The 49,281-nt window shown below is 59.7% G+C and carries 36 protein-coding genes and 2 pseudogenes (1 of these 38 running past the window's edge); 14 read left to right on the forward strand and 24 right to left on the reverse strand.

The features are described from left to right. Nucleotides 1–810, reverse strand: the 5' portion of a protein-coding gene (locus ALQ04_RS03165; protein WP_122314403.1) for a heavy metal sensor histidine kinase. Its footprint begins 615 nt before the window's first position; only the first 810 of its 1,425 coding nucleotides appear in the window; it begins with the start codon at nt 808–810; the stop codon falls past the left edge of the window. Continuing rightward, nucleotides 807–1,487: a heavy metal response regulator transcription factor gene (locus ALQ04_RS03170; RefSeq protein WP_122314404.1), complete on the reverse strand. Its 681-nt coding sequence runs from the start codon at nt 1,485–1,487 to the stop codon at nt 807–809. The genes ALQ04_RS03165 and ALQ04_RS03170 overlap by 4 nt, the downstream gene beginning before the upstream one ends. A gap of 175 nt (nt 1,488–1,662) precedes the next feature. On the opposite strand from ALQ04_RS03170, the gene queF reads away from it, so the two are divergent. Further along, nucleotides 1,663–2,493 carry an NADPH-dependent 7-cyano-7-deazaguanine reductase QueF gene (gene queF, locus ALQ04_RS03175; RefSeq protein ID WP_122314405.1) on the forward strand — a complete coding sequence of 277 codons (831 nt, stop codon included), beginning with the start codon at nt 1,663–1,665 and terminating at the stop codon, nt 2,491–2,493. 42 nt (nt 2,494–2,535) lie between these two features. Here the strand turns inward: queF and ALQ04_RS03180 are convergent, their stop codons facing one another. Both ALQ04_RS03180 and ALQ04_RS03185 read right to left on the reverse strand, forming a co-directional pair. Continuing rightward, nucleotides 2,536–2,799, reverse strand: coding sequence for a DUF4404 family protein (locus tag ALQ04_RS03180; RefSeq protein WP_122314406.1), 264 nt, complete (start codon nt 2,797–2,799; stop codon nt 2,536–2,538). Nucleotides 2,800–2,978: 179 nt separating this feature from the next. After that, nucleotides 2,979–3,602 (reverse strand): HAD family phosphatase, encoded by a 624-nt coding sequence (locus ALQ04_RS03185; protein ID WP_122314407.1) that lies wholly within the window; start codon nt 3,600–3,602, stop codon nt 2,979–2,981. A gap of 197 nt (nt 3,603–3,799) precedes the next feature. Here ALQ04_RS03185 and ALQ04_RS03190 point away from each other — a divergent pair, with 197 nt between their 5' ends. Beyond that, the gene (locus ALQ04_RS03190; protein WP_122314408.1) at nt 3,800–4,501 is read left to right on the forward strand and encodes a VacJ family lipoprotein; all 702 of its coding nucleotides are present in this window, start codon (nt 3,800–3,802) and stop codon (nt 4,499–4,501) included. Nucleotides 4,502–4,581: 80 nt separating this feature from the next. On the opposite strand, the gene ALQ04_RS03195 is transcribed toward ALQ04_RS03190, so the two are convergent. Further along, a complete protein-coding gene (locus tag ALQ04_RS03195) occupies nt 4,582–4,881 on the reverse strand; it encodes a PilZ domain-containing protein (RefSeq protein WP_122314409.1) in 300 nt (99 codons plus the stop codon). Between the two features lie 265 nt (nt 4,882–5,146). Between ALQ04_RS03195 and rssB the strand changes: the two genes are divergently transcribed. Beyond that, nucleotides 5,147–6,331 (forward strand): two-component system response regulator RssB, encoded by a 1,185-nt coding sequence (gene rssB, locus ALQ04_RS03200; protein ID WP_122314410.1) that lies wholly within the window; start codon nt 5,147–5,149, stop codon nt 6,329–6,331. After that, nucleotides 6,328–6,813 carry an anti-sigma factor antagonist RssC gene (gene rssC, locus ALQ04_RS03205; RefSeq protein WP_004881040.1) on the forward strand — a complete coding sequence of 162 codons (486 nt, stop codon included), beginning with the start codon at nt 6,328–6,330 and terminating at the stop codon, nt 6,811–6,813. The genes rssB and rssC overlap by 4 nt, the downstream gene beginning before the upstream one ends. An 80-nt stretch (nt 6,814–6,893) precedes the next feature. Here rssC and tal read toward each other — a convergent pair whose 3' ends face one another. Further along, complete coding sequence (gene tal / locus ALQ04_RS03210; protein WP_122314411.1) at nt 6,894–7,820, reverse strand: transaldolase; 927 nt, start codon at nt 7,818–7,820, stop codon at nt 6,894–6,896. A gap of 332 nt (nt 7,821–8,152) precedes the next feature. On the opposite strand from tal, the pseudogene ALQ04_RS27120 reads away from it, so the two are divergent. From ALQ04_RS27120 to ALQ04_RS03225, 3 genes and pseudogenes are all read left to right on the forward strand, one after another. After that, nucleotides 8,153–8,266: pseudogene (locus ALQ04_RS27120) on the forward strand (type II toxin-antitoxin system RelE/ParE family toxin); the annotation flags it as partial. 207 nt (nt 8,267–8,473) lie between these two features. Then, a complete protein-coding gene (gene dusA / locus ALQ04_RS03220) occupies nt 8,474–9,493 on the forward strand; it encodes a tRNA dihydrouridine(20/20a) synthase DusA (RefSeq protein WP_122314413.1) in 1,020 nt (339 codons plus the stop codon). Between the two features lie 174 nt (nt 9,494–9,667). Then, nucleotides 9,668–11,155 carry a glucan biosynthesis protein gene (locus ALQ04_RS03225; protein WP_259644890.1) on the forward strand — a complete coding sequence of 496 codons (1,488 nt, stop codon included), beginning with the start codon at nt 9,668–9,670 and terminating at the stop codon, nt 11,153–11,155. A 2-nt stretch (nt 11,156–11,157) separates the two neighbouring features. Here the strand turns inward: ALQ04_RS03225 and ALQ04_RS03230 are convergent, their stop codons facing one another. Continuing rightward, nucleotides 11,158–12,660: a glucosyltransferase domain-containing protein gene (locus ALQ04_RS03230; protein ID WP_122314414.1), complete on the reverse strand. Its 1,503-nt coding sequence runs from the start codon at nt 12,658–12,660 to the stop codon at nt 11,158–11,160. Between the two features lie 248 nt (nt 12,661–12,908). On the opposite strand from ALQ04_RS03230, the gene ALQ04_RS03235 reads away from it, so the two are divergent. Continuing rightward, nucleotides 12,909–13,340 carry a universal stress protein gene (locus ALQ04_RS03235; protein WP_122314415.1) on the forward strand — a complete coding sequence of 144 codons (432 nt, stop codon included), beginning with the start codon at nt 12,909–12,911 and terminating at the stop codon, nt 13,338–13,340. A gap of 20 nt (nt 13,341–13,360) precedes the next feature. Here the strand turns inward: ALQ04_RS03235 and ALQ04_RS03240 are convergent, their stop codons facing one another. The 4 genes from ALQ04_RS03240 to ALQ04_RS03255 form a co-directional block, all read right to left on the reverse strand. Further along, nucleotides 13,361–13,825, reverse strand: a complete 465-nt coding sequence (locus ALQ04_RS03240) for a response regulator (protein WP_122314416.1) — start codon at nt 13,823–13,825, stop codon at nt 13,361–13,363. Next, nucleotides 13,822–16,062 carry an ATP-binding protein gene (locus tag ALQ04_RS03245; RefSeq protein ID WP_122314442.1) on the reverse strand — a complete coding sequence of 747 codons (2,241 nt, stop codon included), beginning with the start codon at nt 16,060–16,062 and terminating at the stop codon, nt 13,822–13,824. Before ALQ04_RS03245 ends, ALQ04_RS03240 begins: the two co-directional genes overlap by 4 nt. Nucleotides 16,063–16,145: 83 nt before the next feature. Next, nucleotides 16,146–16,814 carry a response regulator transcription factor gene (locus ALQ04_RS03250; protein WP_122314417.1) on the reverse strand — a complete coding sequence of 223 codons (669 nt, stop codon included), beginning with the start codon at nt 16,812–16,814 and terminating at the stop codon, nt 16,146–16,148. Next, nucleotides 16,811–17,995 carry a sensor histidine kinase gene (locus tag ALQ04_RS03255; RefSeq protein WP_122314418.1) on the reverse strand — a complete coding sequence of 395 codons (1,185 nt, stop codon included), beginning with the start codon at nt 17,993–17,995 and terminating at the stop codon, nt 16,811–16,813. The genes ALQ04_RS03250 and ALQ04_RS03255 overlap by 4 nt, the downstream gene beginning before the upstream one ends. Before the next feature lie 196 nt (nt 17,996–18,191). On the opposite strand from ALQ04_RS03255, the gene ALQ04_RS03260 reads away from it, so the two are divergent. Beyond that, complete coding sequence (locus ALQ04_RS03260; protein WP_122314419.1) at nt 18,192–18,713, forward strand: SgcJ/EcaC family oxidoreductase; 522 nt, start codon at nt 18,192–18,194, stop codon at nt 18,711–18,713. Nucleotides 18,714–18,785: 72 nt separating this feature from the next. Here the strand turns inward: ALQ04_RS03260 and ALQ04_RS03265 are convergent, their stop codons facing one another. Further along, the gene (locus ALQ04_RS03265; protein ID WP_122314420.1) at nt 18,786–19,316 is read right to left on the reverse strand and encodes an RNA polymerase factor sigma-70; all 531 of its coding nucleotides are present in this window, start codon (nt 19,314–19,316) and stop codon (nt 18,786–18,788) included. A 315-nt stretch (nt 19,317–19,631) separates the two neighbouring features. On the opposite strand from ALQ04_RS03265, the gene ALQ04_RS03270 reads away from it, so the two are divergent. From ALQ04_RS03270 to ALQ04_RS03285, 4 genes are all read left to right on the forward strand, one after another. Beyond that, entirely contained in the window at nt 19,632–20,390 is a 759-nt protein-coding gene (locus ALQ04_RS03270; protein ID WP_122314421.1) for a thioesterase II family protein, read from the forward strand. A 96-nt stretch (nt 20,391–20,486) separates the two neighbouring features. Then, nucleotides 20,487–33,494 carry a non-ribosomal peptide synthetase gene (locus ALQ04_RS03275; protein ID WP_183142099.1) on the forward strand — a complete coding sequence of 4,336 codons (13,008 nt, stop codon included), beginning with the start codon at nt 20,487–20,489 and terminating at the stop codon, nt 33,492–33,494. Between the two features lie 180 nt (nt 33,495–33,674). Next, on the forward strand, nt 33,675–35,087 hold the full coding sequence (locus tag ALQ04_RS03280; RefSeq protein WP_122314423.1) for an aspartate aminotransferase family protein: 1,413 nt from the start codon (nt 33,675–33,677) through the stop codon (nt 35,085–35,087). A gap of 82 nt (nt 35,088–35,169) precedes the next feature. After that, nucleotides 35,170–35,397, forward strand: coding sequence for an MbtH family protein (locus ALQ04_RS03285; protein WP_122314424.1), 228 nt, complete (start codon nt 35,170–35,172; stop codon nt 35,395–35,397). 380 nt (nt 35,398–35,777) lie between these two features. On the opposite strand, the gene ALQ04_RS03290 is transcribed toward ALQ04_RS03285, so the two are convergent. The 8 genes from ALQ04_RS03290 to ALQ04_RS03325 are packed head-to-tail and all read right to left on the reverse strand — an operon-like array spanning nt 35,778 to nt 41,969. Further along, complete coding sequence (locus ALQ04_RS03290) at nt 35,778–36,695, reverse strand: metal ABC transporter solute-binding protein, Zn/Mn family (RefSeq protein ID WP_122314425.1); 918 nt, start codon at nt 36,693–36,695, stop codon at nt 35,778–35,780. After that, nucleotides 36,696–37,595, reverse strand: coding sequence for a metal ABC transporter permease (locus ALQ04_RS03295; protein ID WP_122314426.1), 900 nt, complete (start codon nt 37,593–37,595; stop codon nt 36,696–36,698). Further along, complete coding sequence (locus ALQ04_RS03300) at nt 37,595–38,344, reverse strand: metal ABC transporter ATP-binding protein (protein WP_122314427.1); 750 nt, start codon at nt 38,342–38,344, stop codon at nt 37,595–37,597. The genes ALQ04_RS03295 and ALQ04_RS03300 overlap by 1 nt, the downstream gene beginning before the upstream one ends. Beyond that, on the reverse strand, nt 38,341–39,270 hold the full coding sequence (locus tag ALQ04_RS03305; protein ID WP_122314428.1) for a metal ABC transporter substrate-binding protein: 930 nt from the start codon (nt 39,268–39,270) through the stop codon (nt 38,341–38,343). Before ALQ04_RS03305 ends, ALQ04_RS03300 begins: the two co-directional genes overlap by 4 nt. A gap of 35 nt (nt 39,271–39,305) precedes the next feature. Beyond that, nucleotides 39,306–39,878 (reverse strand): DUF6162 family protein, encoded by a 573-nt coding sequence (locus ALQ04_RS03310; RefSeq protein WP_122314429.1) that lies wholly within the window; start codon nt 39,876–39,878, stop codon nt 39,306–39,308. Continuing rightward, entirely contained in the window at nt 39,875–40,213 is a 339-nt protein-coding gene (locus ALQ04_RS03315; RefSeq protein WP_122314430.1) for a hypothetical protein, read from the reverse strand. The genes ALQ04_RS03310 and ALQ04_RS03315 overlap by 4 nt, the downstream gene beginning before the upstream one ends. Beyond that, nucleotides 40,210–40,752: a thiamine pyrophosphate-binding protein gene (locus ALQ04_RS03320; protein ID WP_122314431.1), complete on the reverse strand. Its 543-nt coding sequence runs from the start codon at nt 40,750–40,752 to the stop codon at nt 40,210–40,212. Before ALQ04_RS03320 ends, ALQ04_RS03315 begins: the two co-directional genes overlap by 4 nt. Continuing rightward, nucleotides 40,749–41,969 carry a PepSY domain-containing protein gene (locus tag ALQ04_RS03325; RefSeq protein ID WP_122314432.1) on the reverse strand — a complete coding sequence of 407 codons (1,221 nt, stop codon included), beginning with the start codon at nt 41,967–41,969 and terminating at the stop codon, nt 40,749–40,751. The genes ALQ04_RS03320 and ALQ04_RS03325 overlap by 4 nt, the downstream gene beginning before the upstream one ends. A gap of 303 nt (nt 41,970–42,272) precedes the next feature. Here ALQ04_RS03325 and ALQ04_RS03330 point away from each other — a divergent pair, with 303 nt between their 5' ends. Continuing rightward, nucleotides 42,273–43,256, forward strand: coding sequence for a TauD/TfdA family dioxygenase (locus ALQ04_RS03330; protein WP_122314433.1), 984 nt, complete (start codon nt 42,273–42,275; stop codon nt 43,254–43,256). Between the two features lie 119 nt (nt 43,257–43,375). Here the strand turns inward: ALQ04_RS03330 and ALQ04_RS03335 are convergent, their stop codons facing one another. From ALQ04_RS03335 to ALQ04_RS26850, 4 genes and pseudogenes are all read right to left on the reverse strand, one after another. After that, nucleotides 43,376–44,227: a hypothetical protein gene (locus tag ALQ04_RS03335; RefSeq protein ID WP_122314434.1), complete on the reverse strand. Its 852-nt coding sequence runs from the start codon at nt 44,225–44,227 to the stop codon at nt 43,376–43,378. A 229-nt stretch (nt 44,228–44,456) separates the two neighbouring features. Continuing rightward, on the reverse strand, nt 44,457–45,692 hold the full coding sequence (locus ALQ04_RS27125) for a hypothetical protein (RefSeq protein ID WP_259644888.1): 1,236 nt from the start codon (nt 45,690–45,692) through the stop codon (nt 44,457–44,459). Beyond that, nucleotides 45,689–48,946 (reverse strand): hypothetical protein, encoded by a 3,258-nt coding sequence (locus tag ALQ04_RS03345; RefSeq protein ID WP_122314435.1) that lies wholly within the window; start codon nt 48,944–48,946, stop codon nt 45,689–45,691. Before ALQ04_RS03345 ends, ALQ04_RS27125 begins: the two co-directional genes overlap by 4 nt. Next, nucleotides 48,943–49,281, reverse strand: a pseudogene (locus ALQ04_RS26850) (type VI secretion system tip protein VgrG); the annotation flags it as partial. The pseudogene ALQ04_RS26850 and the gene ALQ04_RS03345, both read right to left, overlap by 4 nt.

Here is a 49,281-nt window from a genome sequence, read left to right on the forward strand (position 1 = left end):
AGCGCGTGGTCGGGTCAGGGTCACCTGAGTGTGGGTCAGCAGGTTGGACAGGGGCGTGCGCAGCTCATGGGCAATGTCGGCGGAAAATGCCGACAGGCGCTGAAAGCCATCGTCCAGCCGGGCCAGCATGGCATTGAAGGCACGGGGCAGTTCGGCCAGTTCGCTGGGCATGCCGGTTTCCGGCAAGCGGGTGGTCAGGGAACTGGCGCAAACCCCGGCTGCGATGCGGCTCATGCGGTGCAGCGGCTTCAATCCGCTGCGCGTGGCCCAGGCACCCAGCAGCGCGGTGGCCAGTGCCGAAAGTCCGACGGTCAGCCAGATCAAATGCTGCATGCGTTGCAGGAAGTGCTGGTGATGTGTGATGTCCAGCAGCAGGGTGACCTGTGGCGAATTTGCCGACCCCGGCTGAAGAGGGGCCGTGAAGCTGCGATAGGCCGTCTGCTCGCTGTGCAGGTTATGCAGACCCGGACTCTGTTGGCGGGCTTGGGTCGTTGATGGTGTGCTGTCGAACCAGATCTGGCCGTCGGCGCTGCCGATACGTACGCTCAGGTCCGGCTGATGATGCAGGTCTGCAAGCAGGCGCACCTGACGTTCGTTGAACGCTTCACGTGTATCGACGCTGTGCAGGGTGCTGCGCAGAGTGCCCAGTCGTGCATCCAGCAGTTGTTGATCGAGTTCGACAAAGTGCGTGGCGCTGGCATGGTTGAACACTATCCCGGCAGTCAGCGACACCACGGCCGTACACGCGGCGAACAGCAATGCCAGGCGGCTGCGCAAGGAAAGTCGCTCAAGGCGCTGACGTACCGTCATGATTCGCGCTCTTCCAGCACATAGCCCATGCCGCGTACGGTGTGGATCAGCTTGTCGGGGAAATCATCATCGACTTTCAGGCGCAGACGGCGGATAGCGACCTCGATCACATTGGTGTCGCTGTCGAAGTGCATGTCCCAGACCTGCGAGGCCAGCAACGATTTGGGCAGTACTTCGCCCTGACGGCGCAGCAACAGCTCCAGCAGGGTGAATTCCTTGGCGGTCAGATCGATGCGCTTGCCACTGCGCTCGACCTGGCGGCGCATCAGGTCCAGACGCAGGTCGGCCACTTGCAGATGGGTTTGCGCAGCGCTGCCGTTACCTCTGCGCAGCAGGCTGCGGACTCTGGCCAGCAACTCGGAAAAGGCGAAGGGCTTGACCAGATAATCATCGGCGCCCAGTTCCAGGCCACGAACCCGATCCTCGATCGCATCCCGGGCGCTGAGGAACAGCACGGGCGTTTCCAGTCCCGCAGAGCGCACGGCCTCAAGAATCTGCCAGCCATCGCGGCCCGGCAGCATCACGTCGAGAATCAGCAGCGCGTAATCGCCGCTCAGCGCCAGGCTCTGGCCGATGGTGCCATCGTTTGCCAGCTCGGCATCGAAGCCGGCCTCGCTCAAGCCCTGATGCAGGTAATGACCGGTCTTCGGTTGATCTTCGACGATCAGTAATTTCATGGAGCTCTCATATGCATTGCAATCCGGGCTTTATAGCTCGCCAGCCAGTGCAAGTGTTGAAGCTGACAGCCTTGTAATCCAGGGCCAGCTCAGCCTGCGGCCGATATTGTCGCTGAAAGCCCGGTGCAAACCCTATAAACTTGCCGGGTTAATTCATGAGATTCCAGGTATCGCCATGCACCCCGCAGCCGAACACTCACCGCTGGGCAAGTCCAGTGAGTACATCGCCACCTACACGCCATCTTTGTTGTTTCCGATTCCGCGCGCTGCCAAGTGGGCCGAACTGGGGCTGACAGCTCAGACGTTGCCTTATCAGGGTGTCGATTTCTGGAATTGCTATGAGCTGTCCTGGCTGCTGCCGTCGGGCAAGCCGGTGGTGGCGATTGCCGAGTTCGCAATTCCGGCTGACTCGCCAAACATCATCGAATCCAAGTCCTTCAAGCTTTACCTCAACTCGCTGAACCAGACCTCGTTCGAGAGTAGCGATCAATTACAGGCGACGCTGGAGAAAGACCTGTCGGCAGCGGCCGGCAAGCCGGTAGGCGTGCGTATCAGCAGCCTGGCTGAAATCGAGAGTGAAGGTGTGGCGGGTTTGCCCGGCCAGTGCATCGACGAGCTGGATGTGAGCATCGCCAGCTACGACCATCCACAACCCGAACTGCTGCGCTGCGACGATTCGCGTATCGTCGAAGAAAGCCTGCACAGCCATCTGCTGAAATCCAACTGCCCTGTGACCAGTCAGCCGGACTGGGGCAGCGTGGTGGTGGAATATCGTGGCGCTGCGCTGGATCCTGCAAGCCTGCTGGCCTACATCGTCAGCTTTCGCCAGCATTCGGACTTCCACGAGCAGTGTGTGGAGCGGATCTTTCTCGACCTGCAACGCCTGCTCAAGCCTGAAAGGCTGACGGTCTATGCGCGCTATGTGCGGCGCGGCGGACTGGATATCAACCCGTATCGCAGCACCGAAGCCCTGCAAGTCGACAATCGCCGGTTGGCGCGGCAGTAGACAGAAAAGCCCGTCATCGTGACGGGCTTTTTCGTGATGGGATCAGATGCCGATATTGCCCAGGGTCTGCACGATATTGCGCAGGGTGCCGGCAATGGCGGGGTGCTCCAGCTCGAAGCGCTCCACAGCAAGGTTGACGCCATCCGACAGGCTCGCGTCCTGAGTGGCATTTTCCAGCTGAAGTCGGGTTTCGATCTGTGCCATCAATTCATGCAGATTGACGCGCTCGGCTTCGGAAAGCGGCGGGTTCTGCTCCAGTTGCTCGCGCAGGGTGTTGAGTTGTTCTTGCAGTTCGCGGGCAGGCATGGCGCGCTCCTTCTTTGATAGGTCTGTGTCATGGACTACTTCACAAGACGAAAGGTCCATGGAAACGTATCTGCGCATCGGTGATGCCGCGTTGAAAGCAGGCTCGCCTCACCTTCGCTCGAAACATTTCTTGCAGAGCTTAAGACTAATCCACTCCAGAGCGGGCTGCCTGATGTGTATCAGGGCTTTTCGCCTTTGCTGCGGCGCAAGGCAATATCGGCAAGGCAGGATTCCAGTTCGCCCAGATGGTCGATGACCGAATGCACGCCTTGCGCGTAGAGCGTGAGGGTGGCCTGGGCGCGGCGTTGTTCGCGCTCGATATCGCTCAAGGCCTGCCATTGCGTCGGTGACAGGCCGCACAGCGGTCCGCAGGAAGCCAGGCCGATGGTCCACAGCCCGGCATTCAGGCCCGATTGCAGCAGGCGCGGATCGCCGCTGATCAAAACGCAGCCGTCCAGTTGATTCACCTTCAGCGCCATCAGGGCCAGCCAGCAGGCGTCGGGTGCGGGCCATTTGGCGGTTGGGCGAGGTGCTGGAACAATCCATTCGCTGACCGTTGCTGCCAGCGTCTGGCTCAGATGCTCGGGCAACTCATCAAGCCATGCGCAAGGCATGCCCTGGCGACTGAGTAGTTGCAGAATGTTTCTTGCTCCGGGAGTCGTTACAGCCAGGTCCGGGTCTTTAGCGGCACTGTGTTCCTGTGCCCTGATGCCTGCCTGCGCCCCAAAGTCCACCAGACAGCCGCTAAGGCCGAAAAGCAGGGCAGGGAAGGCGGGTAGTGAGGTGGCGACCGGCGCGAGCATGGCGAACTCTCTGAAATACCCATGCACGCTACGGGGCTTATGTGACATTCAGATGAAGGTGGGGTGACGGTGTTTAATCTGCCATTGACTACCCAGTCTGTAAGATCTGACTTATTTTTGGCGGAACGCTTTATACTGCCCGTCCTTGCGTGTGGGTTCGCCGTAGCGCGTCATAATCTTGATCAGGAGTTTCAGCTATGCCCGTGATCGGTGCAGGCTTTGCCGGGCGTCTGGCTCGGATGGGTGTGTGTGTAGGGGTGGTGATGATGCCGGTGATGGCACAGGCCGCCGAGGAAGATCCGTGGGAAGGTGTCAATCGCGCCATTTTCCGTTTCAACGACACAGTCGATACCTACACCCTCAAGCCTATTGCGCAGGGCTATCAATACATAGCACCGCAATTCGTCGAGGACGGCGTCCACAACTTCTTCAATAACATCGGCGATGTCGGCAACCTGGCCAACAACATCCTGCAGGCCAAGCCCGCAGCGGCCGGTGTCGATACGGCGCGCCTTATCTTCAACACCACGTTCGGCCTGCTGGGTTTCATCGATGTCGGTACCCACATGGGGCTGCAGCGCAACGATGAAGACTTCGGTCAGACACTGGGTTACTGGGGTGTAGGAAGCGGGCCGTATGTTGTGCTGCCGCTGCTCGGCCCGAGCACCGTGCGCGATGCCCTGGCCAAATACCCGGACACCTATACCGAACCGTACACCTACATCAATCACGTACCGACCCGTAATACGATCCGCGGTGTGGATCTGGTCGATACCCGCGCGAGCCTGCTCTCGGCCGAGCGTCTGGTCAGCGGTGACAAATACACCTTCATCCGCAACGCCTACCTGCAGAACCGTGAGTTCAAGGTCAAGGATGGGCAGGTCGAAGACGATTTTTAATCGTTACAGCATGTGCATCCCTAACAGCAATGAAGGCGACCCAGGTCGCCTTTGTTGTATTTCGCAAAGCAGTTTTGTTTTCAACTCATCTCGATGATCGAAAGGCCGAGTTTCTGGCCGCCGTCTTCCAGATCGGTCAGCCATACGACTTCTGTCTGGGCCGACAAACCCGCGAGGGCCGGATGGTCCGAGTCGATGCTGACGCTGAGCTTGTCGCCGATCTTGAAGGAGCGTGGCGCCTGGACCTGCATGCCGCTGCTGGACAGGTCGATGCAGACTGCCGGAATCACCTGGCCTGCATGCAACAGGCTGATATCGGCATCGATCCGCATGCGAATGTAGTCTCGTTTTTCCTCGTAGCTGCGATCATTCTGGCCCATGTCTAATCCTTCATTTTGGTTGCTGATTTACCGGTTCTTATAACTCTCGGCGATTTGCGATGTAAAGACGCAAAGTGAGCAGGGTAGTACGCTTGAAACGCCCGTCGGATGGGAGTACCGTCTGCGCCTTGAAGGGCACCTCTGAAACCCGATCGCAGATCCGACTGCGGATCTGTCGTTGCAGAGAGGCTAGAAGCGAATCCAGTAAGCAGGTTCCGGCACGGCCGGGCCGCCTACACAACCTGACCTGGCGCCGTTTGCCCCCATGCCAAAAACCAGTGCCACGCTGCTGATTATCGATGACGACGACGTAGTGCGCGCGAGTCTCGCCGCCTATCTGGAAGATAGTGGCTTCAGCGTCCTGCAGGCGAATAATGGCCAGCAGGGAATACAGATATTCGAGACGCAAAAGCCGGATCTGGTCATTTGCGATCTGCGCATGCCCCAGATGGGCGGGCTGGAACTGATTCGTCAGGTGACCAGCCTTTCCTCTCAAACACCGGTCATTGTCGTGTCCGGTGCGGGTGTCATGAGCGATGCCGTCGAGGCCCTGCGTCTTGGCGCTGCCGATTATCTGATCAAGCCGCTGGAAGATCTGGCCGTTCTCGAACATTCCGTGCACCGCGCACTGGATCGTGCGCGCCTGCTCCAGGAAAACCAGAATTATCGCGACAAGCTGGAAACGGCCAACCGCGAGCTGGAGGCGAGCCTTCATCTGTTGCAGGAAGACCAGGATGCCGGTCGTCAGGTGCAGATGAACATGCTGCCGATCAGCCCATGGTCGATCGACGAGTTCCAGTTCGCCCACCAGATCATCCCGTCACTGTATCTGTCCGGCGACTTTGTCGATTATTTCCGGGTCGACGAACGGCGTGTGGCGTTCTATCTGGCCGATGTCTCGGGCCATGGTGCGTCTTCGGCGTTCATTACCGTGCTGTTGAAGTTCATGACCACCCGCTTGCTGTTCGAGTCCAAGCGTGGCGGCACCTTGCCAGAGTTCAAACCGTCGGATGTACTGGCGCATATCAACCGTGGGCTGATCAGCTGCAAGCTGGGCAAGCATGTAACCATGGTTGGCGGCGTCATCGACGAAGACAAGGGCATCCTAACCTACGCGGTTGGCGGCCATCTGCCGCTTCCGGTACTGTTCACGGGCGGCGAAGCGCGCTATCTGCAAGGTCGCGGCCTGCCTGTCGGGTTGTTCAATGAAGCGACTTACCAGGACCATGAGCTGGAACTGCCCGAGTCCTTCAGTCTGACGATGTTGTCTGATGGCATACTGGATCTTCTGCCCGGTGATACACTCAAGGAAAAGGAAGCGGTCTTGCCGGAAATGGTCAAGACAGCTGGTGGCAGCCTGGAAGGACTGCAGGAGGTTTTTGAATTGGCTACGCTAGGGGAGATGCCGGATGATATCGCCTTGTTAGTGTTACGCAGGAATCTTGAATGAGTACCGGTAGAATCCAGTTCGCCGAGCAAGAAGGCACCTTCGTCCTGAAGTTTGTGGGCGAGGTACGTCTGACGTTGTGTTCGGCCTTGGATGCGACAATCGAGAGAATCTTCACCGCGCTGAATTTTTCGGCTGTGGTGATCGACTTGACCGAAACCCGTAGCATCGACAGCACGACCCTCGGCCTTCTGGCCAAGCTGTCGATTCTGTCGCGTCAAAAGGTCGGCTTGCTGCCAACCCTGGTCACCACCCATGAAGACATCACGCGCTTGTTGCAGTCGATGGGCTTCGATCAGGTGTTCAATATCGTTGATCGCCCGATTCCGCGCCCTGAGTGCCTGACCGATCTGCCGTCGCAGGACCAGTGCGAAGAAGTGGTCAAGGCCAAGGTGCTGGAAGCGCACAAGATCCTGATGGGCCTGAACGACTCCAACCGTGAAGCGTTCCATGATCTGGTGAATGCCCTCGAAGGGCAGCGCTGACCGAGAATCCGTAGCTTGCCGCGCCAAACTGCGGGCAATGAAAAGGGCGACCCCCGCGAGGAGGTCGCCCTTTAGTGCATTCAGGCCTTGGCGGCGAGCAATGCTTCGAGCTTTTCCTGGTCACGGGCAAACTGACGAATGCCTTCAGCCAGCTTTTCAGTAGCCATTGCATCTTCGTTGGAAGCCCAGCGGAACTGGGTCTCGGTCAGGCTCTGACGGGCTTCGCCCGCGTTGCCTGGAGTCAGCTTCTGTTGCAGGCTGCCATTGTCTTCTGCCAGTTGCTTGAGCAGATCCGGGCTGATGGTCAGACGATCGCAACCGGCCAGTTGTTCGATCTGGCTCAGATTACGGAAGCTGGCACCCATGACCACGGTCTTGAAGTCATTGGCCTTGTAGTAGTTGTAGATCCGCGTCACGGACTGCACGCCCGGATCCTCTGCGCCTGTATATTCCTGGCCCGATGACTTCTTGTACCAGTCATAGATACGACCCACGAACGGCGAAATCAGAAACACTCCGGCCTCGGCGCAGGCCACAGCCTGAGCAAAGGAGAACAGCAGGGTCAGGTTGGTCTGGATACCGTCCTTCTCCAGCTTCTCGGCAGCCCTGATACCTTCCCAGGTGGAAGCCAGCTTGATCAGAATCCGGTCGCGGCCAATGCCGGCAGCATCGTACAGATTGATCAGGCGCTCACCGCGTTCGATCATCGCATTGGTATCGAAGGAAAGCCGTGCATCCACCTCGGTGGAAACCCGTCCAGGCACCACATCGAGAATCTTGCGGCCAATGGCAACGGCAAACTTGTCGGAAGCCAGGCCAATATCGCCCTTGCTGCCGCTGAAAGCCTCGGCCAGCAGCTCGGCATTGCTTTCGCTTGAAGCTGCCTTGAGCAGCAGGGAAGGGTTGGTGGTAGCGTCTACCGGCTTGAGGCGGGCAATGGCGTCGAAATCGCCTGTGTCAGCAACAACGGTGGTGAATTGCTTGAGTTGATCCAGCTTGGAAGTCATGAGCGTGCTCTGTCCTGTGCGGTTGGATGACATTACCCGAGCGTTGCCTGCCACTCAAGGTCGCAGACCATGATGTCTGCGCCTGATAGCATGTTTTCCTCATTCGCGGGCGATAGATGGCGCTCGGGGGTGTGGAAGCTTGATTCAGACTGGGTTTGAGCGTGGATTGGGCGGGTTGTTCCCTTGGGAGCGTCTGACTCCCGACCAGGAGAGCCAGCGAGGAGCGTACTGGACTAACAGTTGTGCCATTTGGAAGTATTCATGAGCGAGCTACTTTCCCCATCGTTTCCGAGTTCGAGACTCAGGAACAGGCCGACGTCTCATGGAAGCCTGTTCCCGGCACCAGAGAGCCGGTTGTTCATCCAAACTACATTCTGGTTTATGGTATTGCAGCAGATCATATTGAAATTGTCAGCGTGCTACATTCGCGACAGATGTATCCGTGAAATATCTGCCTTTCCTGATAAACTGCCCGCCATTCCTATTGACCCGCATCTGCGCCATTAAGCCCGTCGTGTTGTCCGTGCATGTGCGTGAGCCAATCGTGCCAATTTTGTTTGCTGAATTTTTGAAAATGGTCGCTTGATTTCAGCAAGCACTTTCAAAAAACCAGCAAAACCGGGTAAAAACCGCTGCATTAAAGATCAGTACACATGACCGTCGAAGCCTCGCAACACCCCGTAAACACTGGATCATCCCGCCCTGCACTGTCCCGCCGCTTCTCCGTTGCGCCGATGATGGACTGGACCGATCGCCATTGCCGTTTTTTCCTGCGAATCCTGTCGAAAAACGCTCTGCTGTACACCGAAATGGTCACCACTGGCGCGTTGATTCATGGTGATCGTGAGCGTTTTCTGCGTTATGACGAAGCCGAGCATCCGCTGGCCTTGCAGCTTGGCGGGAGTAATCCTGCGGATCTGGCGACCTGTGCGCGCATGGCCGAAGAGGTCGGCTATGACGAGGTCAATCTGAATGTGGGCTGTCCGAGTGATCGGGTGCAGAACAATATGATTGGTGCCTGTCTGATGGCGCATCCCGAGCTGGTGGCCGATTGCGTCAAGGCCATGCAGGATGCGGTGGCGATTCCGGTGACGGTCAAGCACCGGATCGGCATCAATGGCCGCGACAGCTATGCCGAGCTGTGTGATTTCGTCGGCAAGGTTCATGAGGCCGGTTGCAACAGTTTTACCGCGCATGCCCGTATCGCGATCCTGGAAGGGCTTTCGCCCAAGGAAAACCGTGATATTCCGCCGCTGCGCTATGACGTGGTTGCGCAGTTGAAGAAGGATTTCCCGCATCTGGAGATCATTCTCAACGGTGGGATCAAGACCCTTGAGCAGTGCCAGGAGCACTTGCAGACTTTCGATGGTGTGATGCTGGGCCGTGAGGCTTATCACAACCCTTATCTGCTGGCTGAGGTGGATCGCCAACTGTTTGCTGGTACTGAACCGGTCATCAGCCGTTCGCAGGCTCTGGAGGCGTTGCGACCTTACATCGCTGCGCATATCGAAAGTGGCGGCACCATGCATCATGTCACTCGGCATGTGCTGGGTATGGCCCATGGTTTCCCTGGAGCGCGACGCTTTCGCCAGTTGCTGTCGGTGGACATCCACAAGGCAGAAAATCCTTTGGCACTGCTGGATCAGGCCGCAGAGTTTCTGGCGGGACACTAAGCCACTTCTCGATTGGCCGGGTGGCTGCTACAGAGTGATCTATGCTCTGTGTTCAGCCACCAGCGGCAATTCACCATGTTGAATCGACGAGACTTCCTGGAGTTTTCATCGATATCTGCGTTGTTTGTCGTATCAGGTATCACCCCCGTTGCCCAAGCCGAAGAGCGCCTGAAAATGGCGCCTGCAGAGGCTTTTTCCTTTGAGGATCTGGTCCAGCGCGCGCGAACAACGGCTTCGCAGCCCTATATCGTGCCTTCCGGTCCTCCGCCAGAGCTTCTGGACAAGCTGGATTACGAAGCCCTCGGCAAGATCCATTTCCAGCCTGAGCGTGCGCTGTTCGCCGCAGGGCCTGGGCAATTTCCCGTGACCTTTTTTCACTTGGGCAAGTTCTTTCGCCGCCCGGTGCGTTTCTATGTGGTCGAGCAGGGCAATGCGCGTGAGGTGCTCTACGACAAGGCCTATTTCGATATGCCCGCTGACAGCCCGGCCCAGCAGCTTGCGCAGGGCAGTGGTTTTGCCGGGTTTCGGCTGCAGGAAAGCCGGCATGCCGATCCGAACAAGCTGGACTGGCGCAATAATGACTGGGTCGCGTTTCTAGGTGCAGCGTACTTTCGGGCCATTGGCGAGCTTTATCAGTACGGTCTGTCGGCGCGAGCTGTTGCCCTGGATGTTGCCCAGGCGGACCGACCCGAGGAGTTTCCCGATTTCACGCATATCTGGTTTGAAACGCCTACTGACGATCAAGCCGATTCAGTCATTCTTTATGCATTGCTGTATGGCCCGAGCCTGTGTGGTGCCTATCGGTTTGTGATCAAGCGTGGTCGGGGCGTGGTGATGGACGTCGAGGCTGCGCTGTTCATGCGGCGGGAGGTCGAGCGCTTCGGGATTGCGCCCCTGAGTTCGATGTACTGGTTCAGCGAGCAGGCCAGGAACGCGGCCGTCGACTGGCGCCCCGAGGTTCATGATTCCGATGGCCTGGCGATCTGGACCGGTGCCGGAGAACATATCTGGCGACCGCTGAACAACCCGCCCAGAACCATGGCTTCGGCATTCAGCGACAATAACCCGCGAGGCTTCGGCCTGCTGCAGCGGGACCGTGAATTTGCCCATTATCTGGATGGTGTGCATTACCAGCGTCGGCCGAGCGTCTGGATCGAGCCGCTGGACGATTGGGGAGAGGGCGCGGTGCAACTGGTCGAAATCCCCACTGACGATGAAATCCATGACAACATCGTTGCCATGTGGGTGCCCAGGGCGCCTGCCGGTCCGGGTGTCGATTACCGTCTGCGCTATCGCCTGCACTGGTTGGCCGACGAGCCTTACCCCAGCGAAATGGCTCGCTGTGTGGCAACCCGTCTTGGCAATGGCGGCCAGCCAGGGCAACCGCGGCCGCAAGGCGTACGCAAGTTCGTGGTGGAGTTTCTCGGTGGCGAGCTGGACAAGCTGGCGCCTGGCAATAAGCCCGATGCTGTCCTCTGGGCTTCCCGGGGAGCATTTTCCTATGTCTTTACCGAGGCCGTGCCTGATGGAGTGGCGGGGCATTGGCGGGCTCACTTCGATCTGACAGTGGAAGGCCCGGAGCCGGTGGAAATGCGCTTGTACCTGCGTCTGGGTGAGCAGACGCTTTCGGAGACCTGGTTGTATCAATACCATCCGTTTTAAGGTCAGCGCGGCCAGGGATACCGCTCGGGCTCGCCAATCTTCTTCATGAAGATATAAGCCTCGTTGTCACGTATGTGAATGCGGTAGAACCTGCGATCAACCACTGGCGCGCCAACTGCCGGATTCAGGGCAGGATCTTCAGTGCCAAACAGGCCGACCTGGGTGATACCTGCCCGTGGAAGCATTTGCGGCATGACCAGATAGTTGACGTTGAGAATGTACTTGATGACAGGCATCAGCCTGAATGTTCCTTCGGCCGCTGGCAGCCAGTTCTCGAACTGGCTGCCGTTGAAATAAAACCGGGTGACCGGTTTCAGCAGGGGTTGGCTATCCAGATCATAAGCCAGGCTATAAAGCACCTGGGTACTGAGTTCCTTTTGCAGATCCAGTACCCGGCCATAGGCATAGGCGAGTGAGGTCATGGCTATCACGGGAAATATGAGTATCAGGTTAAGCGGGCAGGGTCTTTCAAGGTTTACTGAGCTGGCCAGATAAAAGATCGCCACCAGCACACTGGAAAACCCCATCAGGACTCTGGCCTGGCTATTGAAGTCCTGTAACAACAACGACAGGCCGGGAATCACCAGTAACAGCGCAAAGGGTAAAGCAAGACCGAGTAGTAACAATCCGCCTTTTTGCAGGACATTGGTGCTGGTTGCCCATGAGCTGTAGACGATCTGAAAATAGCCCAGCGCGGCCAGAGCCAGCAGCGGAATGCCGAACAACAGATTTTCCGGAGTGAAGAGAAACCCGGTTTTCTCGCCGAAAAAAAACAGGCGCTCAGTGATTTCCGGCAGCCAGTGGCTGTCCAGTGCCAGCAATTTATTTCGACCGCTGGTCATGAACAGATAGGCGATACCCAGATACAGGATAAGCCCGGTTCCCAGTTGCAATGCCTGGGTCATCAGGAATTTTGCTGTTTCGCAAAGAGCAACTTTCTGCTTCAACTGCCGCACAAGTTCGATACAGGCAAGACCGAGAAATACGTTCAGGCTCATTTGATAAAGCGCCAGCGCAACAGCGATCAGCAGGGCGGGTACGAGAACTTTGGCTTTTGTCGCTGAAATCTTTTCATAAGTGATCGCCCGTACTACCGCAACCATGCTTAATACCATCGCCGGGCCGTCGTATTGATAGGACAGGTTTTGCAGAAAGAAGGGGTTGTAGAGCAGGGGAAGTGGCACCAGCGCATGCAGGGCTGAAGGTTTTATAAAGTAGTGTCTGGCCAGTTTTGCCATGGCGCAGGACATGAGTACCGTGGCAAACAACAAGGGCAGTGGAAAGATATCGGGCGCACCCCGGCTCAGCGTGCCAACGCTGTACAAAACGTCAATCAGTGGTCGGCCTTGCTCATGCCAGCGGCCTTCTGCGTATTGTGAAATCCAGTTGTCGTCGATATAGCGAAAGTCAGCCAGCAACAAGGGCAATATATACAAGAAACTGGCAACTAACATGAACGTCAGTAGTTGGCGGTCCGAAAGCGCTTTGCTCCAGAGATTCGCCATGCCGTGGGTGCTCCAGCATCGGCCCGTCACCTTTTGAAAAGCGAGGTGCAGGCAGTTTTTTGACACAACTTGCAGAAGACTTTAGAGGTTCACAGCGTTTCGTCAAGTCACCGTCTTATTACGCCAGTCACACACTTTTAAAAATAATCGTGAACGGCTTGCTCTGGATCAAGCAAAGCCTGTTTTGCAGTGGTGGCCGATCCTGAACGGGACTATGTTGAATACATACCCATTCAAGGAGAGATGTCATGCATAAAGTTCTGATTCCTTTTGACGGATCGGCCCATTCAAAAAATGCGCTGGACTATGTCATCGGCTTGTCAGGCCACCTTGCACGTCCACTGCAAGTGCATTTGCTCAATGTGCAGGCCAGTCCGGTCGTCTATAGCGACTATCTGGCCCCTGATATGATCGACGGCGTCAAGGCCGGGCTTTATAACGAAGCCAACCGGGTTCTTGAAGAGGCGGTGGTGTTGCTGAAGAGAGCGGATATTGCCCATCAGACTCATGTGGATCTTGGCAATGTGGCCGAGCAGGTACAGTCGGCGGTCAAGCAACTGGGTTGCGACACTGTGGTGATGGGGACTCGCGGGCTGGGCAGCTTTGGCGGCTTCCTGCTGGGCTCGGTCGCCAACCGGGTGATTCATGAAGTGTCGGTGCCGGTCATTCTGATCAAGTAATGCCCGACACCTGTTGAAGCTCAAGGCTGCGCCGGGGTTCGATACTGGCGCAGCAATTCAATGTTCTGCGGCGGCAGTAGCTGGCGCAAGGTCTTGTACAGCGCACGGGTTTCCAGCAGGTTCCAGATGCGCAGCATGGTTTCCAGGGCATCCAGCGGCTTGCTGATGAAGTCCCTCGCTCCAAGCGCCAGAGCGCGCAGGCGGGTGTCGCGTGTCGCGTCGGCGGTCAACACCATGATCGGCAGATAATCATTGCTCGGAATGCGCCGGTTCAGTTGCTCCAGCACGGCAAAGCCGTCGAACTCGGGCATATGCAGATCGAGAATCACCAGATCCGGCTCGAAGCTGTTGAACAGGTCCAGGGTTCGCAGCGGCTCGGTGCTGCTCAAGACGTTGGTCAGGCCCTCCCGGGCGAGCAATTGCTCCATCAACTCCAGGTTGGGGCGCTGGTCATCGATAATCAGGATGCGGAAATCGCCGCTCATGCAGGCTCCGGTAAATATTGGTCCAGATGCGCGAGAAATACCGGCACCTGGATGGGTTTGGTCAAAATTGCCGTGGCGCCGGCCTGGCGCAGCTCGCGATGGGTACTGTCACTGGCGTCGGCCGTGATCATCAGCACCGGAGTATTGGCCGTGCTCGGCGATTGTCGCAAGCGCTGCAATACATCGCGACCGGTAAGGTCCGGCAGGTTCACATCCAGCAGAATCAATTGCGGCGCATGTTGCCGGGCGAGGTCCAGCCCCAGTTGTCCCTGCATGCTGGACAGCAGTTGAATGCCCGGCCTGCGCTGCAGCAGGGTTTCGATCAGGGCCATGCTCGACAGGTTGTCTTCGATGCACAGGACCTTGCCATAGTACTCGACCCGGGCCGGGTGGGGTTCGGCAGGCATCGCGCTGATCCGGCGCTGGGTTGCCTCTTCGGCTTTCTGCACCTGGACATAGGGTAACTCCAGGGTGAATCGGCAGCCCTGGCCCGGCGTGCTGTGCACGGTCATGCTGCCATTCATGGTTTCCAGCAGGCTCTTGCTCAAGGCCAGGCCCAGGCCTGTGCCTTCGACATTGACGTCGGCTTCAAGGCGCTCAAAAGGTTTGAACAACTGGTCCAGACGATCCAGCGCAATCCCCTTGCCGGTGTCGATGACACTGATTGCAATCCGTTCGTCCTGCTGGCGAACCTCGATTTTTACCAGGCCATGCGGGCGGTTGTACTTGATGGCGTTGGACAGCAGATTCAGCAGTACCTGAATCAGGCGTTGACGGTCGGCAATCACGCCGACCTCGTCTGTCAGCTCCGGCAGCTCGGCCAGCTGGATATCGCCATCCGCAGCCATGGGCCATACCAGACTCAAGGCTTCCTGCAGCACCTTGGCCAGGGGAACGGGCTCCAGGTTGAGCGACAGATGGCCAGCTTCGATCCGGGCGATGTCCAGGACTTCGTTGATCAGGGTCAGCAGATGCTGACCGGCGCGCAGGATATGGCCGACCTGCGGTTTCTGATGATTGCTGGAGTCCATGTCCAGCAACTGCGCGAAGCCCAGAATGGAGTTCAGCGGCGTGCGCAGTTCGTGGCTCATGCGCGACAGAAACTCGCTCTTGGCACGGCTGGCGCGCTCGGCTTCTTCGCGGGCATTGCCCAGGGCAATCTCGGCTGCGCGGCGGTCAGTGATGTCCCGCGTGATCTTGGAGAAGCCGCGCAGGGCATCGCTGCTGTCGTATTGTGCGGTAATCACCACGCTGGCCCAGAAGCGGCTGCCATCCTTGCGGCAACGCCAGCCTTCCTCCATGTAACGGCCATGCTGGGTGGCTTCGCGCAGCGCCATGTCTGGATGCTGCGGGCATTCTTCCGGCAGATAGAACAAGGAGAAGTGCTGGCCGATGATTTCCTGCTCGGTATAGCCTTTGATGCGCTCGGCGCCAGCGTTCCAGGTGGTGACATAGCCTTGTGCATCCAGGGCGAAGATCCCGTAATCCTTCACGCCTTCGATGATCAGGCGCAGACGCTCTTCGTTCTCGCGCAGCGCCCGCTCGCGTTCGGCAAGCAACTGGCCGGCTTCCACCAGCCGGGTGCCCAGTTGACCGACTTCATCATTTTCCGGCGGCTGCGGCATCAGCGGATGACCCAACGCCAGGCGCTGGGCGTTGCCCTGTACCTGCTGCACCCTGGCCACGATGCCCCTGGACAGCATCAATACCGCCAGAATGGCGCCAAACACGCCGGAGCCTGCGGCCAGCAGCGTTGCCCACAGCAGCCGGGCGCGGGTTGCGGAAGCCGCAGCGGTGCGTTCTGCCAGCAAGGTGTCTTCGCGTTCGCGCATGGTGCGGATCCGGTCACGCAGCTCATCGAGAATGTATTTGTTCTCAATCAGGATGGTCGCGACCGAATCTCGTCCTTCCATGCTCATGCTGCGCAGGGTTTCCAGACCATCGACCTTGTTTTCGATCAGCGGCGCAATGGCTTTGAGGTGTTCGCGCATCTGTTCGTCGCGCACATTGGTGTTGAGTCGGTCCAGCGCCGCTTCGATCTGTGCCTGAGCGTTCAGGTAGCCGGGCAGAAAGTCTTCGCGCCGGGTCAGCAGATAACCGCGCACGCTGGCCGCCGCTTCGGCGAGCTGGGTGTGGACGCTCTGGATATCGCCCTGCACCAGCAGCACACGACGCACATCTTCTTCGGCCTGAGTGGTCTGGCGCTCGGCAATGTAGATGAGCGTCAGCGACAGCATCAGAATGACCAGAGGCAAGGAAATCGCCACCAGTGCCTTGCCGCGTAGCGGCAGGTCTTCCCAGCGTCTGGCGTTGAGCAAGATTACCTCCAGTCGCCGGATGCCTGGCTTACCAGGCCCAGGGCCACGCCGCGTACGGCGGCCTGGGTTCGGTCGGCGGCACCCAGCTTGCCGATGACTTTCTCGACGTGGGCCTTGGCGGTGCCGGTGGTGATGCCGAGTTTTTCGCCGATTTCCCGGTTGCTGAAACCACTGGCGACCAGCCCGAGTACCTGGCGCTCGCGAGGCGTCAGGGCTTCAGTGGCGGGGGTGCGGCTGGTGCTGCGCTCGGTCATGCGCCGCAGCAGGCGGGCACTGACTGCACTGTTGAGGGCTTCTTCGCCCCGCGCCACACGTTGCAGGCTGGCGATCACTTCGTCGCGGCTGGCGTCCTTGAGCAGGTAGCCGACCGCACCGGCACTGATGGCGGCTTCCAGGTGGTCGGTGCTGTCGTCCATGGTGAAAATCACCACTTTGAGTTCCGGCATGCGCTGCTGGAGGATTCGCGCCGCACCCAGGCCGTTGAGCACCGGCATGCGGATATCGAGGATGGCGATGTCCGGCTGCATCTGTTCGCACAGCTCGATGGCCTGCTGGCCATCGGCGGCCTGGCCGACCACCTCGAATTCCGGGTGACCGGCCAGGAGCGAGACGAATCCGGTCCGGGTTACTTCATGGTCGTCCGCCAGGACCAGGCGCAAGGTGTTGGTCATTGGGCTGCCTTGTCTATGTTGATTGGAACGGTTGCGCGGATTCGGGTACCGCATTCGGGATTGCTGATGCAGACCAGTCGGCCGCCGAGCAGGCTGGCCCGCTCCTGCATCGCTACCAGCCCCAGCTTCTGTACGCCATTGCTCCTGGTTTGCTGGTCGGTGATGAAACCACATCCGTTGTCTTCAAGCAGCAGCGAGGCGTTTGTTTCATGTAATTCAAGCGCCAGTTGCACGCTGTCGGCATTGGCATGCTTGAGGATGTTGTTGATGCCTTCCTGGGCGATGCGAAACAGGGCTATTTCCAGGTGGCTGGGCAGGCGGGTCATGGAGCGCGAGCGCCAGTGTACGTTAATTCCGGCTTCGCGCAGACGGTCGGCTTCCTTGTCGACTGCCTGCAGCAGGCCGAAATCGTCCAGTACGCTGGGGCGCAGGCCGCTGATCAATTGCCGGCCCTCACCGACGCAGTGCTGGGCCAGGGTCAGGATTGCCCGCAGGTCGGTGTCCAGCGGTTCGGGCAGTTCGGGGCAGCGACCGGCGAAACCCTGCAGGCGCTGATGCAGCCCGGCGAGGGTCTGGGCCAGCCCGTCATGCAGGTCATAGGCCATGCGCTTGCGTTCGTCTTCCTGGGCGGTGAACAACTGATTGACCAGTTCGGACATGGTGCGCTCGCGGGCGACCAGTGCTTCGAGCAGGCGGTTGTTCTCAAGATGCGCGGCAAGCAGGGTGGCCAGCAGTTGCAGGGATTCGATGTCTTCGCTGTCGGGGGCACTGATATTCACGCTGTTGGCCAGCACCAGGGTGCCGAACGAACCATCGTCGGCGCCACGCAGCGGCAGCGTCAGCACATTGGGCAGGGTGACATTTTCCCGCTCCAGCCACTGCGGCCCGATGGCCAGCGCGTCGGCGACGATTTCCAGGCTGCGCAGGCGTTCTTCGCTGCCCTGCAGGGCGGTGGTCTGCACGACATTGTCATTCCCCCACTCCAGCAACAGACCGTGATCCATAGCGACGAACGCACAGGCGCGCTGCAATACGCGCTGGCGCATGGCTTCGGGAGGCAACTGGGTCAGTTCCTGTCCGGTATCTACCAAAAGTCGCAGGCGTGCGGCACGACTTTGCGACTGACGATACTGCGTCCGGATGGCCAGGGCGCTGGCCGGATCATGGGGCGGGCTTTGCATCGTGATGTGCTCCTTGCGTGGGGTTCATGCCCGCGCGGGCACAACATGGGGTCATTAGAACCTGCCGCGACTTGGGGTGCCTATCTGCCGAATGGCATAGACAAATAACCCCGGTTGGCCGATGGCGGGCGTTATCCGGAACGGCAAAGTAGCACTCACTGAATCCCTGAACAGAATCTCTAGTAGGAGTGTTGCAATGAAACTTAAAAAAACCGCCCTGGTAATGCTTTTTGCTCTGAGTGCTCCACTGGTCCACGCAGCAGACACTGCACCTTACACCTATCGCATGGTTGCTGAGCAGCCGAGCAACGTGAATGACAAGGAAATTGCAGGTTTGTTCGATAACTGGAACAAGGCGCTGAAAACCGGCAGCTCCAAGACCGTGGTCGGCCTGTATGCACCAAACGCGGTATTGCAGCCAACGGTTTCCAACAAGGTGCGCGCCACCCCGGCTGAAATCACGGACTACTTCGATCACTTCCTGGCCCTGAAACCGGTCGGTGAGATCAACTACCGTGAAATCCGTCGCCTGGGTTCGGACGCAGCAGTGGACAGCGGTGTCTACACCTTCACCCTGACTGCCGCCGATGGCAAGAAAAGCAAAGTGCAGGCGCGTTACACCTTCCTGTACGAGCGTGTAGGCGGGCAGTGGAAGATCCTCAACCACCACTCTTCGGCGATGCCGGAAGTGCAGCCTGAGTATCAGGTCGCTCGTTGATTCAACGACCTTCTTGTCTGACGCACATCCGGGGTTTTTACCCCGGATGTGCTTTTTTGCGTCGCGAAGAATTCAGTTTCTGACGCCACTGACCTTGCGACAGTGAATCAGCGCATCGCGGATCATGAAGTTCACCAGGGTCGGGGAGACGCCCAGTTCCTTGGCGATGTCCTTTTGCGGGACACCGTGCAAACGGTACATCTCGAACGCATAGCGGGTGCGAACCGGCAGCTCAGCCAGGGCGTCGGCGATCTTTTCCAGGCTCGAGAAGTTGATGTGCGAGGTTTCCGGCGATGCGCCCTGGACCACCACATTCAGGCCTTCGTCCTCGGGGCCGGTGTACTTGAGCTCCAGCGCCTGCTTGCGATAGTGATCGATCGCCAGATTGCGCACGATCTGGAACAGATAGCTGAGCTGAGCCTTGAACGACAGAGTGATCGGGGGGGCGGAACGCAGTCTGAAAAAGGCGTCCTGCACCACATCTTCGGCGCGCGAGCGGCAACCGACGATACGGGCGGCGATTTTGACCAACAGCAGATAGTTGTCGATAAAAACCTGAAGTAAGGGTGAGTCACACTTACTTGTGAGCACTTGTTCCGTCATGGAATTCACCTTGCTGCGAAGTCGTTGGGGAGGGCGTCCCGGTAATGGGTGGCACCTTCTGATCGGCGGGTAAACTAGGCTTAATGATAATAATTGTCAAATGCGAAATCGAATCAGCACCTGTAGGCGCGTTCGTTTTCCCTGTACGCTTTTGACGCGCAGCGTTGAAATGCGACTAATTATTTCCAGATGCCATCCGTTCTCATTGATGACAGGCCCGTCCACGACTGAGGCCATGGACCAATCAGGAGGACACAATGGGTTTCGAGCGCATCGCAGCTTTTTCATCGACGGTATCGGATGGCAGGGCCTGACATGAGCACTTCTGCGAACCTGACGCTGTTCTGCCTGCCCTTTTCCGGGGCCAGTGCGATGTTCTACAGCCCGTGGCGGCGCAAGTTGCCCGAGTGGCTGAACGTTCGCCCTCTTGAGCTGCCAGGGCGTGGCATGCGCATGAATGAGCCTTTGCAGACCGATATCGTACAGCTGGCCAATCGCCTGGCCGATGAGATCAGCGTCGAACTGGATAAACCCTACGCGATTTTCGGACATAGCCTCGGCGCCTTGCTGTCCTTCGAGCTGGCGCATGTCCTGCGCGCACGTGGCTTGCCTGCACCGCTGGTCATGTTTCTCTCGGCCTCGGCAGGGCCGGTGCGTCGCGATGTAAGCGAATACGCCGTGGCCAAGACCGATGAACAACTGGTCGCCCGCTTGCGCAAGCTCAAGGGCACCAGCGAGAACGTGATTGCCAACGATGAACTGATGCAACTGATGTTGCCGATTCTTCGCGCCGACTTCCTGGCCTGCGGCAGCTTCAAGTATGGCGAGCGCGAGCCACTGAGCGTGCCGATCCATGTGTTTGGCGGCAAGCAGGACAGTGTCACGGTCGAGGAACTGCTCGACTGGCAGGAAGAAACCTGCACCGGTTTCTCGCTGGACATGTTCGAGGGCCATCACTTCTATCTGGTCGATGAGCAGGCCCAACTGCTTCGTCACCTGCGGCGCTATGCCGAGCAGCACTTGACCCGCTGGCGCAACAACAGTGCGCGGCACATGGCCCTGGCGGCCGGTTAATCCCTCCATTGCCCCACGCGCGCCTGTACCTGACCGGCGCGCGCCTTTTCTTGAAATCCAGACCTCATTTGGCAAGCCGAATACAGCAGGAACCTCATCATGGATGCGTTTGAACTCCCCGACACCCTGGCCCAAGCCCTGCAGCGTCGCGCCCGACAGACACCGGAGCGTCTGGCCCTGCGTTTTCTCACCGACGAAAAAGACCAGGGCATCGTGCTGACCTACCGTGATCTGGACCTGCGTGCGCGGACCATCGCTGCCGCGCTGCAAGCCCAGGCGGCGCCGGGAGATCGTGCGATTCTGCTGTTCCACAGCGGCCCGGATTATGTGGCGGCGTTCTTCGCTTGTTTGTATGCCGGAGTCATTGCGGTGCCGGCCTATCCGCCGGAGTCCAATCGTCGTCACCATCAGGAGCGGCTGCTGTCGATCATTGCCGATGCCGAGCCGCGTCTGCTATTGACCGGCTCCGACCTGCGGCCAGCCTTGCTGCAGATGGATGAACTGGCGGCTGCCGATGCGCCGCAACTGTTGTGTGTCGACAGCCTCGACAGCGCAATTGCCGAAAACTGGCAGGAAACGGCGCTGAACCGCGACGATATCGCTTTCCTGCAATACACCTCCGGTTCCACGGCTCTGCCCAAGGGCGTTCAGGTCAGCCATGGCAATCTGGTCGCCAACGAACTGCTGATCCGTGGCGGTTTCGGCATCGATCTCAATCCGGATGATGTGATTGTCAGCTGGCTGCCGCTGTACCACGACATGGGGTTGATCGGTGGCCTGCTGCAACCGATCTTCAGCGGCGTGCCGTGCATATTGATGGCGCCTGCCTACTTCCTGACCCGCCCCTTGCGCTGGCTGGAAGCGATCAGCGAATACGGTGGCACCATCAGCGGTGGTCCTGACTTCGCCTATCAGTTGTGCAGCTCGCGGGTCAGCGATTCGGCGCTGGCGCGTCTGGATCTGAGTCGCTGGCGCGTGGCTTATTCTGGCTCCGAGCCGATTCGTCAGGACAGCCTGGACAGCTTTGCCGAGAAATTCGCCAGTTGTGGTTTTACCCCGGACAGCTTCTTCGCTTCCTATGGCCTGGCTGAGGCCACGTTATTCGTGGCCGGTGGTCAACGTGGCAAAGGCATTCCATCGCTGCGTCTGGATGAGCGGGCACTGGCGCGCAATCTTGCCGAGCCGGGTGACGGCAATCCGGTAATGAGTTGCGGCACCAGCCAGCCGCAGCATGCTGTGCTGATTGCCGATCCGCAAAGCCTGGCGGTGCTGGACGAGAACCAGGTGGGTGAAATCTGGGCCTGCGGGCCGAGCATCGCCCACGGTTACTGGCGCAATCCCGAAGCCACGGCCAAAACCTTCGTCGAGCATGCAGGACGTACCTGGCTGCGCACCGGCGATCTGGGTTTCCTGCGCCATGGCGAGCTGTACATCACCGGTCGCTTGAAAGACATGCTGATCGTGCGCGGGCACAACCTGTATCCGCAGGACATCGAGAAAGTCATCGAGCGTGACGTCGATGTGGTGCGCAAAGGCCGGATTGCCGCGTTTGCCGTGACTCAGCAAGGTAATGAAGGCATCGGCATCGCGGCAGAAGTCAGCCGCAGCGTGCAGAAAATCCTGGCTCCCGAAGCGCTGATCAAGGTCATCCGTCAGGCGGTGGCCGAGGCCTTCCAGGAAGCGCCGAGCGTGGTGGTGTTGCTCAATCCGGGCGCCTTGCCCAAGACTTCCAGCGGCAAGTTGCAGCGTTCGGCCTGCCGTACCCGTCTGGCCGATGGCAGCCTGGACAGCTACGCGGTATTCCCTGAAATCGTCGCAGCCGGCAAGGAAGCGGCCACGGCTGCCAGCTCCGATCTGCAGGCGCAGGTGGCGAAAGTCTGGTGCGAGCATCTGCAAGTCGAACAGGTTGCCGCTGACGACCATTTTTTCCTGTTGGGCGGCAATTCGATTATCGCGACTCAGGTAATGGCAAGCCTGCGTGAGACGCTGGGTATCGAGCTGAACCTGCGCCTGCTGTTCGAGGCCCCGACTCTGGCGGCATTGGTGGCACAGATCGAAGTGTTGCAGCGCGATGGCCAGATTCAGGAGCGCATTGCCCGCTTGCCGGGTAACGAGGCCTTGCCGCAATCCCTGGCCCAGAACCGTCTGTGGTTCCTCTGGCAGATGGATCCGCAAGGCAGCGCCTACAATATTCCTGCTGGCCTGCATCTGCGCGGCGAGCTGGATATCACGGCACTGCGCAGCAGTTTTCAGCGCCTGATCGAGCGTCATGAGTCCCTGCGCACTCGTTTCTACGAGCAGGACGGCGTGGCCTTGCAGCGCATCGATGCGCCCGGCGAATTCTCTCTGCAGCAGATCGATATCAGTGATCTATCCACGGAAGAGCGTCAGGCCCGCGCCCTGGCCATTCGCGAAGAGCAGGCACGCTTGCCGTTCGATCTGCAAAACGGCCCGCTGCTGCGCGTCACGCTGTTGAAGCTGGATGATGAAGAGCACCAGTTGCTGGTCACGCTGCACCATATCGTCGCCGATGGCTGGTCGCTGAATGTACTGATCGACGAGTTCTCACGTCTGTATGCCGCGGCCATTCAGGGGCAAACACTGGAATTGGCGCCGCTGTCGTTGCGCTACGCCGACTATGGCCAGTGGCAACGCGAGTGGCTGGCGCGGGGCGAGGCTCAGCGTCAACTCGATTACTGGAAGGCGCAACTGGACGATGAACAGCCAGGCCTGACCCTGGCCACCGATCATCCGCGTTCGGCCCGCAAGCAACACAGTGCCTCGCGTTACAGCCTGCGCTTGAGCAACGACTTGAGCGCCGCCGTGAAGCATGCCGCCCAGGCGTATCAGTCGACACCGTTCATGCTGTTGCTCGCCGGTTTCCAGAGCCTGCTGCATCGCTACAGCGGGCAGACCGATATCCGTATCGGTGTGCCCGGCGCCAACCGCCCGCGCCAGGAAACCCAGGGCCTGATCGGTTTCTTCATCAACACCCTGGTGTTGCGTGCGCAACTCGATTCCCGGCTGCCATTTTCCACGCTGCTGGCGCATACCCGTCAGGCGGCACTGGAAGCCCAGGCGAATCAGGATCTGCCGTTCGATCAACTGGTCGAGGCGTTTCCGCAGGCCAGGGAACAGGGTTTGTTTCAGGTCATGTTCAACCACCAGCAGCGCGACCTGAGTGCCTTGCGCCGTCTGCCGGGGCTGCTGGCCGAAGAGTTGCCATGGCACAGCCGTGAAGCCAAGTTCGATCTGCAATTGCACAGTGAAGAAGATCGCAGCGAACGCCTGAACCTGTCCTTCGACTATGCCGACGAACTGTTCGAGCGCGACAGCATTGTGCGCATGGCTGGACAGTTCGTGCGCCTGTTGACTCAGGTCTGTGAGCGGACGGATATCGTCCTCGGTGACGTGCAGTTGCTGAATGCCGATGAGCTGGCCGAGCAGGCCCGCTGGGGCGCAGCACCTTGCGCGCCGGCCGGGCACTGGTTGCCGGAGCTGCTGAATCGTCAGGCCCAGCAGACCCCGGAACGCATCGCCCTGATGTGGGACGGCGGCAGCCTGGATTTCGCCAGTCTGCATACCCAGGCCAACCGTCTGGCGCATTACCTGCGCGACAAGGGAGTCGGTCCGGACATCAAGGTGGCGATTGCCGCCGAGCGTTCACCTGAACTGTTGATCGGCCTGCTGGCGATTCTCAAGGCCGGTGGCGCCTATGTGCCGCTGGACCCGGATTACCCGACCGAGCGTCTGGCCTACATGCTCAGCGACAGTGGCGTTTCCTTGCTGCTGACCCAAAGTCATCTGCTCGGCGATCTGCCGGCTGCCGAAGGCGTCAGCACCATCGCCATGGACACCCTGCATCTGGATAACTGGCCGGTCAGCGCGCCGGGCCTGCATTTGCACGGCGATAACCTGGCGTATGTGATCTATACCTCCGGCTCCACCGGCCAGCCCAAGGGCGTGGGCAATACCCACGCGGCGCTGGCCGAGCGTCTGCAATGGATGCAGGCCACCTACGCGCTGGACGAAAGCGATGTGCTGATGCAGAAGGCGCCGATCAGTTTCGACGTTTCGGTGTGGGAGTGCTTCTGGCCGTTGATCACTGGCTGCCGCCTGTTTATCGCTGCGCCCGGCGAGCACCGCGACCCGCAGCGCATTGCCCAGCGTATCCAGGAATATAGCGTGACCACGCTGCATTTCGTGCCGCCCTTGCTGCAACTGTTCATCGACGAGCCTCTGACCCGCCAGTGCAGCAGCCTGCGCCGTCTGTTCTCCGGTGGCGAGGCCTTGCCGGGCGAGCTGCGCAACCGGGTGCTGGAACAACTGCCGAACGTGCAGTTGCATAACCGCTATGGCCCGACCGAAACCGCGATCAATGTGACCCACTGGCAGTGTCAGGTGGCGGACGGTGAGCGTTCACCGATTGGCCGTCCGCTGGGCAACGTGCTGTGCCGGGTGCTGGACAGCGAACTGAACCTGTTGCCGCGTGGCGTGGCTGGCGAACTGTGCATCGGCGGCATCGGTCTGGCGCGTGGCTACCTGGGACGCCCGGCGCTGACGGCGGAGCGTTTTGTGGCCGATCCGTTGGGCGAAGAGGGCGCGCGCCTGTATCGCACCGGTGATCTGGTGCGCTGGGCTGCAGATGGTTCGCTGGAATATCTGGGACGGCTGGATCAGCAGGTCAAGCTGCGCGGCTTCCGGGTCGAGCCTCAGGAAATCGAGGAGCGCCTGCTGGCTCAGGACGGTGTCGGGCATGCTGCAGTGCTGGTGCGTGAGACCGCTTCCGGGCCGCAACTGATCGGTTACTACACGGCGACGCTGGAGCAGGAAAACGAAGCCGCACAGATCGAACGCATCAAGGCCTCTCTGAGTCTTGAGCTGCCCGATTACATGGTTCCGGCGCAACTGGTGCGTCTGGACAACATGCCGCTGAGCCCCAGCGGCAAGCTGGATCGTCGCGCCTTGCCCGAGCCGGTCTGGCAAAGCCGCGAACATGTCGAGCCTGAAAGCGCCTTGCAAAAACAGGTCGCCGCCATCTGGCGTGAAGTGCTGGGTGTGCCGCGCGTTGGTCTGCGCGACGATTTCTTTGCCCTTGGCGGACACTCGTTGCTGGCCACCCAGATCATCTCTCGGGTACGACAGGCCTGCGACATCGAACTGCCGTTGCGGGCACTGTTCGAGAACAGTGAACTGGGCGCTTTTGCCGAACAGGTCCAGGCCATTCAGGATTCCGGCGTGCGCAACACTCAGCAGCCGATTGCCAGGGTCGACCGCAGCCAGCCGGTGCCGTTGTCCTATTCCCAGCAGCGCATGTGGTTCCTCTGGCAGATGGAGCCGGACAGCCCGGCCTACAACGTCGGCGGTATGGCGCGCCTGAATGGCGTTTTGAATATCGAGTGCTTCGAGGCTGCATTGCAGGCATTGATCCTGCGCCATGAAACCTTGCGCACCACCTTCCCGAGCATCAACGGTGTGGCGTGCCAGAAAGTCTGCGCAGAGACAGGCCTGCGCATGCAATGGCAGGACTTCTCGGCGTTGCAAGGTGAGGCCCGTCAGCGTCGGTTGCAGGAGTTCGCCGACAGTGAGGCGCACGCGCCTTTCGATCTGGAAACCGGTCCGTTGCTGCGCGCCTGCATGGTCCGTGCTGGCGAGCTGGAGCATTACTTTGTCCTGACCCTGCACCACATCGTCACCGAAGGCTGGGCGATGGATATCTTCGCCCGCGAGCTGGGCCAGCTCTATGAGGCCTTCCTCGAAGGCCGTTCTTCACCGCTGCAACCGTTGGCGGTGCAATACCTGGATTACAGCGTCTGGCAGCGCCAGTGGATGGAAGCAGGCGAGCGTCAGCGGCAACTGGACTACTGGACTGCGCAACTGGGCAGCGAACATCCGTTGCTGGAACTGCCGAGCGACCGTCCGCGTCCGCCGGTGCAGAGCCACAAGGGCGAGTTGTATCGTTTCGACCTGAGCGATGAACTGGCGGCGCAGGTACGTGCCTTCAACGCCAGCCATGGCCTGACTCTGTTCATGACCATGACCGCTACCCTGGCAACGCTGCTCTACCGCTACAGCGGCCAGACCGACCTGCGCATCGGCGCGCCGGTGGCCAACCGGATTCGACCGGAAAGCGAAGGGCTGATCGGCGCATTCCTCAATACCCAGGTGCTGCGTGTGCAGCTCGACGGGCAGATGAACGTCGAGCAACTGTTCGAGCAGGTTCGCCATACGGTCATCGAAGGCCAGTCCCATCAGGATTTGCCGTTCGATCATCTGGTCGAGGCCCTGCAACCACCGCGTAGCGCAGCCTACAACCCGCTGTTCCAGGTGATGTGCAACGTGCAGCGCTGGGAGTTCCAGCAGAGTCGCGAACTGGCGGGCATGACCGTCGAATACCTGGTCAACGATGCCCGTGCGACCAAATTCGACCTGAACCTGGAAGTCACCGAACTGGATCATCGCCTGGGTTGCTGCCTGACCTACAGCACCGACCTGTTCGACGAACCGCGTATCGCGCAGATGGCCGGACATCTGCTCAACCTGCTGCAAGCCTTGCTGGCCGATCCGGCGCAGCGCTTGAGCGAGCTGCCGTTACTGGAAGATGCCGAGCGTCAGCATCTGCTCGACAGCCTCGGCGTCGAAGCCGGCGAACAGCGTCTGGATCAATGCATTCACAGCCTGTTTGCCGAACAGGCCATGGCCCGTGGGCAGGCTCCGGCACTGACCTTTGCCGGTGAAACCCTGAGCTATGCCGAACTGAATGCGCGCGCCAATCGTCTGGCCTGGATGCTCCGCGAGCGTGGCGTCGGCCCTCAGGTGCGGGTCGGCCTGGCGCTGCAGCGCTCGCTGGAAATGGTGGTCGGCCTGCTGGCAATTCTCAAGGCCGGTGGCGCCTATGTGCCGCTGGACCCGGAATACCCGCTGGAACGTCTGCAATACATGATCGAAGACAGCGGCATCGGCCTGCTGTTGAGCGATGCCGCGCTGTTCGCGGCGCTGGGTGAATTGCCGGCAGGTGTCGGTCGCTGGTGTCTGGAAGATGACCTGCCCGCGCTGGCTGCTTATCCGACCCAGGAGCTGCCTTTTATCAGTCTGCCGCAACATCAGGCTTATCTGATCTATACCTCCGGTTCCACCGGCAAGCCCAAGGGCGTGGTGGTGTCCCATGGTGAGATCGCCATGCATTGCCAGGCGGTGATTCGTCGCTTCGAGATGCGGCCAGATGACTGTGAGCTGCATTTCTATTCGATCAACTTCGACGCCGCTACCGAACGTCTGCTGGTGCCGTTGCTCAGCGGTGCGCGGCTGGTCTTGCGCGCTCAGGGTCAATCGGATGCCGAAGAGATCTGCGCACTGATTCGCAGCCAGCAGGTGAATATCCTCGGTTTCACTCCAAGCTACGGCAGCCAGTTGGCGCAATGGCTGTCGACCCAGGGCCAGACGCTGCCGGTACGCATGTGCATCACCGGTGGCGAGGCTCTGACTGGCGAGCATCTGCAGCGTATTCGTGCGGTCTTCAAGCCCGAGTTGTTCTTCAACGCCTATGGCCCGACCGAAACCGTGGTCATGCCGCTGGCCAGTCTGGCACCGGCATACCTTGAGGAAGGCGAGGCCAGCGTGCCGATCGGCAGCGTGGTCGGCGCCCGGGTCGCCTACATTCTCGATGCCGATCTGGCGCTGGTGCCGCAAGGCGCGACCGGCGAGCTGTATGTCGGTGGCGCGGGTCTGGCGCAGGGGTATCACCAGCGTGCGGCAATGACTGCCGAGCGTTTTGTCGCCGATCCGTTCAGCGGCAATGGCGGGCGTCTGTATCGTACCGGCGATCTGGTGCGCCAGCGTGCCGATGGTCTGGTGGAGTATCTGGGCCGGATCGACCATCAGGTGAAGATTCGCGGTTTCCGCATCGAACTGGGCGAGATCGAAACCCGTCTGCTGGAGCATCAGGCGATCCGCGAAGCGGTGGTGCTGGCGCTGGATACGCCGGCGGGCAAGCAACTGGCCGGTTATCTGGTCAGCGATGTGGCCGGGCAGGGCGAGGAGCAACAGGCGCAACTGCGCGAAGCGCTCAAGGCGCACTTGAAGGCACAACTGCCGGATTACATGGTGCCCACCCACTTGATCCTGCTGGACAGCATGCCGTTGACCGCCAACGGCAAGCTCGACCGCCGTGCCTTGCCGGCACCGGATCCGGACCTCAATCGGCAGAGCTACGTAGCGCCGAGCAGCGAGCTGGAGCAGACCCTGGCGGGAATCTGGTGCGCGGTGCTGAACGTCGAGAAAGTCGGCCTCAACGATAACTTCTTCGAGCTGGGTGGCGATTCGATCCTGTCGATCCAGGTGGTCAGCCGGGCGCGTCAGGCCGGGATTCACTTCAGCCCGCGTGACCTGTTCCAGCATCAGACCGTACAGACCCTGGCCGCCGTGGCGACCACCAGCGAGCTGGTAGTGGCCGAGCAAGGCCTGCTGAGTGGCGAATCGGCTCTGACGCCGATTCAACACTGGTTCTTCGATACCGCGATTCCTCAGCGTCAGCACTGGAACCAGGCTCTGGTACTGGAGCCAACCACTGCGCTGGAGCCGCGTCATCTTGAGCAGGCGCTGCTGGCGCTTCTCGAACAACACGACGCCTTGCGTCTGAGCTTCCGCGAAAGCACCGGCAAATGGCAGGCCGAGCATCGTGCCGTGACCGCCGAAAGCCTGCTGATTCAGGCGCGGGTTGCGGATATGAGCGAGTGCGCGATGTTGTTCGCCGACACTCAGCGCAGCCTCGATCTGCACAATGGCCCGCTGTTGCGCGCCTTGCTGGTCGACGGGCCGCAAGGTCAGCAGCGGCTGCTGATGGTCATTCATCACCTGGTGGTCGATGGCGTGTCGTGGCGCGTGCTGCTGGATGATCTGCAAGTTGCCTATCGCCAAGTGGCCGATAACGCTGCGATCCAGCTTCCGGCCAAGACCAGCGCCTTCCGGGATTGGGCGGCACGCCTGAAAGCCTACGCGGGCAGCGAGTCGTTGCGCGAAGAGTTGGGCTGGTGGCAAGACCAGCTAAGCGGCCCGGGCGTCGAGCTGCCGTGCGATGCGCCGCAGGGTGGCGCGCAGAACCGGCATGCGCAGACAGTCAGCGTGCGCCTGGATGCACAGACCACCCGGCAACTGCTGCAACAGGCGCCCAGCGCTTACCGGACGCAGGTCAACGACCTTTTGCTGACGGCGCTGGCCCAGGTGATATGCCGCTGGAGCGGACAGGATTCGACCCTGATCCAGCTGGAAGGCCATGGCCGTGAAACGCTGTTCGACGAAATCGACCTGACGCGCACTGTGGGCTGGTTCACCAGCGCCTATCCCGTGCGCCTGACGCCAGTTTCGAGCGCAGATGCCGGGCAGGGCGACTCGATCAAGAGCATCAAGGAACAACTGCGCCAGGTGCCGCACAAAGGCCTGGGCTATGGCGTCTTGCGCTATCTGGCCGATGACGCCAAGCGCCTTGCCATGCAGGCCCTGCCAGCCGCGCCGGTCACCTTCAACTATCTCGGCCAGTTCGATCAGAGCTTTGGCAGCGATGCCCTGTTCCGTCCGCTGGAAGAGTCGGCGGGTGCGGCCCATGATCCACAGGCGCCGTTGCCGAATGAACTGAGCATCGACAGTCAGGTGTATGGTGGCGAGCTGGTGCTGCGCTGGACGTTCAGCGGCGAGCGTTATTCGACTCAGGCCATCAACCAACTGGCGCAGGATTATCTGACGCAATTGCAGTCGTTGATCGCTCACTGCCTGGCCGACGGCAGCGGCGGCCTGACGCCTTCGGACTTTCCGCTGGCCGCGCTGGATCAGGCGCATCTGGATGCGTTGCCAGTGCCGGCCAACACTATCGAGGATGTCTATCCGCTGACCCCGATGCAGGAAGGCATGCTGCTGCATACCTTGCTGGAGCCGGGCACCGGCCTGTATTACATGCAGGATCGCTACCGCATCAACAGCGAACTGGACCCGCAACGCTTCGCTCAGGCCTGGCAGGCCGTCATCGCCCGTCATGAAGCGTTGCGCGCTTCGTTTTGCTGGGATATCGGCGAAACCATGCTGCAGGTCATCCATAAACCGGGTAATACACCGATCGATTATCTGGACTGGCGCGATGTTGCGCAGGACGAACAGGAGCCGCGCTTGCAGGCCTTGCTCAAGTCCGAGCGCGAGGCCGGTTTCGATCTGCTCAACCAGCCACCGTTCCACCTGCGGCTGATTCGCGTCGACGAAGCGCGCTACTGGTTCATGATGAGCAACCACCACATCCTGATCGATGCCTGGTGCCGCTCGTTGCTGATGAATGACTTCTTCGACATCTACAGTGCCTTGGGTGAAGGCCGTGACGCGCAACTGGCAGCTGCGCCACGCTATCGCGACTACATTGGCTGGCTGCAGCGCCGCGGGCTGGTGCAGGCGCGTGACTGGTGGCGGCAGAACCTCAAGGGCTTCGAGCGTCCGACGCCGATCCCCAGTGACCGTCCGTTCCTGCGCGAACATGCCGGTGACAGCGGCGGTATGGTGGTGGGCGACTGCTACACCCGCCTGGACATCGCCGACGGCGTACGTCTGCGCGAACTGGCCCAGCAGCATCAACTGACCGTCAACACTTTTGCCCAGGCGGCCTGGGCGCTGACCCTGCGACGCATGAGCGGCGATCGCGACGTGCTGTTCGGAGTCACGGTGGCCGGGCGTCCGGTGGAAATGCCGCAGATGCAGCGTACCGTCGGCCTGTTCATCAACACCATCGCCCTGCGCGTAGGTTTGCCGCAGGACGATCAACGTTGCAGCGTCCGCCAATGGCTGAGCGGTTTGCTGGAAAGCAACATGGAACTGCGCGAGTACGAATACCTGCCGCTGGTGACCATCCAGGAAAACAGCGAACTGCCCAAGGGCCAGCCGCTGTTCGACAGCCTGTTCGTGTTCGAGAACGCGCCGGTGGAAGTCTCGGTGCTGGACCGTGCGCAAAGCCTCAATGCCACTTCCGATTCGGGCCGCACCCACACCAACTACCCACTGACTGCCGTGTGCTATCCCGGCGATGATCTGGGCCTGCATCTGTCCTATGACCAGCGCTATTTCGACGAAAGCACGGTTCAGGGCATGCTGGGCGAGTTCAAGCGCCTGTTGCTGGCCTTGGTCGACGGCTTTCATGGCGACATGGCCGAACTGGCGCTGTTGAGCGACCACGAGCGGCAGTTCCTGCGCGACGGTTGCAACCAGAGCGCCCGTGACTATCCACTGGAGCGCAGCTATGTCGAGCTGTTCGAGGCGCAGGTCGCGGCGCATCCGCAACGCATTGCCGTCAACTGCATGGATCGCCAGTGCAGCTATGACGAACTGAACCGCTGCAGTAACCGTTTGGGTCATTCCCTGATTGAGGCCGGAGCCGGGTTCGATCAGCCGATTGCCCTGCTGGCCGAACGAGGCCCCGATTTGCTGGGCATGATCATCGGCAGCTTCAAGGCCGGTGCCGGTTACCTGCCGCTGGACCCGGCGCTGCCGGGTCAGCGCCTGAGCGGCATCATCCAGCAAAGCGCTACGCCGGTGCTGGTCTGCAGCACCGAGTGTCATGAACAGGCGCTGGCCTTGCTGGCCGACATTGCCGAGGCACATCGGCCGCGTCTGCTGGTCTGGGAGGCTGTGCAACAGAACGGGCGGCCACAGCACAATCCGGGTCGCTACAGTGCGCCGGACAATCTGGCCTACGTGATCTTCACTTCGGGTTCGACCGGTCTGCCCAAGGGCGTGATGGTCGAGCAGCGCGGCATGCTCAACAACCAGTTGAGCAAGGTGCCTTACCTGAGCCTGAGCGAGAACGACGTGATCGCCCAGACCGCTTCGCAAAGCTTCGACATTTCGGTCTGGCAGTTCCTCGCCGCACCGCTGTTCGGCGCACGGGTGGACATTGTGCCGAACGATATCGCCCGTGATCCGCAGGCCTTGCTCAAGCATGTGCAGATCCAGCGGATCAGTGTTCTGGAAAGCGTACCGTCGCTGATTCAAGGGTTGCTGGCCGAAGAGCGCGCCAGCCTCGACAGCCTGCGCTGGATGCTGCCGACCGGTGAAGCGATGCCGCCGGAGCTTGCTCATCAATGGCTGCAACGTTACCCGGATATCGGGCTGGTCAATGCCTACGGCCCGGCCGAATGTTCCGACGACGTGGCGTTCTTCCGTGTCGATCCGGCGTCGACCCGCAGCACCTACCTGCCGATCGGCACACCCACGGACAACAACCGTCTGTACCTGCTCGACGAAGCGCTGGAACTGGTGCCGCTCGGTGCCGTGGGTGAACTGTGCGTGGCCGGGACCGGGGTCGGTCGCGGTTATGTCGGCGATCCGCTGCGCACCGTGCCGGTGTTCGTGCCAGACCCGTTCGGGGCGCCGGGCGAGCGACTGTATCGCACCGGGGACCTGGCGCGCAGACGTGCTGATGGGGTGCTCGAATACGTGGGCCGGGTCGATCATCAGGTGAAGATTCGCGGCTACCGCATCGAGCTTGGCGAGATCGAAACCCGCCTGCAGGAGCATGAGGCGATTCGTGAATCGGTGGTGCTGGATATCGACGGCCCACTGGGCAAGGTGTTGGCGGCATATCTGGTGCCGCGAGCCTCTGACCGTGATCAGGACTGGCTGCGCGACGAACTGAAAAGTCATCTCAAGACCAGTCTGCCGGACTACATGGTGCCGAGCCATCTGGTGATGCTCGATGCCATGCCGCTGACGCCCAACGGCAAACTGGACCGCAAGGCCCTGCCAAGGCCGGATGTCAGTCAGGCGCAGAACGACTATGTGGCGCCGCAGAGCGAACTTGAGCAACAACTGGCAGGCATCTGGGCCGAAGTGCTGAAGGTTGAGCGGGTCGGCATTACCGACAACTTCTTCGAGCTGGGCGGCCATTCGTTGCTGGCGACTCAGGTCGTTACTCGTGCGCAAAAGCTGCTGCAACGCAATGTGCCGCTGCGCGCCATGTTCGAGTTCAGCACCATTCAAGCACTGGCCGCACATCTCGACGGTGTTGGCGGGCAGAAGGTCGATGAGCAGAAATTCCACCGGCTGGCCGATCTGATGGCCGAACTGGAGGGGCTGTGATTGCGCCTCTCGTCGGACTGCAGAGACGGCGGATAAAAAAGCCGTGAGCGGGTGTAAATCCGCAGACGGCTGGCGCGTTTCTCAATGAAGCAATGAACGCCTGACCTGGCACGACTCAAGGGTCGTGCTCCAGGCCACTTAAAGATTTCGCTTATCGACAGCGTATTGAGGGTTGCATAGATGTCAGTCGCTACCAGGCTTATTGAAGATCAGCCGGTCCGGACCGCTCCGGAACCTGCCGAGACGCTTTACCAGTTCGACGAGTCGCCCTTGTTGGCCCGGCAGAGCCGCCAGGAATCCAACGCCCGCAGCTATCCGCGGCGCATTCCGCTGGCGCTCAAGCGCGCCAGGGGCATTCATGTCGAGGACGTCGAAGGGCGGCGCTTCATCGATTGCCTGGCAGGAGCCGGTACGCTGGCCCTGGGGCATAACCATCCGGTGGTGATCGAGGCTATCCAGCAGGTCATCAGCGACGAATTGCCGTTGCATACCCTGGACCTCACCACACCGGTCAAGGATCAGTTCGTACAGGACCTGTTCGGGTTGTTGCCCCAGGAGCTGGCGCAGGAAGCGAAAATCCAGTTCTGCGGCCCGACCGGCACCGATGCCGTGGAAGCCGCGCTGAAACTGGTGCGTACCGCGACCGGGCGCAGCACGGTGTTGTCGTTCCAGGGCGGTTATCACGGCATGAGCCAGGGTGCCTTGAGCCTGATGGGCAGCCTGGGTCCGAAAAAGCCGCTGGGGGCCTTGCTGAGTTCCGGCGTGCAGTTCATGCCGTACCCCTATGATTACCGTTGCCCGTTCGGTCTGGGCGGCGCGCAGGGCGTCAGGGCCAATCTGAATTACCTGGAAAACCTGCTCAACGATCCAGAGGCCGGTGTGCAGCTACCGGCGGCGGTGATTGTCGAGGTGGTGCAGGGCGAGGGTGGGGTGATTCCGGCCGATCTGGACTGGCTGCGCGGCCTGCGCAGGATCACCGGGAAAGCCGGTATTGCCCTGATCGTCGATGAGATCCAGAGCGGCTTTGCCCGTACCGGAAAGATGTTTGCCTTCGAGCACGCCGGAATCGTTCCCGATGTGGTGGTGCTGTCCAAGGCCATCGGCGGCAGCCTGCCGCTGGCGGTGGTGGTTTATCGCCAATGGCTGGATACCTGGCAGCCGGGCGCACACGCCGGGACATTCCGGGGCAACCAGATGGCCATGGCTGCGGGTTCCGCGGTGATGCGTTATCTCAAGGAGCATGACGTCTGCGAGCACGTGAACACTGTTGGCGAACGTTTGACCAGGCACCTGCGCGAGCTGCAACGCGATTTCCCGCAACTGGGGGATATTCGTGGTCGTGGCCTGATGCTCGGTGTCGAGCTGGTGGACCCGAACGGTGCTCCCGATGCATTGGGACATCCACCGGTCTTCGCTCGCCTGGCACCGCTGGTCCAGCGCGAATGCCTCAAGCGCGGCCTGATTCTGGAGCTTGGCGGTCGCCACGGCAGCGTCGTACGCTTCCTGCCACCGCTGGTGATTACTGCCGAGCAGATCGACGAAGTGGCCGCTATATTCGGCCGGGCGCTTTCGGCGGCAGTCGCCAGTCTTTAATTTTTCGACGTAGCGATACGTTCACTCTACATAGCCGCTGTGAATTGGCGCATCGGCACTGAATAACTCATGGAGAGCAGCAATGACTTCAGTATTCGACCGCGACGACATCGTCTTTCAGGTCGTGGTCAACCACGAAGAGCAATATTCCATCTGGCCTGATTACAAGGCAATCCCCAACGGCTGGCGCACCGTGGGCAAGAGCGGCTTCAAGAAGGAATGCCTGGCATACATCGAGGACGTGTGGACTGACATGCGTCCACTGAGCCTGCGCCAGAAGATGGAAGCACAGGCTGCTTCCGTGCATTGATTGCCCGAGCGCAACAAGCCAGACGCCCCGACAGTGTCGGGGCGTTTTTGTATGAGCCGTGTGTGATTGTGTGAGCGCGGATACATCATTGCGGGCAACACATTGCCATGAGGTGGGACCGGATTTATCCGGGAAGACATTCTTTCTGGCGACGCAGATTCTGTGAATGTACGGGCCTCTTCGCGGATAAATCCGCCCCTGCCGATGACCCGTATTTATTTGTTGGTTGTAATACGCCGTCGTGGTCAAGGCCCCTCTCACAGGGTTGGTACCTGAGCCTTTGATGTTGAGCCAGGATACGATTACGACGTAAGGGAAGGCCGAACCGCTAGTGGTGACACCGAAAAATCAGGACATGCCAACCTCCGAAAGCCTGACTGTCAGCCCTTGCCCCCCAACCCACCAATCACCTGATCAATATTGCCCTGCAGTTCAGTCAGCGGATCCTCACCATCGATCCCTAGCACCAGCAACTTGCTGCCCGCCTCAGCAACCGCGGCCTTCACCGATTCCGGCGGCTGTCGATGCTCCAGCACCAACGCCACATCGTTATCCTTGAGCGTCGCGGTCAGCTTTTGCAGAGCCTCAGGCGTCCACTGCTCATCCGTGAGCACCTGAGTGTCGATCAGCTCCAGATTCAGGCCACTGATCAAATAACCGAAGCGGTCCGACAGGCTCACCACACTCAGATTATCGGCGCTGGCCAGACTGGCTTCGCTGGCAGCACTGAGCTTGAGCAATTGTTGCTTGAGGGCTGCCAGATTGGCTTCGATACGTGGCTTGGCGGCCGGAGCCAGACGCACCAGGTCGGCGGCCATCACATCGGCCATGCGTCCCAGGTTATTACTGGCCAGCCATGGCTGACTGTGCAAACCATCCGCACCTTGTCCTGCTTGCAGGGCGATACCCGGCAAGCTGCCATCCACCGGGCGGGCCGCGTCGATTTCGACGATGCGGATATTGCTGCGTCGGGCATTGGGGTAGAGCGGGTCATCGGCCCAGATCGAGCGCAACCCGATCACTGCATCGGCCTCGACACTCAATTTGCGCAGTGCTTCCGCGCCACGGCCCGTGAAATAGGCGGTCTGGCGTGAACCCGGCAGGTTGGCTGCCGCTGCACGCTCCAGCACCACGCCGCTGTCCTTGAGCAGAATCTGCCCCAGGCCATAAGTGATGGGCAGGCTGGCCAGGACCCGAATCGGTTCCTGGCTGGCACTTTTGGTTTCGGCGGCTTGCAGGCTATTACTGAACAGACCGGTGAGGGCCAGGGCGAGAGTCAAGGTACGCAGAGTAGACATTTATCCGATATTCCCTTTGAGGCTTGGCACTGTGCCGCGAGCGACTGCGGCCAGGGCGAAGGCGATACCCGCCACCAGAATGATCGCCGCGCCGGACGGAACCGGCAGGTCGAAGACGATCGGCAGCAGGATCCCGCACAAGGTGCTGACGGTGGCGATGGCGACCGAAATCCAGAAGAAACCTTTGAGCGACTGGCTCAGCAAGCGCGCAGCGGCTGCCGGAATCACCAGCAAGGCACCGACCAGAATCGCGCCGATGACTTTCACGGCGGCCACGGTAATCAGGGTCACCAGAATCACGAACAGGTAATCCAGAGTCTTGACCGCCACCCCGCGCACGGCGGCCAGTTGCGGGTTGAAACTGGCCAGCATGATACGGTTGTAGAGCGGCAGGCTCAGGCCCATGACCAGTGAGCCGACAATCAGCAGCACCAGCAGGTCATTGCCGTTGACGGTCAGCACCGAGCCGAACAGGACGTTTTCCAGGATGTGCACGTTGATCTTGCCAGCCAGGATCAGCAACAGGCTGGCGCCCAGGGCCAGGGAGACCGACAGGAACACGCCGATCAGGGTGTCCGGTGCCAGGCCGGTGCGGTTGCGCAGGTAGTTGAGCACGATGCCGAACAGCAGGCAGTAACCGAACAGGCTGCCATAAGGGCCGGTGTAGGGTTCGCCGAGCAGGATGCCGATGGCCACTCCGGTCAGTGCAGCATGGCCCACGGCTTCGGAGAAGAACGCGAAGCGCTTGACCACCACCAGCGTCCCCAGGCCACCCAGCACCGGGCCGATCAGCAGGCCGGCGAGCAGGGCGTTGACCACGAAACCATAGGCCAAGGCTTCTGGCAGGTAGCCGGATGAAGCCAGGCCCTGAATGAACAGGCGAAAGCTTTCGTAATCCATCACGCAGCACTCCCGGTTCGTGGATGGGCGGAGAACAGCGTCAGCAGTCGCTCGGGTGTCAGGGCACTGTGTGCCGGTTCATCGAACAGCACGCGGCGATTAAGCCCGGTGACCTGATCGGCCAGGCGCTTGACGGCTTCCAGATCGTGCTCGATCCACAGCACCGTGATGCCTGCCTGACGCCAGTCGCCGAGCAGGCGCTCGAAGACCTGGATGCCGGCTTCATCGAGGGCCGACATCGGCTCGTCCAGTACCAGCAGTTGCGGTGCCGGAATCAAACCCTGGGCCAGCAGTACACGCTGGCGTTCGCCACCGGACAGTGCGCCCATGCGCCGCTTGCGTTTGTCCTGCATGCCGACACGCTCCAGCGCGTCGCCAATCGCTGCAGCGTAATGCCGGGACAGACCAAGAAACGCCGGGCGGCGCTGGCACATGGCAGCCATGAAGTCGTCGACGGTCATCGGCAGGCCTCGATCGAACTCCAGGGCCTGGGGTACGTAACCGATCAGGCCGGGAGCTGCTGGCCATTGAAGGCTGAGCTGGCCCTGATGCGGCATCTGGCCAAGCATGGTCTTGATCAGCGAGCTTTTGCCGCCGCCGTTCGGCCCGACCAGCGCATGGATGCTGCCAGCTCGCACATTGAAGTTGATGCGGTCGAGAATGGTGGTGCGTCCCAGCGTCAGGCTGACATCGGCAAACTCGATTCCCGGCCCACGGCTGGCGAGGGAGATCTGTTCGGCAGCGGTCATGCGCCTGCCTCCTGAATGGCCCGGACTACGGTGTCCAGGTTGCCTTTCATTTCCTTCTCGTACTTGTCGGCGCTGTATTCGCCATAGGAAATGTGTGACAGCGGGTAGAGCTTGACCCCGGACTCACGCTGGATGGTATCGACGTAGGTGGACGGGAAATCCATCTCCGAGAAAATCACTTTCACGTCCAGCTCGCGCAGTTGGTCGATGGTTTTCTTCAACTGGCTTGGGCTCGGTTCGATGCCATGGGCGGGCTCGACTACGGCAGTGACTTCCAGGCCGAACTCGCGCAGCAGGTAGTCGTAAGCCGCATGCACGGTGGCGACTCGCAGGTCGGCATTCGGTGCCTTGGTCAGTTTGGCCAGGGCGTCGGCACGCATCTGCCGCAGACGTTTGCCGTAGGCGCGGGCATTGGCGCTGTAGGCCTTGGCGTTGTCCGGGTCGAGCTTGCCCAGTTCGCGGGCAATGTTGTTGACCTGGGCAATGGACGCGCTGATCGACAGGAAGGTATGCGGGTTGACCACCTTGCCGGCGCCACGTGCCGCAATCCCGGTGGCGGCCAGCAGCGGTACATCGGCGTTGGCTTCGATGGTTGCGATATCCGGTTTTTCGCTGGCTTCGATCATGCGGTCGGCAAAGTCGTCATGGCCCACACCGTTGAGCACCACCACGTCCAGCGAACCGATGCGCTTGATGTCTTCGGCGCGGGGTTCATAGGCGTGGGGGTTGAACCCGGCAGGAATCAGCGGCACCACTTCGGCTTTGTCGCCGACGATATTGCTGACATAGCTGTAGTAAGGATGCAGGGTGATGCCGATGCGCAGGCGCTTGGCCGGATCGGCATTGGCCAGTGGCGCGAGTAGCGTGGCGAACAGGCCAACCAGTACGACGCGCAGCAATGGACGGCGTTTCAATGAAATAGGCATGGGCAAGCGGTCTTCTTTTCAGTGAATGCGTGGGTTCAGTGTCGATGCTCGCGGGTGACTCCGGCATCGAATTGCGCGACGACCTCTTGCCAGCCTGCGCTGATCAGGGCCTTGTCGCTGAGGTCGGTCGGTGCGGTCGCAGAAGCACTGCGGGTGATCCAGATATCGGCCTGCTGTTGGTCACCAGCTTCGATGCGCAGCAGAAACGAGCCGGCGACCGTCGGTGCCTGACTCAGGCCCAGATAGGAATGCTCGAGCATTTGCCAGGCATGATTGCCGCGGCTGACGGAGCTGGCGTCCCGGGCAAAAGGCGCAAAGCCTTCTTCATCCAGTTGTTGTGGGGTTACCGGAGTATGTTGCTCCTGGGTCAGCAGCCGCACTTCGTCGAGGGTCACCCGCAGGTCGGCGTAAATGCCTTGCTCGGCGGCGCTCAGGTCGCGACGGGCATCCAGTTGATGGCTGGCGACTGTTTCTGCTTCATGCTTTTCACCGCGCAGGCCCACCACCGTGGCGGCAACGCTCAGGATCAACAGGCACAACAGCAGCACGTAAAGGGTTTCATGGCCGGCACCGGCCGGTCGGACGATCTGTCGGGTCGGGCTGCTCATGGGGCCTCGATATCGGCTTGGTCGATTTCCACGACATGGCCCGGGCCTGCATCGAACAGAACGTAGAACTCGGCGGAAGGGCGTTTGAAGGTCAGGGTCGAATCCTCCCCCAGCTTGCCGGGCACCAGAATGGTTTCGTCATAGCCGATGACGTCCAGGGTCACGCCCGGTGCGCCGCTGCCATCGGAAAAGCCCCCGGTGCAGCGAATCTGCTCGCTGTCGATCTGTTTGCACTCGCACATCGGGTTGTGCGCCAGGGCATTGCCGGCAAATGCGGCGCCCAGCAGGAACAGGCCGCCAGCAGTCAACCGGCGCAGTGAGAAGCGTACGATCATTTTGTGGCTCCTTGTTTTTTCAGCCAGGCTACGGTCGTAGGAGAGGCTTGTTGCAGAGGAATGGAGGTCTGGTGCACGGAGCCGTCCCAACCTTCCATGGTGATCCACAGGTCAAGGTCGGGATCGGTGTTTTCCGGGATCTGCATGAACGCAGTCATGCGATAGGCCACGCCAAAAAAGATCACCCCGGCGGTACGCAGGCTGCGGGGCTTGCCGATGCGCAGGTAAGTCGCCTTGACCTGATCGGCGCAGCGCTCGCACAGCGAGGCGTTGAAGTTTTTCATGTAGCCGGAAGCCCCGGAAAAGATTGGTGCTTCCGTGCGCTCTTCGGCCAGTTTCATGCTCCATGGGCCAACCTGGACTTCGCCAATGTCTCGCTGCCCAAGACCCTGATCGCCACGGGACAGGGCGTTATCGGCGAAATACTTGGGCATGAAACCCAGCGGTATCAGCACCAGCAGGATGTTGATGTGGAATCGCCATTTCTTCCAGATCTGGCCCAGGGTCGAAACAGGTGGTGCGGTTACGGCCTTGCTCACAGGTTGTTCTCCGGAATCTCGGTGGCCAGGGTCGGTCGCGATGGCTGGGGGGTTCTGCTGGCAGCCTTTTCGGTCTTGGCGTCGCGCTTCAGGGCGTTGAGGGTGGCCAGTGCCGTGCGTTTGCTCCAGATCAGCAGGCCGCTGAGGACCATCATGCTCAGCAGCAGACCGAAGAAGGCCCAGATCAGCTTGATCCAGATCCCGCCGAAGTCGCCGGTATGCAGGGGGCGCATGGATTCGGTGACGAACTCCAGCTTGTTGCGGTCCGACAGCAAGTGCGAAGTGGCAATCTCGCCGCTGTACGGGTTGATCTCGGCGGTCTGGTACATCAACGGATACCAGCTGCGGCCCCCGACCTCCATGTTGCTGTAGGCATTGCTCGGCGGGCTGATGAAGCTGGCGTCGAGGCCGGGAATCCGTTGCCGGGCGATCTCGATGGCCTTGTCCAGGCTGATGGTCGGGGCAGGGCTGCCGTCAGCGGTAAGAGGCACACTGCTGTGGGGAATGATGGAAGCCGCTTGGGATTTGCTGGAAATGCTGATCTGGTTATCCCAGAGCAGGGCCTGGATCAGGAACCAGGTGCCGGTGATGGAGATGACGGCAATGAACCAGATCGACCAGATGCCGCTCAGCCGGTGAAAGTCGCCCCAGAAGATTCGTGCACCCTGCCTGAGGCGCAGCGTGGGCTTGAGGAAGCCTTTCCAGAACTTCTTGTAGACCATCAGCCCGGTGATCAACGAAACCAGCAACGGCAGGCCGAGGAACGACACCAGATACCAGCCCCAGGAATAGCCATTGGTGAAGGGCACCAGCCACCAGCCGTGCAGGGCGCGGGTGAAACGCCGGAAGTCGAACGAAGGCGTGACGCCCTGGATAAGGCCGGTGTACGGATTCACGTAGGCAGGTACGGAGCGCCCGTCGGGGTAGGTCACGTTGACGCTCAGGGCGAAATACTCGCCGTCCGGCTGCATCATCGTACCGATAATCAGGTTCGGTTCGTTACGCTCTATCGTCGCCCGGATCTGCTCGAAGCTCAGGCGTTGCGCATCGTCTGATGGCTTGACTGCGCGCATTTCCGGGTTGGCCAGCCACATGATTTCCTTGCTGACCACTGCCAGGGTTCCGGTAACGCACACGATCAGCACGAAAAACCAGATCGGCAACGCCAGCCAGCTGTGGACGAGAAACCAGATTTTTGAGCGGGACTTCTTGGACATGAATAAACGGTCTCGATTCACGGTGTGGAGCTGCGCCTTCAGGGATGGCCAGACTCTTTGGTGTAAAAAACGGTCATGGCTTTTTGCCGATGCTGCCGCTGCATTCAATAAAGACGAATGAGAATGTAAATGATGTAATTATTCCTTTAGTTTAAATGAAAGAAAATGTTTCAGGTTGCCCCGGTGTGCAGCCTTTCTGCCGGAAAAACCTAATTTTCAGGCAACCGGATACGTTAAATCAGGACGTCGGTGTTGCGTCAGGCCGTTGGGGCTCGGACGCTTTGCCATCAAGGGAGAGTCATCATGAGTCATACATTGAGTTTGAATATCCGGCCATTGCAGGCTGGAGCCGGTAGCTTGCCCATGCTGGTCGAGGCTCCCGAGCCGGGCCTGGATCTGATGGAAGCCCTCGGTCAGTTCAAACCACTGGTTGCCGAGCACCTGTATCGCAGTGGCGGGATCCTGTTTCGCGGCTTCAATGTCGGGGGGGCCGAAGCATTCCGTGAATTCGCCGCCGGGTTCGGCGACCCGTTGCTCAACTATGAGTTCGGCTCCACGCCGCGCAGCAACGTGACCAAAGGCGTCTACACCTCCACCGAATACCCGGCCCACCAGAGCATTCCCCTGCACAACGAGCAGGCCTACACCCTGGAATGGCCGATGCGTATCTGGTTCTACAGCATGATCGCTGCGCAAACCGGCGGTGAAACTCCCATTGCCGACAGCCGTGAAATCTATCGCCGGATCCCTGCACGGATTCGTGAGCGCTTCGTCGACAAGAAGCTGATGTACGTGCGCAACTTCGGCAATGGCCTGGATGTGGACTGGAGCCAGGTGTTCAACACCGAGGACGAAAGCGTCGTCGAAGCCTACTGCCGGGCCCACAACATTCAATGTGAATGGAAAGACGATGGTGAACTGCGCACCCGGCAGATCTGCCAGGCGGTCGCACGTCATCCGGTGACCCAGGACATGGTGTGGTTCAACCAGGCGCATCTGTTCCACATTTCCAACCTGCAGCCGGAAGTGCGTGAAACCCTGCTCGATGTGGTGGATGAAGAAGACCTGCCGCGCAACGTCTACTATGGCGACGGCTCGGCCATCGAAGAAAGCCTGCTGGATGAGGTTCGTGGTGTGCTCGATGAGTGCACGGTCAGCTTTCCGTGGCTGGAAAACGATGTCCTGATGCTCGACAACATGCTCTCGGCCCACGCCCGCTCGCCGTTTACCGGCAAGCGCAAGGTGGTGGTTGCCATGGCGCAGGGGCATTCCGAATCAGGCAGGTGATGGCGTTTTTTTCATTCAGCCCTGATCGGCGTCAGGACCCGAGATGAAATCTTCAGCCTTGGGCGTCGCCTGAATGCCCTTGGCTTCCTGAGCGCAGCCACTTTACTTACAAACCCTGATCAAGGATGACTTGATGACATACGGTTGCTGTCGCCAGGCATGGTGCTGAACTTGCGACGCAGCCAGAGCAGGCCATAGCAGCCAACCGTGCTCATGAAATACAGAAAGGTGCCTGCCCAGAAGGCAATGTGCATTTCGCTACCGCCCCAGAGGGTGCCTTTCAGTCCTAGAAGGAGGTTGGCGTAGAGGGTGAGCCCGAAAATTTGAATGATATGAATGGCTTTGTTTCCTGACACATAAAGAGCCAGTGAGCCCACCATCAAGGCAGCCGATATGGCGGCTAACAGGTTGATGGTTTCAGCTGCAAGGTTCCCGTATTCCAGGCCAAGAATTGCCGAATAGAAGGTTCCCATCCCCCAAAGCGCCCATACAAAGAGAAAACTGAACGTTTTGAATACAAAGAGCAGGTCCGTGAGGTTGCTGGGGGGCTGAAGTTGCCGGTGATGTGTGTCGCAACCCGCTTCCGGTCTTTTACCGGACTCTTCCAGTGGAAGGGTGATTTGCGAGACAGGCTCAAGGCCAGCGTGATTGCCAGAGGCACAAGAGTTATCGAACGGATGGTTGATAGCCCTGAGCTGTGGCGCAGGAGTTTTATGGTCGTCGCTGCGCGAGGCATTGGCGCAATAGTGGGTCTTCTTGTCTGTGGTCATGTTTTCACTTGTCGTAATGAGGGAGCAGACGGAGGTCCCTGCCGTGGATATGGCTTGAATCCCCTTGGCTTCCTGAGTGCTGTACCAGGCTTCGATAGTCAGCTCTTCGCTCAAGAGTGAGTTGAGGACGCACGGTGGTCGTTGCCATTGGTAGAGTTGCAATTGCGTGTTCAGGTTCCTTTTTTCGAGGTTTCCAGCCATGAGCGGTCGTGTCGCGTGCGCCCACAGACTTTTGGCGGGTGCTGCCGCTTGGGCGTCAGATGGCGTTTCTGTTCCGCTATCTTCGGGTCGGGAAAGGGCATATCCAGTCCTGTAGGTTGGCTCGTTGTCGTCCTGACAATTGAAAGTGCCATGCAATCAGCGTAGACAAGCAAAGCCGATTTTGCCCACGGAGATAGTGTGGTAATGGCGCAGGAGTGGTGCATGCCGGTCATTCGTCGTAATCCGGGCGGCGCATGAAGTCCTCAGCCCTTGGTGTTGACTGAATCCCCTTGGCTTCCTGAGCGCGATACCAGGCTTCAATCGTTAGCTCTTCGCTCAACCGTGCTTTGATGACGCACGGCTGTTGCTGCCATGGATAGCGTTGCAATTGCTCGTTGAGCCGCTTTTCTCCGTTTGATTTCCAACCGCGAGTGGCTTGATCGCGCCAGCGGCGGGGCTTGCGGCCGGTGCGGGCGTCGTGGGCGATGCTGGTCGGGTCCAGATGGCGGCTCTGTTCCAGCACCGGAAGGTCGGGCAGGGGCTGGGTCACGTCCATATAACGTTGCAGACAATCCCAGAAGGCCAGGGCATTGGTCTTGTCCAGTCCCAGGGAATGCATCTTGGTGGCGAGACAGAGTCGGGTGTTGGTGTAACGGTGATAAAGGGTGATCGCGTAGTCGTGAGAACCATAGCCGCTTGGCAGCAACGTGATCACCGCATCGAACTCCTCGAACGGTGCGACGAACAGGCGCCGAAAGCGCCGCTTGAAACGGACCATGCCGTCCACTCGATTGAACTCGCTGCCGTCGTGACGGCTGATGATGCTGTGCAGCCAGAGCAGACAATCGAAACCGATGGCACCCATGAAGTAGAGAAAGGTGCCAAGCCAGAAGGAAATATGCATTTCGCTGCTGCCCCAGAGGGTGCCTTTTAGCCAGAGGACGATGGCTGCGCAGACCAAAAAGCCGGAAATTTGAATGTAATGGGCCAGTTTTTGTCCTGACATGTGTGTGGCAAGCGAGATAATCATTAAAACTGTAGATGTCAGTGCTATGAGGAAAGCAGTTTCGGTTGGATATCTTTCGTATCCAAGTTCTTCTAGGGAAAGATAAAAAATACCCATCCCCCAAGGAATCCATATAAATGGAAAACATATTAATCTGAGAACAAACAATAAATGTGGAATCTTGCTGGAGTTTTGAAATCGCCAGCGCTTTGCATCGCAATATACTTCCTGCCTCTCACCGCGTTCTTCCTGCTTCTGATAAATTCGATGCTCTTCGCATTCCAGTTGCAGGGTGATTTCTGTAGCCGGGTCGAGACCCGAGTAATTACCAAAGGCAATATGAGTGTCGAACAGGCCATTGCGGTTGAGATGGGCATATCTTGTTGGTGGCGGCAGAGGCTCGTGGCTGTCGCCTCGGTAGGCGCCAGGGTTGTAGGGTGTATCTATATCTGCGTTCATATGGATAACTCGACGGTTTCTATTTGCCAATACAAGGGAAGGTTTTCTGCTGGAGGCTGACCGGGCGGCGCCCGACGATGGCCTGGAGTGAAGGGTTGCCATTTTTTCGGGTGGGGCTGGGGAAGTACCAGAGGCGGGCTGTCCGGTTCGGCGCGAAGTTCGACTTGGAGACTTATCTTCATCCCTTCGGTTCTTCTGAAGCGCGCACTGGACAGGGAGGCTTCAATGAACGAGGGCAGTACATACAGCACACTGTTTGCATTCAGCGGTACTGCGGCCAGTTTTGGTGTGCCGGAGGGTTGCCAGTGATGTTGCCTGGTGGCATAGGCCTGGCCGGTGTCCAATGTAGAGTGAAACTCATGGCCTACCAGTTGAAGATGGTTTGAGTCATTACCGAACGTCGCCAATAAGGGCGTGCTCAATGTCACCACCCAGTCTTCGTCGTTAAGAGCCTTGTAATCAGGTCTGATGGTTTGTGTGTGGGTGTCCGTCGGAGGTTTGCGTCCTTGATCGGCAGCCTGCAACGCCTCAAGGTTGGAGGCCGGAGCCTGTCTACGCCAATCGGCGAGCCGCATTACGGTAATTTTGGGTTTGCCCAGAATGCCTGCCAGTTGCTGATAGGCAATGAGCGGGTCTTTCAGGTGCATGAAATGTTGCGGGTTTTCCGTAGTTGGCATCTGGCCGGTGAGGGCGTCGGTGCCGAAGGGGCCATAGCGAACAGCCAATTCTGCTTCGTTGTCAGACAATATATTGGCATGCAGCACGCCTCCAATGGCCATTCCAACACCAATCAGGAGTGCCAAGGGATTGGCCACAAGACCTATGGCATAGAGGCCCCACAGAATACTTCCCGTAGCAATGACTGCATAACTGGCGGAGAGTGCGTAATCACCAGCTTTATAGGCTCGATAACTGTCCCAAACGCTTATTGTCGCGCTAATGAGTGTGGCTACACCGCCTATAGTACGAAGAAGGGGAAGCTTTGGGCTCCCTGTCTGCTTTTCAAGAATTCTTGCCCAGTAAGGTAATATTTTTTCTACGTTGAATCGGGGCTTAGTGAGGTAGCGCTTAGCTCTTGTGCCTAAAAGAAGTTTGCTGTGGTTACTAAGGGCAGCTGCCATATCGAAAAACGCACTGCTGGCGCCAATTACCCCACGAAGTCCCTTTCCATCCGCTTTGAAGTCCTTAAAGGAATCCATCTGAACCACCAGGTTATAAACCGCCAACCCCAGCATCAGCGTCGGCACTATCTTGGTCTTCTCCATGTACTGGGTCAGCGCACCAAACTTCACCCGAAAGTTGCTGTAGCTCTCCAGTTCCGGATGTTCCTTGGGGAGGGCAATAACCAGAATATTGCGCAGCATCGGGTCATTCTTGCCGCTGCCTTTGGCACTGGTACTGCCCAGGGTTTCGCCGGACTGGCTGTGCAGGGTGGCGTAGCGATAGTTCTTGCGGGTCAGTTCTGCGCGTTCGGTGTTGGTCAGGCCTCTCCTCAAGCCTGCACCGTGTATGCCGATCACTACCAACTCCTTGGCCAGTGCCTCGCCCATGGGCATCAGGCGAATGCCGACCATCTTTTTCGACAGGGCCGAGAGGGTGGTAAAGGTTGGGGTGAAGAGCCGGTCGAGCTTGATTTTCGAGGCGCTGCTGGACAAGCGGCTGATCTGTGCCACGACGCTGGCGCCGAAAATATCCAGCAGGTCGCCCATGAAGTAAGCGAAGCTTTTGGCTACCCCGGCGCCGTCCAGCTTGTCGATAAAGGAGGTGCCGAGTATCAGAGTGCTCAGGCCCATGGCTTGTGGTTCGACTGGCTGATCGCTGTCGCGCAGGGCAATCAGGCGCTTGAGCAATTCGGGGGGGCGTTCGGGATCGCTGCTCAGCAATAACGATCCCAGCGGGTGCTCGGCCTGGAGCACGCCCTGGACCAGGGACCTGATGGAGGTTTCCAGATCCGTGATTTCCAGGTCGGTACACAGCGCATCGGCCTGGGCAGGCAGGTATTCAAGGGCGCCGAGGGCATCTGCCATCAGGCTGTAAGGCTCCAGCAAGGCCTGATCATGGCGATGTACCCAATCCAGCAGTACGTTGGGCAGCTTCCTGTCGAGGACCGCGACCAGGCGCATCAGGTGTTTGCGCAGCAATTCGCGACCGAACCTGCGTTCCTGCTCGAAAACCGTGGCATGAAATTTCGGCAGGTCGATCTTGCCTTTCAGATTGGCGTGATCTCCACCGACAGCGCTATACAGCACCTGGGCGTAACGCCCGTTGGGCTGATGGGCAATCAGGGCATTCAGGGTTTGCAGGTAGGCGACACAATGACGTATCTGCGCGGTGGCGTGTCGCACGGCAAACAGCGGATCATCAAGAATGAGGCCGACCAGATGTCGGTGATCGCGTAGTTGGTACTGATCCAGAAGATCCACCCCGGCTTCGATTTCGGGAAGGGGCGGCGGTGGCGGTTGCTGGAGGTGTTGCGCCAACTGCTCCTGGCGCATCTGTAAGCGCTTGAGCAGGTTCTCATCGCTGAAGGAAGAAAGCGCAGGGGTAAACTCCAGAGGATCCTGCAGGGCACTTTCAATATTGAAGTCCCGTGCGCGCAGGCCTTTTCTTATGCGACTGACGGGCAGGCTCGGGTTGGTCTGGCTGGTTTTCCAGTGTTCTGAGCCGACCACGGCGGTGTCCCAGATACGGGCAATATTCTGGCAGCGGGCCTTGATCCGGTTTGCGTCGCTCTCAAGCCAGTCGATGTATTCCCAGCTCCAGGGTAATTCGCTGTAGGCCATCAGAAACTGGTCGGCGACAAAGCGTCCTTGCAACAACATGGGCAGCAGCATCACATGCTGTTCGATGCCCACAGGGTCGCGCTGCTCGGCATTGCCGAGTTGCCGGGCAATCGTGCGCCAGTGAGCAATGTCGACCTCGAATAACTGCCCCTGGCCATCGGTTTCCAGTTCTCGCCATAGCACGTTGTTCCAGAACACATAAATGCGTCCGCGGCGCGGCAAGCCACCGCGTGGCGATTGCTCAGGCTTGTCATGACCGGGAAGGCGGGTCAGGGGCAGGATCGAGAGCAGCGTGTTGCGTTGAATGCTTTCCTCTTCCCAGGTGCTTCGGGTCTCGGAGAGCATGGGAATCTGTAACATGCCGCCGTCGCTACGCTGGATCTGCAGGGCCAGTTGTGCGCGTCGGTCATTGAGGTACTCGGTTTTCTTGCGGGTGCCTTGAGGGATGGTGTTATTGCGAAACTCGCTCATGGCTGCTGCTCCGGATCGAGAAGCAGCAACTGATTACCCAGCCCGGGATCGCCCCATATATCGACGATCAGCATCTCGGCGTCCTGGCTGGCGACGCCAGGCCTTGCTGCCGGTGCCGTCAGGGTTGCCTTGCCGGGTCTGGCTTTCTCCACTGCTTTGGGTTCGCTGGGCAGCAACGCTGATGCCTCGGTGCCGCTGCCCGCATAGCCTCCGGAATTGATCCTGACCTGCGGCCCGTTGATCGCCACGCCGCCATGATCAAGCCGGATAAAGCTGCCGCCCACCTTGAGGGTCAGTTCCATGCCGGCATCGATAACCAGCTTGTCACCGGACTT

It is taken from the genome of Pseudomonas cichorii (assembly GCF_003700275.1).
Lineage (GTDB): Bacteria > Pseudomonadota > Gammaproteobacteria > Pseudomonadales > Pseudomonadaceae > Aquipseudomonas > Aquipseudomonas cichorii_B.

Bases quoted from the DNA above. Each gene is read 5' to 3' on its own strand.
- ALQ04_RS03170 (WP_122314404.1), bottom strand. From the start codon at position 1,487: ATGAAATTACTGATCGTCGAAGATCAACCGAAGACCGGTCATTACCTG.
- queF (WP_122314405.1), top strand. From the start codon at position 1,663: ATGCACCCCGCAGCCGAACACTCACCGCTGGGCAAGTCCAGTGAGTAC.
- ALQ04_RS03180 (WP_122314406.1), bottom strand. From the start codon at position 2,799: ATGCCTGCCCGCGAACTGCAAGAACAACTCAACACCCTGCGCGAGCAA.
- ALQ04_RS03185 (WP_122314407.1), bottom strand. From the start codon at position 3,602: ATGCTCGCGCCGGTCGCCACCTCACTACCCGCCTTCCCTGCCCTGCTT.
- ALQ04_RS03190 (WP_122314408.1), top strand. From the start codon at position 3,800: ATGCCCGTGATCGGTGCAGGCTTTGCCGGGCGTCTGGCTCGGATGGGT.
- ALQ04_RS03195 (WP_122314409.1), bottom strand. From the start codon at position 4,881: ATGGGCCAGAATGATCGCAGCTACGAGGAAAAACGAGACTACATTCGC.
- rssB (WP_122314410.1), top strand. From the start codon at position 5,147: ATGCCAAAAACCAGTGCCACGCTGCTGATTATCGATGACGACGACGTA.
- rssC (WP_004881040.1), top strand. From the start codon at position 6,328: ATGAGTACCGGTAGAATCCAGTTCGCCGAGCAAGAAGGCACCTTCGTC.
- tal (WP_122314411.1), bottom strand. From the start codon at position 7,820: ATGACTTCCAAGCTGGATCAACTCAAGCAATTCACCACCGTTGTTGCT.
- dusA (WP_122314413.1), top strand. From the start codon at position 8,474: ATGACCGTCGAAGCCTCGCAACACCCCGTAAACACTGGATCATCCCGC.
- ALQ04_RS03225 (WP_259644890.1), top strand. From the start codon at position 9,668: ATGGCGCCTGCAGAGGCTTTTTCCTTTGAGGATCTGGTCCAGCGCGCG.
- ALQ04_RS03230 (WP_122314414.1), bottom strand. From the start codon at position 12,660: ATGGCGAATCTCTGGAGCAAAGCGCTTTCGGACCGCCAACTACTGACG.
- ALQ04_RS03235 (WP_122314415.1), top strand. From the start codon at position 12,909: ATGCATAAAGTTCTGATTCCTTTTGACGGATCGGCCCATTCAAAAAAT.
- ALQ04_RS03240 (WP_122314416.1), bottom strand. From the start codon at position 13,825: ATGAGCGGCGATTTCCGCATCCTGATTATCGATGACCAGCGCCCCAAC.
- ALQ04_RS03245 (WP_122314442.1), bottom strand. From the start codon at position 16,062: ATGCTGTCGCTGACGCTCATCTACATTGCCGAGCGCCAGACCACTCAG.
- ALQ04_RS03250 (WP_122314417.1), bottom strand. From the start codon at position 16,814: ATGACCAACACCTTGCGCCTGGTCCTGGCGGACGACCATGAAGTAACC.
- ALQ04_RS03255 (WP_122314418.1), bottom strand. From the start codon at position 17,995: ATGCAAAGCCCGCCCCATGATCCGGCCAGCGCCCTGGCCATCCGGACG.
- ALQ04_RS03260 (WP_122314419.1), top strand. From the start codon at position 18,192: ATGAAACTTAAAAAAACCGCCCTGGTAATGCTTTTTGCTCTGAGTGCT.
- ALQ04_RS03265 (WP_122314420.1), bottom strand. From the start codon at position 19,316: ATGACGGAACAAGTGCTCACAAGTAAGTGTGACTCACCCTTACTTCAG.
- ALQ04_RS03270 (WP_122314421.1), top strand. From the start codon at position 19,632: ATGAGCACTTCTGCGAACCTGACGCTGTTCTGCCTGCCCTTTTCCGGG.
- ALQ04_RS03280 (WP_122314423.1), top strand. From the start codon at position 33,675: ATGTCAGTCGCTACCAGGCTTATTGAAGATCAGCCGGTCCGGACCGCT.
- ALQ04_RS03285 (WP_122314424.1), top strand. From the start codon at position 35,170: ATGACTTCAGTATTCGACCGCGACGACATCGTCTTTCAGGTCGTGGTC.
- ALQ04_RS03290 (WP_122314425.1), bottom strand. From the start codon at position 36,695: ATGTCTACTCTGCGTACCTTGACTCTCGCCCTGGCCCTCACCGGTCTG.
- ALQ04_RS03295 (WP_122314426.1), bottom strand. From the start codon at position 37,595: ATGGATTACGAAAGCTTTCGCCTGTTCATTCAGGGCCTGGCTTCATCC.
- ALQ04_RS03300 (WP_122314427.1), bottom strand. From the start codon at position 38,344: ATGACCGCTGCCGAACAGATCTCCCTCGCCAGCCGTGGGCCGGGAATC.
- ALQ04_RS03305 (WP_122314428.1), bottom strand. From the start codon at position 39,270: ATGCCTATTTCATTGAAACGCCGTCCATTGCTGCGCGTCGTACTGGTT.
- ALQ04_RS03310 (WP_122314429.1), bottom strand. From the start codon at position 39,878: ATGAGCAGCCCGACCCGACAGATCGTCCGACCGGCCGGTGCCGGCCAT.
- ALQ04_RS03315 (WP_122314430.1), bottom strand. From the start codon at position 40,213: ATGATCGTACGCTTCTCACTGCGCCGGTTGACTGCTGGCGGCCTGTTC.
- ALQ04_RS03325 (WP_122314432.1), bottom strand. From the start codon at position 41,969: ATGTCCAAGAAGTCCCGCTCAAAAATCTGGTTTCTCGTCCACAGCTGG.
- ALQ04_RS03330 (WP_122314433.1), top strand. From the start codon at position 42,273: ATGAGTCATACATTGAGTTTGAATATCCGGCCATTGCAGGCTGGAGCC.
- ALQ04_RS03335 (WP_122314434.1), bottom strand. From the start codon at position 44,227: ATGGCTGGAAACCTCGAAAAAAGGAACCTGAACACGCAATTGCAACTC.
- ALQ04_RS27125 (WP_259644888.1), bottom strand. From the start codon at position 45,692: ATGAACGCAGATATAGATACACCCTACAACCCTGGCGCCTACCGAGGC.
- ALQ04_RS03345 (WP_122314435.1), bottom strand. From the start codon at position 48,946: ATGAGCGAGTTTCGCAATAACACCATCCCTCAAGGCACCCGCAAGAAA.